This window comes from Shewanella sp. ULN5 (genome assembly GCF_030731885.1).
GTDB lineage: Bacteria > Pseudomonadota > Gammaproteobacteria > Enterobacterales > Shewanellaceae > Shewanella > Shewanella holmiensis.
The window spans coordinates 57672-115342 of sequence record NZ_JAPJEE010000003.1; the positions used below are offsets into that span (position 1 = coordinate 57672).

Annotated in this window: 50 protein-coding genes (2 of these 50 cut by a window edge); 27 read left to right on the forward strand and 23 right to left on the reverse strand. The window is 41.9% G+C overall.

Annotated elements, in window-relative coordinates; all coding sequences use genetic code 11:
* The 3 genes in view from ORI98_RS04280 to ORI98_RS04290 are tightly spaced (at most 12 nt apart) and all read right to left on the reverse strand, a layout consistent with a single transcriptional unit that may run on beyond the window.
* Positions 1-160 carry the 5' end (the start) of a polyamine aminopropyltransferase gene (locus ORI98_RS04280; protein ID WP_306134378.1) on the reverse strand. The gene continues 1619 nt to the left of window position 1, outside the view, so the window shows 160 of its 1779 coding nt (coding positions 1-160); the start codon lies at positions 158-160; its stop codon lies beyond the left edge, outside the window.
* A 5-nt stretch (positions 161-165) separates the two neighbouring features.
* Entirely contained in the window at positions 166-1065 is a 900-nt protein-coding gene (locus ORI98_RS04285) for a DUF350 domain-containing protein (RefSeq protein WP_261297119.1), read from the reverse strand.
* A 12-nt stretch (positions 1066-1077) separates the two neighbouring features.
* Positions 1078-2043 (reverse strand): hypothetical protein, encoded by a 966-nt coding sequence (locus ORI98_RS04290; RefSeq protein WP_261297118.1) that lies wholly within the window; start codon positions 2041-2043, stop codon positions 1078-1080.
* A 167-nt stretch (positions 2044-2210) separates the two neighbouring features.
* Here ORI98_RS04290 and glnE point away from each other — a divergent pair, with 167 nt between their 5' ends.
* Together glnE and ORI98_RS04300 are read left to right on the forward strand one after the other, a co-directional pair.
* Positions 2211-5063, forward strand: a complete 2853-nt coding sequence (gene glnE, locus ORI98_RS04295; protein ID WP_306134379.1) for a bifunctional [glutamate--ammonia ligase]-adenylyl-L-tyrosine phosphorylase/[glutamate--ammonia-ligase] adenylyltransferase — start codon at positions 2211-2213, stop codon at positions 5061-5063.
* A gap of 74 nt (positions 5064-5137) precedes the next feature.
* Positions 5138-6100 (forward strand): sensor domain-containing diguanylate cyclase, encoded by a 963-nt coding sequence (locus tag ORI98_RS04300; protein ID WP_306134380.1) that lies wholly within the window; start codon positions 5138-5140, stop codon positions 6098-6100.
* A gap of 107 nt (positions 6101-6207) precedes the next feature.
* Here the strand turns inward: ORI98_RS04300 and ORI98_RS04305 are convergent, their stop codons facing one another.
* Positions 6208-7164 (reverse strand): sodium-dependent bicarbonate transport family permease, encoded by a 957-nt coding sequence (locus ORI98_RS04305; RefSeq protein WP_261297115.1) that lies wholly within the window; start codon positions 7162-7164, stop codon positions 6208-6210.
* Between the two features lie 212 nt (positions 7165-7376).
* On the opposite strand from ORI98_RS04305, the gene ORI98_RS04310 reads away from it, so the two are divergent.
* A complete protein-coding gene (locus tag ORI98_RS04310) occupies positions 7377-7652 on the forward strand; it encodes a DUF3081 family protein (RefSeq protein WP_306134381.1) in 276 nt (91 codons plus the stop codon).
* On the opposite strand, the gene zapE is transcribed toward ORI98_RS04310, so the two are convergent.
* A complete protein-coding gene (gene zapE / locus ORI98_RS04315; protein WP_261297113.1) occupies positions 7649-8809 on the reverse strand; it encodes a cell division protein ZapE in 1161 nt (386 codons plus the stop codon). The genes ORI98_RS04310 and zapE overlap by 4 nt on opposite strands.
* Before the next feature lie 123 nt (positions 8810-8932).
* Between zapE and ORI98_RS04320 the strand changes: the two genes are divergently transcribed.
* Entirely contained in the window at positions 8933-9844 is a 912-nt protein-coding gene (locus ORI98_RS04320; RefSeq protein WP_306134382.1) for a polymer-forming cytoskeletal protein, read from the forward strand.
* Between the two features lie 155 nt (positions 9845-9999).
* The gene (locus ORI98_RS04325; RefSeq protein ID WP_261297111.1) at positions 10000-10347 is read left to right on the forward strand and encodes a Fis family transcriptional regulator; all 348 of its coding nucleotides are present in this window, start codon (positions 10000-10002) and stop codon (positions 10345-10347) included.
* A gap of 139 nt (positions 10348-10486) precedes the next feature.
* Here ORI98_RS04325 and ORI98_RS04330 read toward each other — a convergent pair whose 3' ends face one another.
* Together ORI98_RS04330 and lpxL are read right to left on the reverse strand one after the other, a co-directional pair.
* Complete coding sequence (locus ORI98_RS04330) at positions 10487-11404, reverse strand: L,D-transpeptidase family protein (RefSeq protein WP_261297110.1); 918 nt, start codon at positions 11402-11404, stop codon at positions 10487-10489.
* A 180-nt stretch (positions 11405-11584) separates the two neighbouring features.
* Positions 11585-12511 carry an LpxL/LpxP family Kdo(2)-lipid IV(A) lauroyl/palmitoleoyl acyltransferase gene (gene lpxL, locus ORI98_RS04335; protein ID WP_261297109.1) on the reverse strand — a complete coding sequence of 309 codons (927 nt, stop codon included), beginning with the start codon at positions 12509-12511 and terminating at the stop codon, positions 11585-11587.
* Between the two features lie 103 nt (positions 12512-12614).
* Here lpxL and hldE point away from each other — a divergent pair, with 103 nt between their 5' ends.
* The 3 genes from hldE (at position 12615) to ORI98_RS04350 (ending at position 15771) form a co-directional block, all read left to right on the forward strand.
* Positions 12615-14045, forward strand: coding sequence for a bifunctional D-glycero-beta-D-manno-heptose-7-phosphate kinase/D-glycero-beta-D-manno-heptose 1-phosphate adenylyltransferase HldE (gene hldE, locus ORI98_RS04340; RefSeq protein ID WP_306134383.1), 1431 nt, complete (start codon positions 12615-12617; stop codon positions 14043-14045).
* Positions 14046-14106: 61 nt separating this feature from the next.
* Positions 14107-15024, forward strand: a complete 918-nt coding sequence (locus ORI98_RS04345) for a hypothetical protein (protein WP_306134384.1) — start codon at positions 14107-14109, stop codon at positions 15022-15024.
* A 267-nt stretch (positions 15025-15291) separates the two neighbouring features.
* Positions 15292-15771: a TetR family transcriptional regulator gene (locus ORI98_RS04350; RefSeq protein ID WP_306134385.1), complete on the forward strand. Its 480-nt coding sequence runs from the start codon at positions 15292-15294 to the stop codon at positions 15769-15771.
* 152 nt (positions 15772-15923) lie between these two features.
* Here the strand turns inward: ORI98_RS04350 and ORI98_RS04355 are convergent, their stop codons facing one another.
* Positions 15924-16310 (reverse strand): glycine zipper family protein, encoded by a 387-nt coding sequence (locus tag ORI98_RS04355; RefSeq protein ID WP_306134386.1) that lies wholly within the window; start codon positions 16308-16310, stop codon positions 15924-15926.
* Positions 16311-16437: 127 nt separating this feature from the next.
* The gene (locus tag ORI98_RS04360; RefSeq protein ID WP_306134387.1) at positions 16438-17139 is read right to left on the reverse strand and encodes a DUF3581 domain-containing protein; all 702 of its coding nucleotides are present in this window, start codon (positions 17137-17139) and stop codon (positions 16438-16440) included.
* A 305-nt stretch (positions 17140-17444) separates the two neighbouring features.
* Between ORI98_RS04360 and ORI98_RS04365 the strand changes: the two genes are divergently transcribed.
* Positions 17445-19646 carry a TonB-dependent receptor domain-containing protein gene (locus ORI98_RS04365; RefSeq protein WP_306134388.1) on the forward strand — a complete coding sequence of 734 codons (2202 nt, stop codon included), beginning with the start codon at positions 17445-17447 and terminating at the stop codon, positions 19644-19646.
* A 352-nt stretch (positions 19647-19998) separates the two neighbouring features.
* Here ORI98_RS04365 and ORI98_RS04370 read toward each other — a convergent pair whose 3' ends face one another.
* The 3 genes from ORI98_RS04370 to ORI98_RS04380 all read right to left on the reverse strand — a co-directional run bounded on the left by ORI98_RS04370 (position 19999) and on the right by ORI98_RS04380 (position 24452).
* Positions 19999-21027: a diguanylate cyclase domain-containing protein gene (locus ORI98_RS04370; RefSeq protein WP_306134392.1), complete on the reverse strand. Its 1029-nt coding sequence runs from the start codon at positions 21025-21027 to the stop codon at positions 19999-20001.
* Between the two features lie 399 nt (positions 21028-21426).
* On the reverse strand, positions 21427-22914 hold the full coding sequence (gene pntB / locus ORI98_RS04375; RefSeq protein ID WP_261297101.1) for a Re/Si-specific NAD(P)(+) transhydrogenase subunit beta: 1488 nt from the start codon (positions 22912-22914) through the stop codon (positions 21427-21429).
* Positions 22915-22925: 11 nt separating this feature from the next.
* Complete coding sequence (locus ORI98_RS04380) at positions 22926-24452, reverse strand: Re/Si-specific NAD(P)(+) transhydrogenase subunit alpha (protein ID WP_261297100.1); 1527 nt, start codon at positions 24450-24452, stop codon at positions 22926-22928.
* A 459-nt stretch (positions 24453-24911) separates the two neighbouring features.
* Between ORI98_RS04380 and ORI98_RS04385 the strand changes: the two genes are divergently transcribed.
* The 8 genes from ORI98_RS04385 (at position 24912) to ORI98_RS04420 (ending at position 37214) form a co-directional block, all read left to right on the forward strand.
* Positions 24912-26702, forward strand: coding sequence for an assimilatory sulfite reductase (NADPH) flavoprotein subunit (locus tag ORI98_RS04385; RefSeq protein WP_306134393.1), 1791 nt, complete (start codon positions 24912-24914; stop codon positions 26700-26702).
* 120 nt (positions 26703-26822) lie between these two features.
* Complete coding sequence (cysI, locus tag ORI98_RS04390; protein WP_306134395.1) at positions 26823-28514, forward strand: assimilatory sulfite reductase (NADPH) hemoprotein subunit; 1692 nt, start codon at positions 26823-26825, stop codon at positions 28512-28514.
* Positions 28515-28517: 3 nt separating this feature from the next.
* Entirely contained in the window at positions 28518-29294 is a 777-nt protein-coding gene (locus ORI98_RS04395) for a phosphoadenylyl-sulfate reductase (RefSeq protein ID WP_306134396.1), read from the forward strand.
* A gap of 1100 nt (positions 29295-30394) precedes the next feature.
* The gene (locus ORI98_RS04400) at positions 30395-31540 is read left to right on the forward strand and encodes an outer membrane protein assembly factor (RefSeq protein WP_261297096.1); all 1146 of its coding nucleotides are present in this window, start codon (positions 30395-30397) and stop codon (positions 31538-31540) included.
* Between the two features lie 124 nt (positions 31541-31664).
* Positions 31665-32366, forward strand: coding sequence for a hypothetical protein (locus ORI98_RS04405; RefSeq protein ID WP_306134512.1), 702 nt, complete (start codon positions 31665-31667; stop codon positions 32364-32366).
* A gap of 1270 nt (positions 32367-33636) precedes the next feature.
* A complete protein-coding gene (locus ORI98_RS04410) occupies positions 33637-33981 on the forward strand; it encodes a hypothetical protein (protein ID WP_306134397.1) in 345 nt (114 codons plus the stop codon).
* Positions 33982-34063: 82 nt separating this feature from the next.
* A complete protein-coding gene (locus ORI98_RS04415; protein ID WP_306134398.1) occupies positions 34064-34774 on the forward strand; it encodes a hypothetical protein in 711 nt (236 codons plus the stop codon).
* Positions 34775-35495: 721 nt separating this feature from the next.
* On the forward strand, positions 35496-37214 hold the full coding sequence (locus tag ORI98_RS04420; protein WP_306134399.1) for a hypothetical protein: 1719 nt from the start codon (positions 35496-35498) through the stop codon (positions 37212-37214).
* A 280-nt stretch (positions 37215-37494) separates the two neighbouring features.
* Here ORI98_RS04420 and ORI98_RS04425 read toward each other — a convergent pair whose 3' ends face one another.
* Positions 37495-38385 carry a phospholipase A gene (locus ORI98_RS04425; RefSeq protein ID WP_261297092.1) on the reverse strand — a complete coding sequence of 297 codons (891 nt, stop codon included), beginning with the start codon at positions 38383-38385 and terminating at the stop codon, positions 37495-37497.
* A gap of 213 nt (positions 38386-38598) precedes the next feature.
* Between ORI98_RS04425 and cobA the strand changes: the two genes are divergently transcribed.
* The 5 genes from cobA to cysC all read left to right on the forward strand — a co-directional run bounded on the left by cobA (position 38599) and on the right by cysC (position 44370).
* Positions 38599-39426 carry a uroporphyrinogen-III C-methyltransferase gene (gene cobA, locus ORI98_RS04430; protein WP_261297091.1) on the forward strand — a complete coding sequence of 276 codons (828 nt, stop codon included), beginning with the start codon at positions 38599-38601 and terminating at the stop codon, positions 39424-39426.
* A 62-nt stretch (positions 39427-39488) separates the two neighbouring features.
* A complete protein-coding gene (cysD, locus tag ORI98_RS04435; protein WP_261297090.1) occupies positions 39489-40397 on the forward strand; it encodes a sulfate adenylyltransferase subunit CysD in 909 nt (302 codons plus the stop codon).
* Positions 40398-40458: 61 nt separating this feature from the next.
* The gene (gene cysN, locus ORI98_RS04440; protein ID WP_261297089.1) at positions 40459-41901 is read left to right on the forward strand and encodes a sulfate adenylyltransferase subunit CysN; all 1443 of its coding nucleotides are present in this window, start codon (positions 40459-40461) and stop codon (positions 41899-41901) included.
* A 3-nt stretch (positions 41902-41904) separates the two neighbouring features.
* A complete protein-coding gene (locus ORI98_RS04445; protein ID WP_261297088.1) occupies positions 41905-43629 on the forward strand; it encodes an SLC13 family permease in 1725 nt (574 codons plus the stop codon).
* A 117-nt stretch (positions 43630-43746) separates the two neighbouring features.
* A complete protein-coding gene (cysC, locus tag ORI98_RS04450; RefSeq protein ID WP_261297087.1) occupies positions 43747-44370 on the forward strand; it encodes an adenylyl-sulfate kinase in 624 nt (207 codons plus the stop codon).
* Positions 44371-44411: 41 nt separating this feature from the next.
* On the opposite strand, the gene fliB is transcribed toward cysC, so the two are convergent.
* The 7 genes from fliB to yjjX form a co-directional block, all read right to left on the reverse strand.
* The gene (fliB, locus tag ORI98_RS04455; protein ID WP_306134400.1) at positions 44412-45590 is read right to left on the reverse strand and encodes a flagellin lysine-N-methylase; all 1179 of its coding nucleotides are present in this window, start codon (positions 45588-45590) and stop codon (positions 44412-44414) included.
* Between the two features lie 60 nt (positions 45591-45650).
* Positions 45651-46811 (reverse strand): membrane dipeptidase, encoded by a 1161-nt coding sequence (locus tag ORI98_RS04460; protein ID WP_306134401.1) that lies wholly within the window; start codon positions 46809-46811, stop codon positions 45651-45653.
* A gap of 15 nt (positions 46812-46826) precedes the next feature.
* The gene (locus ORI98_RS04465) at positions 46827-47282 is read right to left on the reverse strand and encodes a SufE family protein (RefSeq protein WP_306134402.1); all 456 of its coding nucleotides are present in this window, start codon (positions 47280-47282) and stop codon (positions 46827-46829) included.
* A gap of 8 nt (positions 47283-47290) precedes the next feature.
* The gene (locus ORI98_RS04470) at positions 47291-48523 is read right to left on the reverse strand and encodes an aminotransferase class V-fold PLP-dependent enzyme (RefSeq protein ID WP_306134403.1); all 1233 of its coding nucleotides are present in this window, start codon (positions 48521-48523) and stop codon (positions 47291-47293) included.
* Positions 48524-48605: 82 nt separating this feature from the next.
* Positions 48606-49646: an NADP(H)-dependent aldo-keto reductase gene (locus ORI98_RS04475; protein WP_306134404.1), complete on the reverse strand. Its 1041-nt coding sequence runs from the start codon at positions 49644-49646 to the stop codon at positions 48606-48608.
* Between the two features lie 154 nt (positions 49647-49800).
* Complete coding sequence (locus ORI98_RS04480) at positions 49801-50289, reverse strand: GNAT family N-acetyltransferase (protein WP_371931114.1); 489 nt, start codon at positions 50287-50289, stop codon at positions 49801-49803.
* A gap of 30 nt (positions 50290-50319) precedes the next feature.
* On the reverse strand, positions 50320-50877 hold the full coding sequence (gene yjjX / locus ORI98_RS04485; protein ID WP_306134405.1) for an inosine/xanthosine triphosphatase: 558 nt from the start codon (positions 50875-50877) through the stop codon (positions 50320-50322).
* Positions 50878-51157: 280 nt separating this feature from the next.
* On the opposite strand from yjjX, the gene ORI98_RS04490 reads away from it, so the two are divergent.
* Entirely contained in the window at positions 51158-51928 is a 771-nt protein-coding gene (locus ORI98_RS04490; protein ID WP_306134407.1) for a hypothetical protein, read from the forward strand.
* A gap of 130 nt (positions 51929-52058) precedes the next feature.
* Positions 52059-52853, forward strand: coding sequence for a ribonuclease H family protein (locus tag ORI98_RS04495; RefSeq protein WP_261297079.1), 795 nt, complete (start codon positions 52059-52061; stop codon positions 52851-52853).
* Between the two features lie 120 nt (positions 52854-52973).
* Here ORI98_RS04495 and ORI98_RS04500 read toward each other — a convergent pair whose 3' ends face one another.
* Complete coding sequence (locus ORI98_RS04500) at positions 52974-53423, reverse strand: GNAT family N-acetyltransferase (RefSeq protein WP_261297078.1); 450 nt, start codon at positions 53421-53423, stop codon at positions 52974-52976.
* 234 nt (positions 53424-53657) lie between these two features.
* Here ORI98_RS04500 and ORI98_RS04505 point away from each other — a divergent pair, with 234 nt between their 5' ends.
* Both ORI98_RS04505 and mdh read left to right on the forward strand, forming a co-directional pair.
* Positions 53658-54002, forward strand: coding sequence for a hypothetical protein (locus ORI98_RS04505; protein ID WP_306134409.1), 345 nt, complete (start codon positions 53658-53660; stop codon positions 54000-54002).
* Between the two features lie 270 nt (positions 54003-54272).
* On the forward strand, positions 54273-55208 hold the full coding sequence (gene mdh, locus ORI98_RS04510; protein ID WP_306134410.1) for a malate dehydrogenase: 936 nt from the start codon (positions 54273-54275) through the stop codon (positions 55206-55208).
* Between the two features lie 128 nt (positions 55209-55336).
* Here mdh and ORI98_RS04515 read toward each other — a convergent pair whose 3' ends face one another.
* Complete coding sequence (locus ORI98_RS04515; protein WP_306134411.1) at positions 55337-56140, reverse strand: SDR family NAD(P)-dependent oxidoreductase; 804 nt, start codon at positions 56138-56140, stop codon at positions 55337-55339.
* A complete protein-coding gene (locus tag ORI98_RS04520) occupies positions 56137-56535 on the reverse strand; it encodes a thiol-disulfide oxidoreductase DCC family protein (RefSeq protein WP_261297074.1) in 399 nt (132 codons plus the stop codon). The genes ORI98_RS04515 and ORI98_RS04520 overlap by 4 nt, the downstream gene beginning before the upstream one ends.
* A gap of 212 nt (positions 56536-56747) precedes the next feature.
* Between ORI98_RS04520 and ORI98_RS04525 the strand changes: the two genes are divergently transcribed.
* Positions 56748-57671, forward strand: the 5' portion of a protein-coding gene (locus tag ORI98_RS04525; RefSeq protein WP_306134412.1) for an efflux RND transporter periplasmic adaptor subunit. 117 nt of this gene lie beyond the right edge of the window; the window shows 924 of its 1041 coding nt (coding positions 1-924); the start codon lies at positions 56748-56750; its stop codon lies off the right edge, out of view.

Below are 57671 nucleotides of genomic sequence, written 5' to 3' on the forward strand. Positions count from 1 at the left end.
ACCCACAGCCGGCAAGCAGCGCCATAATCCCCAGCAGTAAGGCATCATCAAACCAGGTAATTCGTTTAGTAAGCTGTACAGAAGAGGCCGCAGCAGCACTTTGCTTGAGCGCCTCCTGTGCCGATTGAGGTTGTTGTGCTTCAAGCAAAGTGTCAGACATCGTTATTATGCCATTAACGCCGTTAAGATTAAGGCTACAGCAATGCTGATCGCCATCTCAACTGCGGCGATACCTATGTTGTGTTGTTTTTCGACTTCTTCGGCTAAATTGATCCCCGCCAAGACTAACTTTTTAACTAAGGCGATAACTAGGCTCATTAGCACTAGCATGACAAATGAGAAGACTAACCAGCCAAAAATATTGTTTAAATATGCTGTAGGGATATACAAAATAAAGTGGCTTGCTGCATTAAAACTTAACGCCATGGCAATCATATAACCACTGTGACGGATAGCTAAGGCGGTTTGTCCTTGCTTTAAGGCTTGTTGCATTGAGGCATCTTGGTTACGTTTGGCATAGCGGCTTTCACGTAAGCGGGTTAGCAACACCAATATTAATTGTGATACTAAGAATGCGCTGAAAATGGCAATAAAAGTATCTATAGTAATATCTTCTGCCCACATTAATACTGCGCGAATGATAATTGCTGTAGCGATGGCTGCAGCTGCATCGACAACGGCAACGGATACATTTCCTTTGAGAATTTCTTCATTTTTAGGAAATTCATTTAACGCAATTTTATCATGTAGATAACGACCTAATTTAATCAGTACTAATCCGAATAAACCGTATGCAGTCATGCCGATTGCTTCGGTGGTGTACGATAATGCCGCCTCTCCAGTAATTGCGCCGGTAAGGACAATACCAAGTGCAGCCACGGCACCAGCCGTGCTGATACCAAACGCAAAATTATCGCGCTCAGCAAGCTCTTTAGTACTGTTGACCTTGATTGACCAACCTTGAAGGTATCGCATCAAGGCTAATAGAACGATTGCAATGGCTAAGTCAATTGCAAGAATAATTAATAGTGGCTCTGTGATGCCATAATGTTGAAGAAATGTCATTGTCAGTCCTACCTATTTACCACGGCTAATGCCGCGAGTGGTGCGGCTACTTGAATTACGGAAACTACTAGTTTTTGAATAGCTTGAGCGAAACTTACTCGTTGATGTGCGAGTGGTTGTACTTGCTTTTGGCGCACTGGCACTTTGACGAGACAAGCTAGTTGAGCCAGTTTTGGGTTTGGCATAGGGGCTGTCAAAGCGTTTGCCTTGGCGCTCAAAAGTCTTTTTTGTTTGTTGATAAGTATTATTTTGTGCCGTGGCTTGTTTTGGTGAAGTGTAACGATATCTACCTACATCATTGTAGTAACTGTAGTTACGGCGGCTTGACCAGTTGTCATAACGTATCGGGCGTTGAAATACATTAGAAAACATAGCATACATGCCATACCAAGCCCAAAAGGAGGTACCGCTTGAGTCTGACTGCCAACTGCCATAAGACGGATTACCGACCAACTGGCTACCAGGGCCAAAATCTTCACTGCCATTTGCCAATGCGGCCGCTTCACGGCTGATTGAATTCACCCTTGCCAATTTACCGTTAGATAAGTCTGCAACCACGTTAACGGGATCAGATAACATGTCGTTATATAAACTTGGATCCGTGGCTTGGTAGACATTTTCCGCTTCTGCGAGTTGCTGGTCTAAATCGATAAAATTAGCCGCATTACTCAAGTCATTATTTCTACGCAGTAAAGATTGATACATAGGACCTTGCGTCGTGCCATCTAGCGCTAGTTCGCGCAAAAGCGGTGCTAGGTCAGGGCTTTGTTTAGCAAGTAAATCACTATATTGCTGCAATAACGTGGCATTGCGTAGCTGATTGCCCTCCAGACCACTTTTCAGTTGCGCTAAACGTTGCGTGGTTAGCTGTTGATATTTTGCGATTTGCTCAGGTCGATCATCACCGCAGCCTGTTAAATTTAGGCCAAGAAAAAGGATGATGAAAAACGTGAATACACGGGGGAGGTTACCAGCCATGTTTTCTCCAAGTGTTATAAAATTCATGCGCATAGAGTGCAATTTTTAATGTGCGTTTGCGACAGGGTATAGTATCTTGAGACTATAAATATTATCTCTGCATCAAGATATAACATTCTTGACATAATATGTCCAACCTTGAATCTAATCAAAGGACCATTATCGCCATGCCATTACAAAGTAACAAGGTATTATCTGCACAAATGCAACAAGCAGCAGAAAGTTACTGGTTAAGATTAATCGACCTCTGGCCTGAGGCTTTATCACTTACCGATAGTCAGCAATCTGAAATCAAAACTATTTTCAGTTTAAGTGATTATATTGCTGAGCAACTTAATCGTCATCCTGAATGGATCCCAGAGCTTTTTAATGGTTTGCTTGACGAAGTTGTTCGAGCTGACTTCGATAAAGAACTGCATCAAATATTGACCGATTTAACAACCGAAGACCAAGTGAAGTCGGCATTGCGGCAATATCGTAATAAACAAATGGTGCGTTTGGCTTGGCGAGACTTTGCTAATTATTCAAAACTAGAAGACTCGTTAGTTGATTTATCTTCACTGGCAGAAGCGCTGGTGATTGCGGCGCGAGATTGGCTTTACCTGGATTTATGTAAGCAATTGGGAACACCTTCAGATGCAGAAGGTAAACCACAGCCTTTATTAATTTTAGGTATGGGTAAGTTAGGTGGCCGAGAGCTGAATTTTTCTTCTGATATTGATTTGATTTTTACCTTTCCCGAACATGGTGAAACCATCGGTGGGCGTCGTGCTATTGCCAACCAACAGTTTTTTATTCGCATGGGGCAAAAGCTCGTTAATTTGTTAGATCAAGTCACCGTCGATGGATTTGTGTTTCGTGTCGATATGCGTTTACGTCCTTATGGTGAAAGTGGGCCTTTAGTGGTGAGCTTTGCAGGCCTTGAAGATTATTACCAAGAACAAGGCCGGGATTGGGAACGTTATGCTATGGTTAAAGCGCGTGTTTTAGGACCATGGACTGGCTATTGTGATGAATTACACGATTTATTACGCCCATTTGTTTATCGTCGTTACATCGATTTTTCTGCTATTGAATCCCTTCGAAAAATGAAACAGATGATTGCCCAAGAAGTGCGACGTCGTCAGTTAACCGACAACATTAAGCTAGGGGCGGGAGGGATCCGTGAAGTGGAATTCGTGGTGCAAAGCTTCCAGTTAATTCGTGGTGGACGGGAACCAGCATTGCGTCAGCAAAGTTTATTCGGGGCGATTGATATTTTATATAGCTTGGGGCAACTAGAGTATTTGGCGGTTGATGAGCTGAAGCATTCTTATATTTTGTTACGCCGTGTGGAAAACCTACTGCAGGCCATTGATGATAAGCAAACCCAAACCTTACCGAACAATCCATTAGATTGGCAACGTTTGTGTTACAGCATGAATTTAACCAACGAAACCGATTTACGGACACACATCGAAGCGGCAATGGCCAAAATTCATCGTCATTTTAATGCGACAGTCGGTGGCAGTGATTCACACGAACACAACGACCATTGGACAAGCTTGTTTTGGAATATCCAACAAGATGACCATGCCGACTCCTTATTACAGGAACAACAAATTGAAGATCCTGAGTTATGGCCGCTGCTCAGCGATTGGCGTAATACGGTTTCTAAACGCTCAATTGGGCCAAGAGGCCGAGAAACGCTAGACCGTTTAATGCCAAAGTTGCTTGAAGAATTGATGGCGCAAACCAAACCGAGCGCGGCATTTAAACCAGTTTCTAATGTGTTAGATAAAATTTTAACCCGCACCACGTATTTAGAGTTACTGTGTGAAAATCCAGGTGCGCGTCAACAATTAGTTAGTTTATGTTGTGCAAGTCCTTGGATTGCAAAAGAGCTTGCTAACTTCCCAATGCTATTAGATGAGCTGATTGACCCAGCGCAGTTATACGATATTACCTCGATTGATGATTATCCCAGCGAGCTTCGCCAGTATCTGTTACGTGTACCGGAAGATGACATGGAACAGCAAATGGAAGCCTTACGTCAATTTAAACTATCGCAGCAATTAAAAATTGCCGCAGCTGACGTCACTGGGGTGTTACCTGTCATGCAGGTGAGTGATCACTTAACCTTTTTAGCAGAGGCCATTATTGAACAGGTTGTGCTGCATGCTTGGCATCAAGTTGCAGCACGGCACGGAGTACCGCCTGGCACTAACCAGAATGAAATGGGTTTTGCGGTAATTGGTTATGGTAAGTTAGGCGGTATTGAGCTGGGTTATGGCTCTGATTTAGACCTGGTTTTCTTACATAGTAATAACAGTGTAGGTAGTACAGATGGCGACCGTCCGATCGACAGCAGCCATTTTTACTTAAAACTGGCTCAACGAATAGTGCACTTATTTGCCACTCGAACAACCTCGGGTGAATTATATGAAGTCGATATGCGTTTACGTCCTTCTGGTGCCTCGGGGTTATTAGTCAGTGAAATTGAGCGTTTTGGTGAATATCAAAATCAAGAGGCATGGACATGGGAGCATCAAGCCTTAGTTCGATCTCGTTTTGTGTTTGGCGATAATGACTTAGCCCATCGCTTTAGCCTGTTACGTGCTCAAGTGTTGCAAAATTCACGTGATAAAAATGAACTGGCGACCGCTGTGCGTGAGATGCGTATTAAAATGCGCGATCATTTACTACAATCAAGTGAAGGTATGTTCAATCTAAAGCAAAGTCCAGGTGGCATTGCCGATATTGAGTTTATTGCCCAGTTTATGGTGTTAGCATATTCCCATGAATATCAAGAACTCACGGTATGGTCTGACAATGTGCGTATTTTTGAGGTGTTAGCTGATTTAGAGTTGATGCCTGTTATGCAAGCGCAACATTTAACTCAAACCTATTGTTGGCTTCGCGATAAAAATCATGAGCTAACGCTACAACAAATGAGTGGTCAGCTTGAAAATGCAATCGTGGCAGAAAAAACCGATACTGTGATTGAAATTTATCGTCAAATACTTGAAATGCAATATTAATTTTTAAATCGATTTGATTAAACTGTTCAATACTGCTTAAGTTTATAGTGTATTTTTATAAGGTGAATGATTGAATGTTATGTGCACCAATACCAGAAAATGAGCATACTCGGCTAGAAACATTACGTGGGTTAAATGTGCTTGATACGGTTGCAGAAGAACGCTTTGATCGCATTACCCGTCTTGCGAAGCGTTTGTTTGGTGTGTCGATATGCTTAGTTAGTTTGGTAGATGAAGATCGACAATGGTTTAAATCAGTGCAGGGCATTGAAGCTGAACAAACGGGTCGAGATATTTCGTTTTGTGGTCATGCGATTATGCATCATGACGTTTTTGTTGTGGAAGATACCTTTAAAGACGAGCGTTTTGTTGACAATCCATTAGTGACCGAGTCGCCTCATATTCGTTTTTATGCGGGGTATCCACTGACAATGCCAAACAAAGTGTGTATTGGTACCTTGTGTTTAATTGATGATAAACCGCGTGAGTTTTCACAAGATGATTGTCATGCTTTAGAAGATTTAGGTCATTTAGTTGAAGATGAAATTGTGGCGATTCAACAAATGACATTAGATGCCTTGACGGCGATTTCAAACCGTAGAGGTTTTGAAATGTTAGCCAGTCAGGTTCTTGCCAATGGTGATCGACAAGGCATTAACACCAGCTTGTTGTTTTTCGATTTAGATCATTTTAAACAAATTAACGATGAATTTGGCCATGCTGAAGGCGATAAAGCGCTGCAGCAATTTGCAGGGCTATTGTTAGACGGTTTTAGAGAGTCAGATGTTATTGCTCGCTTTGCTGGAGATGAGTTTATCGTATTGTTAAGTCATGAAGCTGAGCTTAATTTGGATGCGGTATTGAAGCGGTTTGACGCCTTGGTTAATTCCCATAATCAACAAAGTGATTCGCCCTATAACCTGGTTTACAGCACAGGTGTTGCTCATCGAGTTTATAATAGTTCAGTGTCTTTAAATGAATATCTGGCTCAAGCAGATAAAGCGATGTTTGCGATTAAAGCGTTGCATCATAAGTAAACTTATCTAAGGTATTTGATTGGTTATTTTTGCTGTAATGGCTCATTAAGATAAAAAACAGATTAACCAAACGTTAATCTGTTTTTTATGGACGATAATGAAAGGGATTAATTTAGTGCCAGTTTTTCAATCCAAATTTGGTATAGAGGTAAGCCGATAAGCACGTTAACCGGAAAGGTTATCCCTAATGATGCCAGCATTGCCAAACCAATATTAGCATCAGGAATTGCTGCTTTAATCGCTGCTGGCGCGGCAATATACGAAGCACTGGCGCTTAATCCTGCTAAGACTAAAATACTGCCAGAAGGCAAATCAAGCATAAAGCCTAATCCTATACCTACCCAGGCTAATACAAAGGGAGCAACAGCAGCAAATGCTAACAAACGCCATTGCTTATAAGGTAATGGGAAGCATACTTTTGCCGTGCTAATGCCCATTTCTAACAGGAATAGTGCTAACAGTGTTTTAAATCCCCCCATTAGGATTGGGGTTAATGGCGCCATGCCTTCGGTGCCATACAACCAACCGATAACCACACCACCACACAGTAATACCACTCCGCGACTGGTGAGCGCTTCATGCAACACACTGCCATGGGAAGCGGTCGCTAATTGAGGATTGTTTTTCGCTTCTAAGTGACGATGTAGCCATAACATAATAATAATGGCGGGTAATTCTAATAACACTAAGTAAAGTGTGGTTTCTGGACGTAAGGGTAAACCGGAATAATCGACCATAGCGAGCACAACGGCGAACGTCCCCGCACTTACTGAACCATAGTGAGCTGCAATACTGATGGCTTCTTTTTGCTCTAGTCGAATCACTTTACGTAAAATGGGATATAAGGTGAGTGGAATAATAAAACCCAATGCAATAATTGCGATTAACTCACTGATTTGTAATGTATGTGTTTCACCGTGTAATGCCATGCCGCCCTTTAAGCCTAAGGTTAACATTAACAAAATGGTGAGGGTTTCATAGGTAGCTTTAGGGACTTTTAGATCTGATTTGATCAATCCGGCAAGCAAGCCTAAGGCAAAGAAAGCAATAACAATATCAGGCATAGTGATTTAAGCTCTCGTAATGAAAAACGTGTAATTGCATAATTTTGTGGGCTGATTGTGCCTTGTTATCGTATTCGATAGCAATGCTTTTAATGGGGTTACATCCTAAAATTTCTGTAACAATTTTCATCTAAAAACCTTATGTTATAAGGGGATTTCAATCCCAGCTAAATTTAGACGTGTGATAAACACATTGGATTAAAGAGACTGCAATGAAAAATGAAATCGATATTCACAGAGCATTACGTGTATTTAATAAAGTGGCCACTTTAGGCGAAAAACAGTCCGATAATATCCAATCGGTTTATCGTTTATGTGGTCTAAATGCGTTAACTGATTTTGATGGTTATACCATTAGCTTGAGTGATGCTCAGGTGAGGTTAGATATTTTCTTTCATAATAAATATAAGTTTGATTACCCAAATAATGAGGCGCTAGAAAATTTTTTGGCCCGTTTTACTGATGTTGAAAAATACAGTCAAAATTAGTTGGCTAGCCAACGTTTCATTTCAATTAAACGGCTGTAGGTTCTTTTAAACTCAAAGGATAATGCCCCATTTTGATAGAGGCTTTCTAGCGGGTGGGCTGAGTGAATGATAAGACAGACTTTTTGATCGTATAACTCATCGACTAAACTAATAAAACGTCGGGTAGGATCATCCTGAATCGAATATGCCAATTGCCTTTCTCCTGTAACGGTGGCTATTGCACCATCTTCGGTGCCCCTTGCTTTAATCCAGGAACGAATTTCCCCTCCTAAGGTTGGCACATGGCTGAGTAAAATAGCCTTAAATTTTCCCGCAAGTTCAATATAGTCTAAAGCACTTCTCGGCCCATCGCACAGAGCGTTAAATTCAAACCAGGCTAATTTGCCCATTGCTGCCCTAATAGGAATTAACCGCTGACAAATTGAAATATGGTCTGATTGCAAAGCATTGCAACTGGCTGAGATAAATCGGCACTCATGTTGAAGCAAGGCGTAAATTTCTTCTGGTGTTTGAATCGAGGGCAAAGTAAACAACATTGAAGGAGCTGTTAAGCTAGCAGGGCGATTTAATGATTTATTAGGTGCTGTTAATCTATGATCAATGCGGCCATTAAGATGAATTTCTTGCGTGTATTGTTTTAATAGCCCAATAGTGGGCATAAAGCGGTCTCGTTGCAGTCCTCCTTTATATAAATTATTAATCGGAATATTTGATGTAGCAACTAACACTACCCCTTCTGCAAATAAGGTGTCGAAGAGTCGGGCTAGCAAAATAGCATCGCCAATGTCGGTAACAAAAAACTCATCGAAGCAAATCAGCCGATATTGTTTGGCAATATCTTTAGCAATATAGGTAAGTGGTTCTCTTATGCCATATGTTTGATTAAGGCGTTGATGCACCATAGCCATAAATCGGTGAAAGTGCAGTCTCAGTTTTGGGGTATTTACCATGCTGTGATAAAACAAATCCATCAGAAACGTTTTTCCTCTGCCGACATCTCCCCAAAGATAAAGCCCCTTAATATGAGTCGCAATCTCGGCTGAATGTAATTGTTGAAAAAGCGCATCAAGTGCTTGTAGCGCTTCTGTTTGCGCTTCATCAGGCGACACGTTTATCTGGGTTAATGCTTGGTATTGAGCAAGAGGGGAAAGTGTCATAAGGTTATTTTAAAGGACTATTACAGCCAGTATACCTGATCAGTGTCATATCATCATGGGTCGCGTTTATGATGGGATTGATGTAAATTTGCAACATAGTGATAACCCGCAAAGGATAGATTAATGAATAATAAGGGTAAGGGGATAACCTACATTGGCGCTGAAATGACACTTAATGGTGAAATAGATATTAAGGGCCCCGCGTTAATTGCTGGTAACATCACAGGTACAGTGCGCTCAAGCGATCAAATTAAAATTGAGCTTGGTGGCGAGATTGATGGCGAAGTTTTTTGCCAAGAGCTTCGTGTTAGCGGCACACTAAAAGGCAAACTATTTTGCAATAAGTTGATTATTGTGAGCACTGGCGTAGTAGAGGCGGATGTGTCAAGTCATGATATGGAAATTTATGATGGTGGCCAGTTTATTGGTATGCGTACCACAGGCCCCGAAGCCAGTATATTACCTTTACCTACCCACGCTGTAGCGAGTGATGAAGTTGAGCAATCTTTCAGTCTCTCATCCCCAAGTGATGAAGTGACTGATACTCCAAAAAGTGTGTTACCTCAGCCTGCAAAAAATATTGCAACTGCTGACGATACAATCCAGCCGAATAACAAACCACATAAAGCATTATTGAGTGTCTGCGCCCTTATCTTGATGACTGTTGGACTATGGCAGGTGGGAGGATTGGATTTCTTGACCTCACCCAAAACTGTGAGTAACGAGCCCGCTTTGTTTACCCAACCTTCACCACCCGTTGCAAGTGTGACGGAGCGAAATGCCGCCAAGTTGTTAAAGGATGTGCAAGATGAGCACTCTTTTATAGAACAACGTGAAGAGCTGGTTAATGCTGGTTTAGCTGATCCTGATGTAGCGATGGAAGATTTAGATGCAATGGCGGCATCCAATGCATTAATGGCCGACGATAATGAGGCAGCTAAAGATGCGATAGACACTCAGCCAGCAAATAAAAGACTTGATAAAGAGATTGTTAAAACTCAACAAGTGGCAACTAAACCTAATATCAAGCAGTAGCTTTTAGGTTAAGCTTTTTACTGTGATGTTTAGGTTAATGCATAGGGTGGTTGGGAAAATTTTAGCCATTATGATTGTTAAACTCTGCATCATTGTGTTGTCTTTATTGCTCTGAATCGTTTGAAAGTTGTCTGAGGTTAGAACCAAGAGAGTTTATGCGTAAAACAGATAAAAAAATTGATAACCAGCTAATAAACCAATTAAACGAGGTTTGTCAGTTTGCATTAGATGAGTTTAATGGCTTTGTATGGCTCACTCACCAGGTTAACTTTGCACAGTTTCCTAAAAGTTTACGCATAATCTGTGTGTTTGAGACTCGTGATAACCTTAAGCAATTTATCATGGCACAAAGCCAGCAAGTGCTTGGTCAGTTAATTGTAAAAAAGTTACTCGACATCAATGTCGTAATTAAAGAACAGCAGATTGTGTACGACAGTGAGCAAAGTTGTCAGCAAGATCATAATGGCAACTGGGCGCAAAGATTGGCTAGTCGGGTGATATAAATCAATAAGAGCGCGACATTACTGCCGATAACTCCTCAGTATTTCTCTGTTATCACTATCCGTTCAATTTTGTGCTGTTCATACAAACTAAAACGGCTTACATAGTAATGTAAGCCGTTTTTATGTTGAGTCATTAAGCTTATGGATTGATACGTGTTGGGATACCCGTACGTTGCTCAAGTAGGCGCTTTAATACAAACGAATCTGTTTCTGGATGTGCAATAAAGCGTGTGGTTTCTTTATTGAACGTTAAGGCCACTGGCTCTTTCGATTCGAACTCATTTTGTGTTTTAGATAGTGGTTGGTGAACTTCTAAATAACGATTCCCATCAGGCTCTTCAGTAAATTTAACCGGTTGATTAATAAATTCAACACGAGTGCCAATTGGCACCGTGTTAAACAAATGCTCAATATCTTCATGGCGCAAACGTACGCATCCCTGGCTGACACGAAGACCAATACCAAAGGTGGCGTTAGTGCCGTGGATTGCAAATAAGTTGCCAATATAAAGAGCATGTAAACCCATTGGGTTATCAGGTCCTGCTGGCCATACTGCGGGTAGCGTTATACCTTGCGCTTCATAAATCTTTCGGGTTGTTGCTGTGGGGGTCCAAGTAGGATTGGCGCGTTTACGTTGTACGCTTGTCACCCAGTTTTCTGGCGTGTCTCTACCAATTTGGCCAATACCAATAGGTAATACTTCAACAGTATTCGTGCCTTTAGGAAAGTAATACAGACGCATTTCAGCAACGTTAATGATAATACCTTCATGTTTTGTATTAGGTAAAATTAACTGATGCGGTATCACCAAGGTGCTGCCTGGGGTGGGTAAAAATGGATCCACACCAGGGTTTGCTTCTAATACATTGGTTAACCCTAATTGAAATTCAGCGGCAATTTCTTCCAGTGTCAATTTACCTTCAGGCACAACGTAGTATTGGTTTTCGCCTACGAGCAAACTACCTTTAGCGGGTAAGCGATATTCCAAAGCAAAGCTGTTAAAGCTTAAAAGCGTTGCTGTTGTGGCCAAAATAACAGATTTTAAAAGGGTTAACATAGTGCTTTGGTGTTCCTATTTTATAGGGGGAAATTAGTGATAAGCGAATGCTTTTTAATTGGGCGCATCGTCACTTATTCAGGTCAAAATATCAACCCATTTTTGTTTTCCTTGCTGACTATTTAATGAATAGTCGATGCAATTGAATTTTATGATAACGATATCCCTGACCCAGCGATACTAATCGTATAGCGAAGGGCCATTTTCTTCTGGACGGGTTTTAAAGCGTCTATGAAGCCACATATATTGAGGACGATTTTTGTTAATAATTTGTTCAATAATTTGATTGCCGCGAAGGGCATCTTCAAGCTCGTTTTCGCCAGGGAAATTATCCAATGGCGGCATAATTTCAATATTATAGCCTTTGTCACCTGCGCTTCTTTCAACGACAAAAGGCAGTACATTGGCTTTGCCCAGTTTGGCTAACGAAGTTGCGCCAGTAATGGTTGCGGCATCAGGGACGGCAAAAAAGGGAATAAATACCGCACTGGAGCGGCCAAAATCTTGATCTGCCGTGTACCAAACTACATCAGGTGTTCGCAGGCTACGGATCATTTGTCGCACATCACGTTTCGGCACAAGTCCTTTGTTTGAGCGTAAACGCCCTTTAACCTGTAAGTATTCCATAACGGGATTATTGTGTGGACGATAAACCCCAATAGCTGGTCGGTATTGGCCAAGAATACGCGCTCCCATTTCTAATGGTAAACAATGTACGGCAAATAAAATCACGCCTTTACCCGCAAGCAAACTGTTTTCAATATGTTGCTCGCCTTTCATGGTCATGTGAGCCTGAACTTTTTTGTCTGACCACCACCAAGCATTCGCGGAATCAAATATGGCTTTACCCGTTTCTTCAAAATTACGTTTTAATAATGCTTGTTGTTGATCTTCAGGCATATCAGGAAAGCATAAGCTGATATTACGTTTGGCTGTATGGGTGCGACTGCCCGCAAGCACCATCGCAAACCGTCCAATCCCAGCACCGAGTTTCATTTGGACTGATAAAGGCAGCACTTGAGTGATTCGCATCATTAAGACGCCGAACCAAAGTAACCAATACTTAGGGTGATACAGATTAGAGGTGAATTCGGCTTTTTCGACCACAAAGGACTCGTTTATTGATTAAAATTTTTCATATTCTAACTCATTTTTATCGAAAAATTAGGTACAATCGGGGTAATTTTTTACAACAAACAGTGATTACGCTATGAAGGTTTCTCTTCCTGCTTTTGAAAACGCCCGTGTTTTAGTGCTCGGTGATGTGATGCTAGACCGTTATTGGGTTGGCCCAACGGGGCGTATTTCGCCCGAAGCACCGGTTCCTGTTGTAAAAATTAACCAAATTGAAGACCGCCCAGGTGGTGCTGCTAACGTGGCATTAAACGTTGCCACACTTGGGGGCCAAGTAAAATTAGCTGGCTTAGTGGGTAAAGATGAAACCGCAGATGCGCTAACCTTAGGCGTTAGAACCTTAGGGGTTGAGCCTCAATGGTTGGCGGTTGAAGGTAAGCCGACTATCACTAAACTAAGAGTATTATCACGCAATCAACAATTAATCAGGCTCGACTTTGAAGAGCCTTTTGAAGCGTGTTATAGCCAAAGCTTATTCGACCAAACCGAAGCTTTATTAGATGACGTAGATGTTCTAGTGTTATCGGATTATGCCAAAGGGGCAATTTCACAACCTCAAGCGTTTATTGCTAAAGCCCGAGCAAAAGGCGTAAGTGTTTTAGTTGATCCTAAAGGCAGTGATTTTGAACGTTATCGTGGTGCTTCATTGATCACCCCTAACATGAGTGAGTTTGAAGCTGTCGTGGGTACCGTCACCTGCGAAGACGATTTAATCGCTAAAGCTAAAGGCTTGTTAACCGCCCATGATTTTGATGCCATTTTAGTGACTCGTTCAGAAAAAGGCATGACATTAATTACTTTGAATGAGCCTGAATTACACATTCCTACGGTTGCCCGTGAAGTTCACGACGTAACAGGGGCGGGTGATACGGTGATTTCTGCGTTAGCGACTTCTATTGCTGCAGGCGCAAGCTTAGCGCAAGCCTGTGCGATTGCGAATACCGCAGCGGGTATTGTTGTGGGTAAATTGGGAACCTCTACAGTAAGCCGAATTGAATTGATTAATGCGCTTAAAATTAATCAGGGCGAATCTGGTTTTGGGGTGATGAGCGAAGATCAATTAGCTTATGCAATGGATCAAGCGCGCTTACGCGGTGAGAAGATAGTCATGACCAACGGCTGCTTTGATATTTTACATGCAGGGCATGTGAGCTATTTACAGCAAGCGCGCGCGCTGGGCGATCGCTTAATTGTCGCTGTGAATGATGACGCTTCAGTGAAACGCTTAAAAGGCAATGGTCGTCCGGTTAATCCTGTTGATCGCCGCATGGCAGTATTGGCCGGGCTAGCATCTGTTGACTGGGTCGTGCCATTTAGCGAAGACACGCCACAACGCGTGATAGCACGATTACTACCAGATTCTCTTGTTAAAGGTGGTGATTACAAGGTCGAAGAGATTGCCGGAGGTGCAGAAGTGATCGCTAATGGTGGTCAAGTTGAAGTACTTGGTTTTGAAGATGGCGTGTCTACAACCGCGATTATTCAAAATATTATGGCAAATAAGTAATTTGCATCTATTGATGCGAGCAATACTTCCCTTCAATTCGCTAGTTGGATTGCAGGAAAAAGTGAGCCGAATTATTGCATTGTGCAGCGGCTCATTTTGTATTGGCTTGTTATCCTTAAATGTTTGTGCACAATCGCTTGAAGAGCCCATTAACCGTCAAGCGCCAAAGTTACTATCAGAAGCTACCGATTGGGTAGAGGTTCTCGACAAGCAAGCCTTAGTTTGTCAGCTAGTGAACCTAGAATCCTGTCTGCAAAAGCTGCCTTTATCTTTACAACATCAAGCAGCATTATCAGCGGTGAATGTCCGTCAAGCAATGGGATTAAAAAGTGCCATGGTGCTTGTAGTGGAACATGCATCAATTGCTGGGGTTATCATAGTTCAAGCTGAGCGTGAGCCTAAGTCGCAAACGGGGTCATTAGGACTCAATACCTACGGCATTGAATTAGTTAATCAAGCGCAATTGAGTCTCTGGCATGAAATTGGGCACTTACACAATGTTGGATTGCAAGGTAAGGCTTTACCGTTAATCTTGAGTGATTATCAACATGAATGGTTGGCCGATGTGTATTTGTTTTGGCGTTTAGGACAAATTAAGCAACTCAATTTGGCTTGGCAACAATTACATCGTCGCAATCTTGCTGTTATCCACGATAGTGATAATTTGTCGCATTGGAGCGCACCACAATTACAGTTTCTCTTGCAACAATATGAGTTACCAACTGCGACTCAGTATGTGGATTTTATTATCGAGGTTTATCCGCTACTCCCCAATTTCTCTGACCGAGATATGGCGGAATTTTCAAGCTTAATTCAACGAACTTTTGGTGCAGGAGTTGTTCAACCTTTACCTAACTATATGTTCTGGCGACAACCCAGTTTGGCTGCCATTTTACATCCTACCTTAAATTATTTGATGGGCGAAACCGCGGCCCAAAAATGGCTTAGTCAACATTTTATCCCCAACCATAACTTGTAAGCGCTTTCATCGTTTTTTGTCTTTTTTACTTTATTAATTATTACGTTAGCTTTTAATTTTTCTTGTAATCATTTTAAAAAGAAGTTTTCGCTAATAGTATTTGAATTATAAGGATAAAATATTGCACACGTACGTATTTTATGAGGAAAAAGCTGTTACATAGGATAATGTGCGGTTAAAAATGTTGTAAATTTTGATGTAAAATGCGGAATTTTAAGGTTTCGTCTGGTAAGATCTCGCCCCAAATTATTAGAGAGACGCAGCACTATGGCCAAACGTTCACGTGTTGAAACCGAGCAAACTGTAAACCAAATTCTAGACGAAGCGCTTAAACAGATTCTTACGATAGGTTTTGATGCTATGTCATACACGACTTTGTCTAATGCAACGGGGATCAGTCGAACGGGAATCAGTCATCATTTTCCTAAAAAGACTGAATTTCTGGTGCGTCTAGATCATCGTATTGGCCAGCTGTTTGTTGATGCGCTCAATTTTGATTCAATTATCTCATTAGAATCAAGTTGGAAAAATGCATTACAGCTGGCTGAGCATAAAGCCGTATTGAAACTGTTTTTCAGTCTTTGTGGCACCAATAGCGATAATATCACCTACTTTAAAGCCATGAGTACCGCTCAAAAGTTAGCGTTATTGCAATTAGGCGAAGCGGGCGAGAAATGTGTGGCGCAACTTATTGGTCATAGCGCAATTGCATTGCTTGAAAATATATCTGTGCCAGAAGCTGCATAAATCATCAGTATTAGCTTACTCAGTTCACTAATATTGATGAATGTTGTCACCACTACCAATATAGCTTGGATGCTATAAAGGCCACAGCAGGTCAATTGAATTGTCGTGACTTCCCCCGTTATCCTGCTAAATACCGAGTGGATAAAGAGTGGCTAATTCAAAATACTATAACCACGTTTAATCATGCAGTTGCGTACAACAAGCTCTTGTTCAGCTTCATACTTTGCTTGGCTCGCTTTACGATCTCTAGAGCCGCCTAAAATACCTGTAGCAACACCAATGCCTGCACCTGTTTTCGCACCTTGAGTTCCGCTTCCACCTGCTATCGCCACGCCTGCTGCGCCAACAGCGGCGCCTTTAGCTGCACTGCCGACAATACTTCTCGATTGAGTTTCTTTTTGAACTTGCTGGGATATTTCAATGCATTGATGTTCATCAAAGATAAAATCTTTTTCATCCACATCTGATTTGTCGTAAATAATGTTTGCATTGGCAGTAAATGCGCAGAATAAAAGGGCACTAAGTATAAAATTTTTCATCATATTTCCTGGTGATTTTAGCCATAACTAAGGGTAATTTCACTTAGGTTAACATTCGAAAAAAATCTATAGCGAATATCGCGTATTCCTTATGGAATACGCGATATTGCGGACAAAACGAGGGGAGTTATAACGTGATTTTACGTGACTCGTAAAAATGACACATTTGTTGTGCCTTATCTTCCTCATATTCTCTTAGACCACTCATAACGAGGGTTTTCTTACCGGTACCAATCAATCGTTCGTCCTGACGCAGTTCAAAAGTAAGCGTGACATCGCCACGTTTACCATTGATTAAAAATTGTTGGTCAATTAAATGAAGACTAACGTCATCAAAGTCAAAATGTGCTAAATGAAATGACATGCTTTCATAGATAACCAATGGGCGGTCAGGGTTTATCATCATCTTGTGTTGCTTCATCATAGGCACTAATACATGAATGAAGTTTAAACCTGAAAAAGCCACATAACTTTTAATAAACGCAGCGGTTTGCACATCGCATTGGCAAATATCACCTTGGCGGGCCACGTGCATATATTCTTTGTTTTTGATATCGCTGATCGTAAATTTATTTTCTACTGCATCAGGCAGTATTAACTCAATTCCATCACCTACCATACCTGCAAATTTAAAGGTCATGTTCTGGCTTAAGCCATATTCTGTTAATACCAATGCGAATAATAAGTCACCTGGTACACAAAAGCGTTTCGCGCCAACATCATGGATGGGGTTGAAATCTTCTGCAACCTGCCTGGCAAAGTCACTGGCTTGTTGGGCAGAAATAAAAACGCTTTGATCTTGTTTTGAATAATAAGGTGATAAAAACATGATGGAATGAGTCTTATATAGTAAGGAATAATTTTTAAGCGCAGTTTACTGCACATTTCACAATAAACTCACCCGATGACTGGATTCTTGTGGCTTTAATATCAAGACGAGTGTTTTTTGTACATCTCTTTGGTGATTTGTGTCACACATCTTACCCACAACATAACAATTCTGCCTTATTTGTAAATATATAGTGTCCATTTGTTGATTTTAATGTCCAGTTAAGTGAAAATGCGCACAATTAGAAACACAAATAAGAATTGTTCTTATTAGTATTAAATAAATGTTGTATTGGGAGATAAAAGATGAACCAGTCAAACACCTTACGTTTGAGTGTTTTAGCAAGTGCATTATTAATGTCTATGGGCGCAACTGCCGCTGAAAAAGTCACTCAAGATACGCAGGTGGCCACCACTAACATTGAACAAATTACTATTTTTGGTAGCCGTAATCCTGTTAATACCGTGCCAGGTAGTGCGCACGTTATTTCGGCCGCTGATATTGAGCAGTTTAAATATACCGATATCATGCGCACTCTGGCGTCTATCCCTGGCGTTTATATTCAAGAAGAAGATGGCTACGGATTACGTCCAAATTTAGGTATGCGTGGCACAGGACAAAATCGTTCTGAAAAAATCACCGTAATGGAAGATGGCGTATTAGCTGCGCCAGCGCCTTACTCATCACCTGCTGCTTATTATTTCCCTACTTCAGGGCGTATGCAAAGTGTTGAAATTCTTAAAGGTAGTTCAACGGTTAAATATGGACCTCGTACAACGGGTGGCGTAATTAACATGCTATCTCGTCAAATTCCTGAAACAGAACTAGCTGGTAAATTAGATGTTGCTGCTGGCCAAGATGGTTTTGGTAAAGTGCACGCATTTGCTGGTGGTCAAGGCGAAAGAATTGGTGCTGTGACTGAAATCTATCGCTATCAAGCCGATGGTTTCCGTGATATCAACGGTGTTGGCGGTGATACAGGTTTTGTGAAGAATGATGCGTTAGCAAAAGTGAGCGTCAAAACTGACAAAACAGCTAAATATCAACAAATTGTAGAATTAAAACTAAAATATGCTGATGAGGTTTCTAACGAAACTTACATGGGCTTAACGGATGAAGATTATGCTGCAACGCCATTTATGCGTTATTCAGCATCACAAAAAGATCAGATGACTACTGAGCATAAACAAGTTCAGTTAAATCATGTGATTGAATTTAATGATAACTTAGCTTTAAGCACGACCGCTTACTATAACGACTTTCACCGTAACTGGTATAAAGCCGATAAAGTTGATGGTAAAAGTTTAAGTAGCGGTGGTGTACAAAACGCCGCTGATTTTGACAAAGGCTCAGTGACCGCGCCTATTGATGTCAGCGTGAAAGCCAATAACCGTAGTTATTTATCACAAGGTTTACAAACTGAATTAAATTACTATGTGGGTAATCATGAGCTTGCATTCGGTGCGCGCTATCATGAAGATGAAATGGACCGTTACCAATGGGCGGACATTTATCAATTAGACACCAACCAAGTGATGAACCGCACTCAAAGTGGTATTCCTGGTACAGATTCAAACCGTATCGATAGTGCTGATGCTTGGGCGTTGTTTGTACAAGATCGCATGACCATAGGCGATTTTGCAATTACTGTGGGTATTCGTTATGAAGATGTCACTACTAATCGTTTAGATTGGGGTAAAGCAAATCCTGGTCGCGATGGTCAACCAAGCAAAGATGTTGATAACAGTTTTAGTGCAGTTATGCCTTCTTTATCTGCAACCTATCAGGTGAATGAGGCGCTTATTCTATTAGCCGGTGTTCAAAAAGGTTTCTCTCCAGCAGCACCAGGTAATGCGGACGGTCAAGAGGAAGAAAGCTGGAACTATGAAGCAGGCTTACGTTATAACCAAGGTGCATTTACTTCAGAAGCCATTGCATTCTATGGTGACTACAGCAATATGCATGGTAACTGTACAGCTGCGCAAGGTTGTGACGATAACAACATTGATAACCAATACAATGCCGGTGAAGTGGATGTTAGCGGTTTAGAATTAAGCCTAGGTTATGAGTTTAATCAAAAAGGTGAGATAACTTTCCCTGTGAAAATGGCTTATACCTTTACTAATGCTGAATTCGGCTCAGATTTCTCATCTGATTTTGAAAGCTGGGATAACGTTAAAAAAGGTGACTCGTTAACTTATTTGCCAGATAACCAATTGTATATTTCTGCTGGTGTAGCAGCAGAAAGCTGGCAAGTGACTCTAGCCGGTCGATACACTGATGACATGCGCACTAAAGCGGGACAAGGTGATATTCCTGCGGATGAGTTGATTGGTTCTAAAACAGTGTTTGATTTATCAGCACGCTACTTCATTAACGATGTGTCAGAAGTGTACTTAAATGTTGATAACTTATTTGACGAAACTTACGTGACAACCCGTGTACACGGTTCAGTATTTGCTGGTAAACCACAGTCTGCAACCTTAGGTTATAGCTATAAGTTTTAATCGTTAACTGGTGATTATTTCTAGCTGAGATGATCAAAAAAATGCCACTACAAAGGGCTGACCATGATTGATGGTTAGCCCTTTGTGTTATCTATGCTTGTTGATCTTTAGCGAAGATTTTTACGCTGATAACATCACTCTGCAAAGCTCAATTGCCCTAAGTCTTTTTAAGCTATCACGTTAACTCTTGATATTCCCCATTCACCAATTGATGTTTTTGGGCCATATTAAGAGCTTGTTGATGCTATTCAAGCGCTAATCTTGTATGGCGCCAAGCAATGAATAAGCGTTACTTATTGGGGCTACTTTCGCACTGAGCTAAATGCCAAGGCGAGTCATGTTAGGTTTAAGATTAAAGTAGTGAAACAAACACCACGTCATGCTTACCCTGTTGTTTAACCTGGTACATGGCTTTGTCTGCTTGTTCATAAGCATGGGAGAAAGTCGTCGAGGCTGAAAAAGCACACACTCCAATACTTAAACCAATTTGGGCTTTGTGCTGTTCAATGGTGGTGGGATGGTTAAATTGTTGTAATAAGGTTTGGGTAAAGGGGGTTAATATTTCTGCTTGATGAACTGTGGTTAAAATCACAAATTCATCACCGCCAATTCGAGCGATCGCATGCTGGCCTTTGTCCAACATAGTTTTAGCCGTCTGGCTAATGGTATTAGCGACATGGATTAAGAGTAAATCACCAATACGATGACCCGCTTTATCATTAATTCCCTTAAAACCATCTAAATCAATAAAAATTAACGCTCCTTTAGCTTGCGGATGTTTGAAGTTTTTTTGATAGTGATTTTTGAGGGCATTACGATTAAGTAGGTTAGTTAGGGGGTCATAATGGGCTAATCGTGCCAATTCCTGTTCGTAGCGTTTTTCTTGAGTAATATCTGTGTGGGTGCCCATAATGCGTTTAGGCTGACCGTTTTGTGTAAACTCAATAATCCGGCCGCGATCAGATACCCAACTAACACTGCCATCTTTATGAATCATTCGATGCACCGCGCGGTAGACATTCTCTTTACCTTCCACATGGTCGTAAAACGCTTTAATGACCCAATCTTTATCTTCAGGATGAAGATGCGATTTCCAGCTGTCGATATGGGCAGGTCGCTCCTCTAAGGTATAACCTAGTAGTGCCCCCCACTCCTGATTGTACATGGTCAGAATTCCGCTAGGGATATCTTGTTCCCACAGACATAAGCCCGTGCCATCTAATGTCGCATGGAGCTTTTCTTCAGTCAGTTTGAGAGTTTGCTGGAGTTGCAGTTTTGCTTTTTCTAGCTCAGATACCTGTAATTGGTAATCTGATAGCTCGCTTTGTAGCTTGGCGATTTTAGCTTGTAATTGTTGCAACTCATTTGTTGAGCCATCCATTTGTCTATAACTTTCCTTTTTACATCACGACTTGCTGGCAAATATTACCTTCAAAAATGCCTTGTGCTAATTTGTGTATAGAATCCATTATCGCTGAGACATTAGCGGCCTAATAAGTAACGTCATTAAGCTCAATAGACGATATCAAAGATACAACCACATTAAAGGGGCGCATATCTGCATATCACCTGAGTGTGTTAAAAGATCTTTAATCGCATTACTGGCGATAAATTAACTAAAACTTTAGCCATTTTACATTTTTAACCAGCGTTTATTTTACAGGTTAAGGGTAAACCTTAGATTAATTTTTAAGATAACATCTTCACCAATTTATAACACCGAAAAAAGCCAAAAAAATACCAGCCACTAGGCTGGTATTTGTGATTTACGCTAACGGTGTTACAGCGCTTTTAGAATAGCTTCTACACTATCTTTGGCATCACCAAATAACATTTGGGTATTGTCTTTAAAGAACAACGGATTTTGCACACCAGCATAGCCAGTATTCATTGAACGTTTAAAGCCAATAACGTTTTGTGCTTTCCACACTTCTAACACAGGCATACCAGCAATCGGACTGTTTGGATCTTCCATTGCCGCTGGGTTTACTGTGTCATTGGCACCAATCACTAACACGGTATCCGTGTCAGAGAAATCTTCATTGATTTCATCCATCTCTAATACGATGTCATAAGGTACTTTTGCTTCAGCCAATAATACGTTCATATGACCAGGTAAACGTCCTGCAACAGGATGAATACCAAAGCGAACTTTAATGCCTAAGTCACGTAACTTACGGGTGATTTCAGCCACAGGATATTGAGCTTGCGCCACTGCCATACCGTAGCCTGGAGTGATGATAACTGAATCAGAGTTTCTCAGCATATCTGCCACATCTTCTGCGGTGGTTTCGCGGTATTCACCCACTTCTTCCTCGCCTGTAGATGCCGCACTATCGTTACCAAATCCACCTGCGATAACAGATATAAATGAGCGGTTCATAGCTTTACACATAATGTAAGACAGAATCGCGCCTGATGAACCCACTAATGCACCAACGATGATCAACAAATCGTTTGATAGCATGAAACCAGCAGCTGCAGCAGCCCAACCTGAGTATGAGTTCAGCATTGACACCACAACTGGCATATCCGCTCCGCCAATAGAGGCAACTAAATGCCAACCAAATGCGAAGGCTATTAAAGTCATAATGAGGATAGGCGTGATTGCGCCACCGGTTTGCACAAATTGCACCATTAAAATTAACGATACAATGACTGCTACAAGATTCATCTTATGGCGATGCGGTAAGGTTAATGCTTTTGATGGAATTAATCCGCGCAATTTACCAAATGCAACGACAGAGCCTGTGAAGGTTACCGCGCCAATGAACACACCGAGGAAAACTTCTACAAGGTGAATGTTCAGCATAGCGCCAGTCAGGTGATGACTATCTTGCTGAGCCTGACTCGCCTGAGCAAATGCCGCCTCAGCGGTTGCAAGAGTAGTATCTAAATCACTACCAATGGCAACCACAATTTCATTAATGGCTTGTGGGTGTAAATCGATAAAGCTGTTGTAGCCCACTAATACTGCTGCCATACCCACAAAGCTGTGAAGAATGGCAACGAGTTCAGGCATTTCGGTCATTTCAACTTTGAGTGCTAAACGGACACCAATTGCGCCGCCAATCACCATTGCTAAAATAATCCACACTACGCCAGTGGTACTCGGGTTTAAAATGGTTGCGCCAAGCGCAATGGTCATCCCTATGATGCCAAATAAATTGCCGTTTTTAGCTGTTTCTTGTTTTGAAAGCCCCGCAAGGCTTAAAATAAAGAATACCGCCGCGACAATATACGATGCTGTTACCAGTCCTTCTGACACGATAATTCCCCTTAATCTTTACGGAACATTTTCAGCATGCGCTGAGTGACGGTAAAACCACCAAAAATGTTAATACTTGCAATTAACACAGCAACAAATGACAGCGCGGTGACTAAAGCTGATCCCTGGCCTATTTGCAGTAATGCCCCCACCACAATAATGCCTGAAATTGCATTGGTTACGGACATTAGCGGTGTGTGTAATGAGTGAGACACGTTCCAGACCACGTAGTAACCCACCACACATGACAATATAAATACCGTAAAGTGAGATAAGAACTCTGTAGGGGCAACGGATGCGATGGCTGCAAAAGCGGCAATGCCCGCAGCACCTAAAACGTACTTAAGCTTAGAAGGGGCTTTGGGTTCAGCCGCTTTGGTCACAGGCGCCGCAGCCGGTTTGGCTGGTGCAGCTGACACCGAAATGGCTGGTGGTGGGAAAGTAATTTCACCCTCGTGGGTAACCGTCATGTTACGCATAACCACATCTTCAAAGTTAAGTACGGCGTTACCGTCTTTTTCTTTGCACATTAACTTCATCAAGTTAACAAGGTTAGTGCCGTATAGTTGTGATGATTGTGCAGGAAGGCGACCTGGAAGGTCAGTGTAACCTAGTACTTTTACGCCGTTATCTGTGATAAATTTTTCACCCGTTACGGTATATTCACAGTTACCGCCAGTGGCCGCAGCCAAATCGACGATCACTGAGCCTGACTTCATACTATCAACCATGTCTTTAGTAATAAGCTTAGGCGCAGGGCGACCAGGAATAAGCGCTGTGGTAATAATGATATCCACATCTTTGGCTTGCTCGGCAAATAATGCCATTTCAGCCGCAATAAACTCTTCTGACATGACTTTTGCGTAGCCGTCAGAAGAACCGCCTTCGGTATTTTCAAACTCGAGTTTTAAAAACTCACCACCCATTGATTCGATTTGCTCAGCCACTTCAAGACGAGTATCAAATGCCCGCACGATTGCGCCTAATGAGCCTGCTGCACCAATCGCGGCAAGACCGGCAACACCAGCGCCAATTACCAGTACTTTGGCTGGCGGGACTTTACCTGCGGCGGTAATTTGGCCAGTAAAGAAGCGTCCAAATTCATGTGCGGCTTCTACGACTGCACGGTAACCACCAATATTGGCCATAGACGATAGGGCATCTAATGACTGGGCTCGTGAAATACGTGGCACCATGTCCATCGCCATCACGGTGATTTTTTTCTGAGCTAACTTCTCAACCAATTCAGGATTTTGAGCAGGCCAAATAAAGCTGACAATCGTGGTGCCAGGCTTCATTTTCTCAATTTCATCATCTGTAGGTGCGTTAACTTTAAAAATAAAGTCAGCTTGAAACGCATCTTCTACAATTTCGGCCCCAGCGTGTTCAAATGCGGCATTATCAAAACTTGATAATTTACCAACATCCGCCTCTATGGCCACACTAAAGCCGAGCTTTTTTAGTTGTACCACGGTTGCTGGCGTCGCTGCTGCGCGCGTTTCACCTGCGATACTTTCTCTCGGTATTCCAATCTGCATGACTGATCCCTGATGGTTAATGATTAAAATGCAATAAGGCTCCCCAGCCGAATTGCATCATAGTTTCACATGATGATTTGCTAACGGTCGTAATCAACAAATCATCGAATTAGGCTGGCATTGATGTGACTAGGTGAACATCAATACGTCTCTGTTAACAATTCCTTCTGGGAATGGTTTTTATTGTCTTTTTCAGAGAACAATTAACCTGATAGATAATCAATAGTTAATCCAATTGTCTAGCTTGCTGCAGACACTTCAATCGCACAAGTGCTACAAGGTTAATAAACGCTGTTTTAATTAAGGGAAATTAAAAAGTTTTAACTAACCCACACTTTTGTAGCCTAAAAAAACACCTTTGCATATTCCTAAATGGAATAAAAAATTATCTTTTATTCTTTTTTGCTTTTAGTCGACAGGAGTAAGCTTGGCTACATTACACTGTTATAAGGCCGTCTTATGTTGTTAAAAGAACTATCTGCATTAGCTTCACCATTGTCACAAGGACAAGTTGATAAGCTAAAACAACTCACTTCTGAGTTATCCGCTGTACAACTTGCTTGGGTGAGTGGCTACTTAGCTGCAAGCGCTAACCAAGGTCAGGTAGTCGCATCTGATGGCGCTGCGCAAACCAGTGCAAGCCAAACAGTTACCATTCTATATGGCAGCCAAACTGGTAACGGTCGCGGCGTTGCAACTGAATTGGCCGCTAAAGCGCAGGCACAAGGTTATACGGTGAACTTAACATCAATGGGCGAGTACAATGTGCGCCAGTTGAAGCAAGAAACCTTATTATTAGCCGTGGTCAGTACCCATGGTGAAGGTGAAGCACCTGATGACGCTATGGAATTGCATAAGTTTTTAGCATCAAAACGTGCGCCAAAATTAGATAACTTACATTATTCGGTATTAGCATTAGGTGACTCAAGTTACGAGTTTTACTGCCAAACCGGTAAAGACTTTGATGCGCGTTTTGCGGCATTAGGGGCTAAGCAATTATTACCGTTAGCTGAATGTGATGTTGATTACGAGCAAGCTGCTGCAGATTGGCAAGACAGTGTTGTTGAAGCGGTTAAACCGCATATTCAAACAGCGGATGCAAGTGTGGTGTCTTTAGCGCCAGCTCAGGCTTCAAGCAGCGAGTTTACCAAGCAAAAGCCTTACACCGCTGAAGTATTAGTTAGCCAAAAACTTACCGGTCGGGATTCTGACCGTGATGTTCGCCACGTTGAAATTGATTTAGGCGAGTCAGGCATTACTTACCAAGTTGGCGATGCATTAGGTATTTGGTTTAGTAACAACCAAAACTTAGTGAATGAAATTATTTCAGGTTTGGCTTTAAATCCAGTAACTGAAGTGACAGTTGGTAAAGAGGTGTTAAGTCTGGAAGCTGCATTAACTGACAAGAAAGAGTTGACCCAGTTATATCCAGGTCTTGTTAAAGCTTGGGCAGAGTTTAGCGCTAACGCAGATTTGTTGGCATTAAGTGAAGATAAAGAGCAAACGCGTCAGTTTATTCTTAAGCACCAACTGGCTGATTTAGTCAAAATCTATCCTGCTAAAGTGACTGCTGAACAATTAGTTGAAGTATTACGTCCGTTAACACCGCGTTTATATTCAATTGCTTCTAGCCAGGCTGAAGTCGAAACTGAAGTGCACTTAACGGTCGCCTTGGTTGAAGATGAGCGTGAAGGACAAGCAAGATTTGGCGGCGCATCACACTTCTTAGCATCCGCTGAAGAAGGTCAGGAAGTGAAGGTATATGTTGAGCCGAATAATCATTTCCGCTTACCAGAAAATCCACAAACGCCAGTGATTATGGTTGGTCCTGGTACAGGTGTCGCACCTTTTCGCGCCTTTATGCAGCAACGTGTTGCAGATGGCGTAGAGGGCAATAGCTGGTTATTCTTCGGTAACCCTCACTTTGAACAAGACTTCTTGTATCAGGTTGAATGGCAACAGTATCTGAAAAATGGTGACTTAAGCCGATTAGATGTCGCGTTTTCTCGTGACCAAGCGGAGAAAGTCTATGTGCAACATCGCATCACCCAACAAGCAAGTCTTGTGTGGCAATGGTTACAAGATGGGGCTCACGTTTATATCTGCGGTGATGCCGAACGTATGGCAAAAGATGTTCACCAGGCATTGTTGAATGTTGCCGTTACCGAGGGTGGATTAACACCTGAAGCTGCAGAGACTTATTTTGAAGAATTACGCAGCAGCAAACGTTACCAAAAAGACGTGTATTAAGCGTCAAGGTTAACCTAAACAACGTATATTAGGCTTAGCTGCCGAGTGAAAATTGCGACTTGATGAGTCATTACACAGCAATATTGCAGCTAAGTGATTATCGAATAAGAGGCGGTCACCATGAGTGAGCAAAAGTTAGCAGTAAACGAATATTTAAAAATCGACAGTGATTATCTGCGCGGTACCATTCAAGAGGGTTTAGATACTCAAGTAACGGGATCGTTTAGTGATGGCGATCAGCAGTTAATTAAATTCCACGGATTTTACCAGCAAGATGACCGTGATTTACGTAATGAACGTAAAGAGCAAAAATTAGAGCCTTTATATAGTTTTATGCTTCGAGCGCGTGTGCCAGGTGGTATTTGTTCACCAGCACAGTGGTTAGATGTGGATAAAATTTCGTCCACTTTAACCACCTCAAACAGCATTCGTTTAACTACGCGTCAAACGTTTCAGTATCACGGTATTCCAAAGCGTAATCTGAAAACGTTGATTCAAGGATTAGACAGAGCTGCGCTGGATTCTATCGCCGCCTGTGGTGACGTTAACCGTAACGTGATGTGTAACCCAAACCCTGTTGAATCTAAGTTACATCAACAAGCTTACGCAGTAGCCAAAGAGTTATCTGATCACTTGCTGCCGCACACGCGTGCTTATGCAGAAATTTGGTTAGATGAAGAAAAATTATTAGATACCGAAACCCATGAGCCTGTGTATGGCAAAACCTATTTGCCACGTAAGTTCAAAATGGCAGTATCAGTGCCACCTGATAATGATGTTGACGTTTACACTAACGATTTAGGCTTTATTGCTATTGCCGAACAAGGTGAACTAATTGGTTTTAACTTAGTTGCTGGCGGCGGCATGGGTTCTACCCATGGCGAAGTGGAAACCTTCCCACGTTTAGCCGATGACTTTGGTTTTATTAAAACGGCCGATGTGATCAAATTTGCTGAAGCTGTAATGACGGTGCAACGTGATTGGGGCAACCGAGTTAATCGTAAACGTTCACGTTTAAAATACACTATTGTTGATCATGGTTATGATGCGTTTAAGGCCGAAGTTGAAAAGCGTGCAGGGGTAAAATTTGAGACTAAGCGCGACGTTGTTATTGGTGACCGCGGCGATCGTTATGGCTGGGTTGAAGGTATCGACAACAAGTGGCACTTAACCTTGTTTATCGAAAGTGGCCGTATTAAAGATATGCCAGGTAAAACACTGCAAACGGGTTTACGTGAAATCGCTAAGATCCACAAAGGCGATTTCCGCATGACCTCTAATCAAAATATGATTATTGCAAGTGTAGCCGCTGAAGATAAAGCTGAAATTGAAGGCTTAGCCCGTAAGCATGGCTTACTTGGTGAAGTGTTATCGGCAACTCGCGGTCACTCCATTGCCTGTGTGGCATTGCCAACCTGTGCTCTGGCGATGGCTGAAGCAGAGCGTTATTTCCCAGCGTTTATTGATCATATTGATGCATTACAACAAAAACACGGAATTAGCGATCAAGCCATTGTGGTGCGTATGACGGGTTGTCCAAACGGTTGTGCGCGTCCATTTGCGGCAGAAATCGGTTTAGTGGGTAAAGCACCTGGCCGTTACAACCTGTATTTAGGCGCTAGCTTTGAAGGCACACGTTTGAACAAAATGCACAAAGAAAACATCCAAGAAGCAGAGATTCTATCTGAGTTGGATGGCTTGTTTGGTCGCTACGCTGAAGAGCGTGATGCCGGCGAGACCTTTGGTAACTTTACGGTACGTATTGGTGTTGTAAAGGCGGTATTAGATGCCGCTAAAGACTTTCATGGGTGATTTATGATGAATACTGAAGCCAATGCTACAGCCCAAGCCTTGATTAGCCCTGAGCAATTAGTTCAATTGCTCAGTCAGCCAAAAGAGGTGCAAAAGGCAGAACTGGATAATATCAACCAGTTTTTGTCTGGGCTGACAGCACAACAGCGCGTGGCGTGGGGACTGGCCTTCTTGCCCGGTGAACATGCTTTATCGTCTAGCTTTGGTATTCAAGCTGCAGTGATGCTGCATATGGTTAGCCAGGTGCAAGCCGATATCCCGGTTATCTTGACCGATACTGGCTACTTGTTTGCTGAAACCTATCAATTTATCGATGAGTTAACCGAGCGATTAAAACTGAATTTACAGGTTTATCGTGCCGCCCAAACGCCAGCATGGCAAGAGGCGCGCTTTGGTAAATTGTGGGAACAAGGTTTGGACGAGCTTGAGCAATATAACCGTCTGAATAAAGTTGAACCTATGCAGCGGGCATTAGCTGAATTGAATGTGGGCACCTGGTTTGCAGGCTTACGTCGCACTCAAGCCAGCACCCGTGAAGCCTTGCCGATATTGGCTATTCACGGTAACCGTTTTAAGTTGTTGCCGATTATTGAATGGAGCAATAAAGATGTGCATGTGTATTTAACTGAGCACAACTTGCCATATCACCCATTATGGGAGCAGGGCTATGTGTCGGTGGGCGATACTCATTCAACTAAGCCTTTAGAATTAGGTATGAGTGAAGAAGACACTCGCTTTAATGGCATGAAACGAGAATGTGGTCTTCATTACGAAATTTAATCGCCAAGTGATAAAAATTAATTCATCAGTAACTATTTGAAATTCAAATAACTCCATAAAATGGGTTAATTTTTGTTTAAAAAAAACAGGCAATACTCAGGTGAGTCGGCTACATTTAATCACTTCCGTAGATGGTTTTTGTCGACACTTTTTAGGATTGTTTTTGCAGTCCAAGTACCTTCAAAAGCTTCGCTCGCATCCTCGAGCACATTGATTGACTTGTTAGCGTATAAGCAATCAAATTTAAGCCCCAACAAGCATTGCTTGTTGGGGCTTTATATTGTTAGCCAAAGCTGTACTTTTTGTGCACCTATCACACCAAAGTGACCTTGTTTCTCGTCCCAAAGTGAGCTTGTCAGAAATACTTTTTACGGTTTTTTATGGCATTTCCTCACCGACTGCACAAGTATTTCCCTACAGCTCACCGCCCATGGGAGCAAACACCCATGGTTCATTTTTACAGTATTTGGCTCGCCAGCAGACTTCACAATTCAAACCAATATTTAGCATCCAAGACTTAATTAAGATCACCTGTCTTATATTTGGGCAAATTGGCTTAGAAGTTATCTTCTTGTAAATGTTGACGTTACCCTACTAAATTACTCAGCGGCTATGACTTTGGTTAGGGTAACTCGTTCAATATTTGATGGGAACTCATAGCCTGTCGTAGGGATGTTAAGGATCGTGATAACATAGGCAGTGATCTACCCGACATCACGTTTACATTTCCCATATTCCTATGGGCATATGTGAAACATCGCCCTGTTTTGAACAGTCTTTGGCTTATTAGTACCTTAATTTTTTGTTCATGCGCTTTCGGTTTCTTGATGACGACGGGTAAGAATTAATCAAAAAAGCTATAAGCTGAACGGTTTACTTATTTTTTATAACGTTTACCCTGACTCCACTAAATTTAGATCACACAGTATTTAAATGGTTTTTTAAGTTTTAATCTAATTTTGAGTGATATGTATTTTAATATGGTCGTACAGATATATTCAGTTAAGATGTGCTCGAAAAAACCATTATCGCTAAACCTCGTTTGGTTTTTTTGTGCTAACTAACTGCCACCTTTGGCATTCATTTTGATTAGAGTTTTTATGAAACGAATTTTATTGCTTACCTTGTTTATGTCTTATTCTGCCTGTGCTGTAGAGCCTTTATTTGAAACCCCAGAAGACATGGAGCCCACATGGATTGATAACATTTTGTCAGTTTTTGGCGCAGACGGTAAGTTTGACGACAGCAAAGCCATCGATATGAGTTATTTACCTACCGCTTATTACACCCCCGAGAAAAAGTTTGGTGTGGGCTTATTAATGGTGGGGTTATATAAAACCGACAATGCTGCAGCGGATGAGCAACCCTCATCATTGGTACTTAATTCATTTGTGTCGATGAACGGCTCATATGGTGTTGAAGTGGAAAACATGACGTTTTTCAATCAAGGCAAACAGCGTTTATTGCTTGATGTTGAGTTACATAATGAAGCGGCAGTTTATTATGGCAAAGGCATTGAACAGGGCAATATGGATGCAAACCTGCATGAGTTTGATGAGCAGCTTTATAGCTTTAAGCCTCGTTGGATGAACGAAATTGCCAGCAATTACTTTATTGGTATTGGTGCTGATTTTATCTATGCCAGTGCTAATGAGCTTGAGTACATGGCAACACCAACGCCTATTGACTCAAGTGAGCTACTGCCAAGTAACTTTAGTTCAGGGGTGGTGATCACCAGTATTTATGACTCTAGAGATTATCGCTTAAATGCGACTAAGGGCTGGTTGTTTCAGGTTGATGCAGGGCTTTATCAAAACGATCAATTTTCGTCATTTTCAACTTATAACATTGAGCTGGCAAACTATATCGATTTAAGCTCAGCCCCGGGGTTAATTGCATGGCAAGTGCAAGCTCACTTCACGGATGGCGATATGCCATGGAATTTATTGCCGACGCTTGGTGGCTCAAACGCCATGCGGGGTTATATCAAAGGCCGTTACCGTGATGAACAAATGATGATGGGGCAAGTGGAATACCGTTTACCGATATTTCATCGTTATGGCATGGTGTTTTGGGGCGCTGCGGGTAGCGTAGCACCTAAAATAAATCAGTTAACCGATGAGCTATTAACCTCTTACGGCACAGGTTTTCGCTTTAGAGTGAAAGACAATATTAATTTACGCTTTGATATCGGTGTCGGTGAAAACGAAACAAACTTCTATTTAAATGTGAATGAAGTTTTTTAACCCCAATCATGAGCCGACTATTTTGACATCGATTATTGCTGCAAGCTCTTCAACTCCAGCATCTTGGCTGTATCAAGCCTGGGTATTTCAACCTGTCTCCTTAAAGCCTGTACCAAGGCTAGTTATTGGCTTGCTGGTAGGCGTATGCAGTTGGAATGCACAAGCAAATGATGAGCAACTTCAATGTAGTCGCCATGCCAGTTACTCTATTTATCTGAGTGGCATTCATACCGGTGAAATGACCCGTACTGAACAGTGGCAAGGCAATACAGGGGTGATTAACGCCACAAGCCAAGCCAGTATTTTAGGCATTGGAACTGAATATCAGCAGCGTTCGCAGTTAGTATGGTCAGATGCGACTAATGAATGGTTAACCCAGTCTTTTCATCAGCAAGTGAGCGGCTTTCGTAGCCGTGATTTGCAGGTGACGTTTAGCCCAGATGGGCGGCAATCAGAGGTGAATCTTGATGGCAAAGTTAGCACTTACGCTTCAGAACAGATCCCCCTTAGAGATGTCGATACCTTAACGGTTCAGCTTCGAGAATCATTGCTAAAAGGCCGCAAGCAATTTGCGTTAATCAGACAAGCCTCTGATGCCATTGAACCCTATCAATACTATGTGCAAGAAGTGCAAACCCGCACCATAGCTCCGTGGGGCGAGTTGCAGCTAATTCCTATCGAACAAACTGGTGCAGAAAAGATGACTTATTACTTTGCCCCAAGTTTAGATTACCAACTTGTGCAAGCGCGTTATCACGGCATTTTGCTGCAGGGGTTGATTGAGCTGGACAGCTATTCCTCCACTTGTCCCCCAGCCCCTTATTAGCGGCGTAAGCTTTCTTCAACAAAACTACTTGATCACGTTTTATTCGGAAAGATATAAGATTTCAAGTGGTTAAATGAGTATCTAGATGTCGAGGCGGTCTTTGGCGGTTTAAGGATGAATCAGAAACGGCTTAATATTGCATTGTCTTTTTCATTCCAACATCGCAGCACTAAAAATGGCTTGTTCAGTCTGTTTTTAGCATTAATATTATCATTGCTTTGTTATTACGATGAGATGAAACTCATTTTTGACCGAAAGTTAGGTGTCCTTCAAATGAAGCTTTGGCATTTTTTATTTAGCTGAGTAGCGTTGAGCAGTATTGGTCATGTTGGGTTTAGTGTCTAGCTGCGCAGGAATGGGTTATTTCTGTTTTAACCTTTACCTTTTGGGTAATCAATTACCTGCAGCATGGATGTTCAGGATGAACGGAATGTCGTGGTCACATGGTCAGTGATGTTCCCGGCAGCCACACTGACATTTCCCATTTCCCATTTCCCATTTCCCATATCCCTATGGGTCAGATGTGAAAGAGCGACCTTATGTGCAGATACTGCTTCGGGACGCTGTAAGCCATCCATGGCCGCTTAACGAAGACGTCCTGTTTTCGATACCCTCAGGCGTATCTACACCAGGTCATTTTATCGCTTCTATTCGACCTTGTTTGGTGTGAGTTGCGAGTAAAAAGCTAACGTGCTTTTGTCCCAAAGGTTTGTTTGGAATATGGCCTACGGCCGCTATGAACATGAAACTTCGCACATAGTAAAGAATGCCTCGTGAAGTTTATCTTTATAGTTTCAGTATGGCATTTACTCACCGACACGCAGCAAGTACGTCCTTGTAGCTCAGCCGACCCATCCATGGGTCGGATGGTCGGCTCGCAAACCACCATAATGAACCTTTCGGGTATTTACTGAGTCGGCAAGTTTTAAAGAGTGAGTGACATAAGATTATTTCAAAAATGCTAACTTGTTTTTGCCCCAAAGTGAGTTATAGGCGATAAGCTGTACTGACAAGTAACTGGCCAGTTGACCTATTTTTACTAATCGATAAATTACCGTTACTGATTACTTTAGATAAGACATTAATATCAATGTTCACTTTTCAATTTTTCGTGCACGTTTATTCAGTATCACTCTAGTGGAATGCTTATAAATCAATAGCTTTATCAAGGTATAGCTTAGATAATAGGATTATTAAATGTGCATGCGCGTTTTGCCAAATATACGCGCATGCACACTATACAAATGCTATGAATAAAAAGGGTTTATGTATGGATGATTCAGCGTCAACAATGGAAAGTGTGAAAACCTGTTTGTCTCTATTTTCTGAGGCTGTGGGACTTGTTAAAAAAACTCAAGATTTATTACCTGATTCAGTTGAAAAAGAAGCCATTGAGAAAAGCCTTGCAGAAGCAGGTAAGGCTTCAAAACTTGCAGAAGCTCAAATTGCACAAGCTCTAGGGTATAGACTTTGCCAATGCACATTTCCGCCGCAGGTTATGCTTTCTGTGGGTTACAAAGAAAATATCGAAGAATTCAAGTGTACTCTCTGTAACAAAAGTTCTATTGCACCATCAATAGATGTGCATATACCCGCAACTATCAATGCATGGTAGTACAGAAATTCATAACAAAAAAAGGCATGGAAGCGATAAAACTGCGCCCATGCTTTAAGCATTAAAGCACTTAGGAAAGTTTATGCGCAATCTCATCGTAATCATTTTCATGACTCTATTAGCTGGTTGTACCTCAACAGGACAACCAACTTTCTCTGTATCCGTTGACTCTCTAGCTTCACCTGTTGCTATGACTAAAAAAACATATTTATTAATCCCTGGAAACCAAGGTATTAATAAAAACGATTTGCAGTTTCAAGAGTATGAAAACTATCTTAAACGTGTACTTAACGGCAAAGGTTATATCGCTGCCAACTCACAAGATGATGCTGATTTAGTTATAGTGTTATCTTATGGAATAGGAGACCCTCAAGCTCAACAGTATTCATACTCTATACCCACATGGGGGAAAACAGGTGTTTCTTCCGCTAATACATATGGCACAGCTACAACATATGGCAATACAACCTCAGTAAATGCAACAACAACTTATACTCCCACATACGGAGTTACAGGCTCTACGACTCTTACTGGTACTCGAACTACATTTTTTAGATATGCATTAATTACTGGCTACGATTACACAGAATTTAAAAAGTCTAATAAAGAAGTTCAAATATGGAAAACCACGATTAGTAGCACTGGTTCAAGTGGGGATCTTAGACGTGTATTCCCTATATTAATGGCAGCTTCAGAACCATACCTAGGTACAAATACGGGGCAAAAAATTCCAGTGTCACTTTATGAGTCAGATAATGCAGTTAAAGTGATTAAAGGTTTGGCAATCGAGTAATTAGTGCCTTGATCGGGTAGCCGGAGGTGTCTAGCCTCCAGCCCCACACCACTCCGCATACGGCTCTGCACAGGGCGGTTCATTTAGACTACCTAATCTAGACTTTTTGGTTAGCTTCTTATTTCGAGAGTAAGCTGCGATCCACCCATCTCTTAGTGAACAGAAACCCGCTTTCTTAAGATAGTCATTAGTAATGATAATGTGAACCGTATAGTTTAGAGCCTAAGCACTAAACGATTTCTGTCCAAAAACGATTTAGCTTTTTATTGTCCGATTGATACCCGAAAGGTTAAATCGAAGAGATCAAATAACCAAGTGTAGATGCGGCTGAGGGTATCGAAAACAGGGATGTTTTCGTTAAGCGGTCAGGGATGACGCATAGCGTCCCGAAGCAGTATCTGCACATTAGCGAGCCGCAGGCTTTTAACTACAATGAAGATTCGACTTTAAACACAAATCCCAATTCCAACTCAGCCAAATGTTATAAGCTCAAAATGCCAACGCCTTCATTCGAAGGCCTACACACTGTTGTCCAAACCCCAGTTCCCCTTTAAAGCTTCATTAATACCGACTGAAGCTAATGCGTTACTGGCTAATTAATGTTAAATTATTGAAATATTTACCTATGTATTAGAATGTTTTAGATAGGTACTTTTGAGTAGCAGAAAATCATCAAGACTCTCATGGAAGAGTTAATTAGTGAATAAATCGGAGTTTATAAATGAATAAAATGGCAGTTGCAGTGGCTGTATTAGCCGTTGGTGCAGGTGGATATTATTTTAGCCAGCAATCTAACACAGTCGCGTCGAATCCTATTTTGGATTATGTCCCTGCAGATACCTTAGCGTTTTCTGGACAGTTAAGCCCTTTTCCAATTAAAGATTATCTTTATAGCATTGCAGGTAATGCTCAGGGGTATTCGGTTGAGCAATTGAACGAGTTAAGTGATTTTACTGAGCCGCATGAGAAGTTTTTTCTTAGCCTTTATAAACAGTATTTGAGCTTAATGACTGACCCCGACACTCTTGTGGCGCATTATGGTCTGCCAGATGAAATGCAAAGTTATGCTTATACGCTTGGTGCATTACCTGTTATGAAGCTGCAACTTGCTGATGCTAACGCTTTTTGGGCTGAGTTAGACCGGGCAGAGCAAGAAAGTGGTTTAGTTCATACTACCGCGACCATAGCCGGACTCGAATACCGTGCTTATCGAGTGACTGGTGCGGACTCAGAAGAAACCGTTGATATCATTTTTGCTGAAGATAAAGGCTGGTTAACCGTGACGTTAAACACATCGCTTAACCAGGTTGAATTGCTAGAAACGGCATTAGGTGCTAAAAAAGTCGTTAACCCAATTTCTGCGACGACGATATTACAAGACATCGCTAAGCAGCATGATTTTACTCAAGACAGCATTAGCTTTGTTAACCATGTTGAGTTAATCAAAGGCATCACCACTGCCGATGGCAACATGTTGGCTAAACAAATTACCCAATTAGCCTCATTGCAAAATGATAATCCATTTGCAGAATTACAAAGTGAACAATGCAAAACTGAGTTAATGGCAATTGCCAATAACTGGCCAAGAACGGTCATGGGGTTTAATGCCTATTCCATTTCTCGCCAAGAAAGCACATTTGATGCTCGTGTGGTTATTGAGTCTAAAAACGCGGTTATTCTTGATGCTTTGACTAAAATGCGTGGTTTTATCCCTGATTTTGGTGCTGATGCTGCAAATCATATTTTATCAGTGGGGCTGGGGATGGATGTGGCGCAGTTAGCCCCTTCATTAAACGCTGTTTGGAAAGACTTAACCACGCCAACATTCCAGTGTCAGGCGTTAGCTGAAAGTCAGTATGCAATGGCTGAATTTAATCCCGCTATGATCGGCATGATGACCGGAATGGCAAATGGTGTTAAAGGGGTAAACTTCACCGTAATGGATTATCAACTAAAGGATGAAAATGGTTCGCCAGCATTTGAAAAGCTTGATGCATTAGTGAGTTTATCAGCTGAAAACCCTGCCATGCTGATAGATATGGTTAAACCTTTTTACCCACCTTTAGCACAAATTAATTTGGCGGTTGATGGTGATGCCGTTGATGTGACTTCATTATTAATGTTGCCTCCTGAGTTTGGTGTGCAAGTTAACATGGCGATTAAGGGACAGCATTTGGTACTGTATACCGGTGACAATGCGCAAGCATTAGCAGATAAAATGACTAAGCAAGCACTGGTTGCAAATGGTCTTGTTAATTTAACCGCTGATTATGAGAAAATGTTCACACCTTTAGTCACCATGATTGAGCAAAGTGGTGAGCAGGTGCCAGAAGAATTATCAATGATGAAAGACTACAACATGCGCATACAGATGACGGTTGATATTAATAGTCAAGGTATTGAAATCGGTTCTAAAATGAGCTCGAAAGCTCCTAAGTAACCTGAACTCTGGCTAAGTAACCTGAACTCTGGATAACAACTTGCTTTCTAGAGGCTATTTTTACTGATAACTGTGTTAAATTTGTTTGCAATAGGCCAGCTATTGACGCACAAATTTGCCTTGTTCTAAGAAAAAATATCCCTCTAAAATACATGGGTTAGATATATGTTATTTAATTTCATATATTTAGCTAATCTATTATCCAGAGTTCAGGTTAAGTAAACGTGTAAAAAAACCTAGAACAGTGTTCTAGGTTTTTTTGTTCGATAAGGTGGTTCGGTTAGAGTAAGTCGTTTAACGCTAATCCAATACCGATACGCTGGTTATGGTGATTGTAATCAATCAAGCTTTCACCATAGCCATTAAAGTATTGCGCATAGATGCGTAAATTGCCCACAATAGGGTAGCTATAGGTAAATTCGAATGCACCTTTATTATCAGATGATAAGTTATTACGCAGTAGCATCATAAATCTGTGGTTATCTAATCCATAAACGCCGGTTAGTTCAAAATTGCCCATATAGTCATTAATATCTGGGTTGTCATCACCGCGCGAGTCTGTCGGGAATTCTTTTTCATCTTCAGGTATACGCCACCAGGCTTTTAAGCCTAATGCGAAAGGTCCTCGGTCAAATATCATGCTGCCATAAATGCGGTTCCAGCTGCGCGATAACGGATCGGCTTGGCCATTAGATTGGTGAACGACACCGACACCCAAAAAAGAATTGGTTAACCCTGCAACTTCCCAGTCATTGTTAAATAACATGAACACTTCGGGTTCGTGGTTGGTTTCTCGAAAAGGAGATGAAACATCCTTATTATAAACTTGCCAATAGGATTGGTTGGTATACGCAAAAAACAAATGGCCATTGTCTCCAAACACATTATACCAAACAGGGAATTTAAAACTGATTTGGAATTTAGCTTCCATTTCATCAACTTCTACATCCTCATTTGGATATTTTTCTTCAAAAGGGGCATTGTTTGGGCGAGTTTGATAGGTGACCGGTAAAATGTAGTTCGCTTTATGGGGCGTAAGCACAAACGGTTGCTCAGATGTTGCTAACTCATCTTTTACCCTTTCTTTCAATAAAGAGTCTTCTGCTTGTAGTTGAAAGCTGCCACTTAGTGTAAAAAGTATGCACAAGCTTAACGATATAGCATGTTTCATGTTAGTAACCCATTAAAAAACGTTGATATTGTGTGTGCCAATTGTAGGGGCAAAGTGTTATTTAAATCATGTTGTTTTTAATATTTATTTTATATTGTTGCTATAAAATCCTTTCATATACCCAAAAGGAATAAAAACTAACTATTTACTATTATATTTGGAATAAGTAAAACGCTATATTTGATGCTAATCAAAGAATACGAGGTAAGTGTGATGGAATTAGTATCAATGCCAGGCCAACAAGCAAAGGGCAAAGTGTGGCTAGTCGGCGCCGGTCCTGGTGATGTTGAACTATTAACTGTTAAAGCTTATCGCATTCTTAAGCAAGCTGATGTTGTGCTTTATGACGCGTTAGTGAGTCAGGATATACAAGATTTGATTCCCCATGGCGCTGAAAAAATTGCCGTAGGTAAACGAGCGGGTAAACACAGTGCTAGCCAGGATGAAATTAATCAGTTACTGGTCACTAAAGCCTATACCCGTAAAAATGTTGTACGTTTAAAAGGCGGTGACCCATTTATTTTTGGCCGGGGTGGTGAAGAGTTACAAACCTTAGTTGAGGCTGGTGTGACATTTGAAGTGGTACCCGGTATCACAGCGGCAAGTGGTACGTCGGCTTATGCGGGTATTCCATTAACGCACCGTGATCATGCCCAAGGTGTGACTTTTATTACCGGCCATTGTCAGCTAGCCAGTCGTCCAATGGATTGGCAGGGGTATGCCAATCCCAACAATACATTAGTGGTTTACATGGGTATTTTAAATGCCGATGTGATCAGCAAAGGATTGATCAATGCAGGCCGTGGTGCAGACACTCCGGTAGCCATAGTGTCGAAAGCAACAACGCAAGATCAACAACGCTTTATTGGTACATTAGGTGAACTCGGGCAACTTGCTGCCGATCCAGCTTTAGAGATGCCGGCGTTAATGATTATTGGTGAAGTGGTCACGCTTGCAGATACGCTGAATTGGTTTCAGCCACAATCAACCCAAGACAACGCAAAAGTTAACCAAGGTGCTGTTTCAGTTAACGCACTGTAATATGAATTAAATTAATGGATCGCAACAGCGATTCACCCTTAATTAGCAAACGGAGATCCATCATGGCAGGTCGTTCATTAAGCCATTTACAACAACTGGAAGCGGAAAGCATTCAAATCATTCGTGAAGTTGCCGCTGAGTTTGATAACCCTGTGATGCTTTACTCAATCGGTAAAGACTCTTCGGTAATGCTACATTTAGCGCGCAAGGCTTTTTACCCAGGCAAAATTCCTTTCCCACTATTGCATGTCGATACGGGGTGGAAATTTAAAGAAATGATTACGTTTCGTGATGCACAGGCAAAAGCGTTTGGCTTTGAGCTATTAACCCATACCAACCAAGAAGGCGTAGAGCAGGGCGTGGGGCCGTTTACCCATGGTAGTGCTAAACACACTGACATCATGAAAACTCAGGCCTTGAAGCAAGCACTTAATCAATATGGTTTTGATGCCGCTTTTGGTGGCGCACGTCGTGATGAAGAAAAATCTCGTGCTAAAGAGCGTGTTTATTCATTCCGTGATAAGCACCACCGCTGGGATCCTAAGAACCAACGTCCAGAATTATGGCGTACTTATAACGGTGCGGTAAACAAAGGCGAAAGTATTCGTGTGTTTCCATTATCAAACTGGACTGAGTTAGATATTTGGCAATACATCTACCAAGAAAACATTGAAATTGTGCCATTGTATTTTGCAGCAGATCGTCCAGTAGTCAATAAAGGTGGCCAGTTAATCATGAAAGATGATGACCGTTTGCCACTAGAAGCAGGTGAAGAAATTACCACTGAGCGCGTACGTTTTAGAACCTTAGGTTGTTACCCGCTAACCGCTGCAATGCATTCAGACGCCGATAGCCTTGAAAAAATTATCGAGGAAATGCTGTTAACTCGCTCAAGCGAACGCCAAGGTCGACTCATCGACTCGGATCAAAGTGCGTCAATGGAACAGAAAAAACGTCAAGGTTACTTCTAATTTTGGTACCTAAACCACGTTAGTAACCAGATTGATAAACTCAAATTGAGTGAGAAAGAATATGAATCAAGCAGTAAATAACACTACCCGTATGGCCGCTGAAATTCTAGAGCATGGCGTAAAACAGTATTTAGCCCTTCAACAAAATAAAGGCCTATTACGCTTTTTAACTTGTGGCAGTGTCGATGACGGTAAAAGTACTTTAATTGGTCGCTTACTCCATGACAGCGCACAAATTTATGAAGATCAATTAGCGAGCCTAAAAAGCGACAGTGCCAAAATGGGCACAACAGGCGAAGCCATTGATTTAGCGCTTTTAGTTGATGGTTTACAGGCTGAACGCGAACAAGGTATCACCATTGATGTGGCTTACCGTTATTTCTCAAGTGAAAAGCGTAAGTTCATCATTGCCGACACCCCGGGTCATGAGCAATATACTCGCAACATGGCAACAGGAGCATCTACTTGTGATTTAGCGGTTATTTTGGTTGATGCTCGTTATGGCGTGCAAACTCAAACTAAGCGCCATGCCTTTATCGCATCTTTGTTGGGTTTACGTCACTTTGTGGTCGCCGTGAACAAGATGGACTTAGTGGGTTTTGATGAAAAGATATTTAATCAAATTCAAGCTGACTTTGCTGATTTCGTAAAAGATTTTGGTGATCTAGATATTCATTACGTACCGTTATCAGCTTTAAATGGCGATAACGTGGTTAACCGCAGCACTCAAAGTGATTGGTACACAGGTGGTACCTTACTTGAATTGCTTGAAACGATTGATACGCAACGTGAGTTAAGCGAATTGCCAGTACGCTTCCCTGTACAATATGTGTTGCGTCCAAATCTCGATTTTCGCGGATTTTCAGGCACATTATCTTCAGGCGTACTAAAAGTGGGCGATGAAGTAGTGGCACTGCCATCGAACAAGCGCAGTAAAGTTGAGCGTATTGTAACCTTTGATGGCGATTTAACTGAAGCGGTAGCAGGTCAAGCTGTGACTATCACTTTAGAAGATGAAATTGATATTTCTCGCGGTGATTTACTTGCTAAACCTGATAGCGCCCCAAGCCTTGCGAATCATATTGTGGCTGATTTAGTGTGGATGGATGAAAAACCATTACAAATTGGTCAGCTTTATGATGTCAAAGTGGCCGGTAAGAAAACCCAAGCCGTTGTTAGTGAAATTGAATATATCACTGATGTGAATACGCTTGAGCGCAGTGCCGCAACCTCACTGAGTTTAAACACTATTGCCCGCGTGAAGTTAGATTTAACCGAAACCGTAGTATTAGATGCTTATAGCTTAGTGCGTGATACTGGCGGCATGATCTTAATTGATCGCCTATCTAATGCCACAGTAGCGGCAGTGATGGTGGTTGATGGCTATCAAGGTCAAAAGCAAGTAAGTAGTGAGTTTAGCCCATTTGAACTTGAGTTTAATGCACTAGTACGCAAGCATTATCCGCACTGGAATGCCCGCGACATTAGTTTGCTTGGAAAATAATCTATGAGCGAAATGTGGCTGTTAGCGATCATATTGTTAGCAATGGTAGGCGGTCTGATAGCGGGAGCCGCCAAACCTGCCACAATGTTTTCTATGGCACTATTGAGTGCCTACTTATTAGGGTTAGTAGAACTTAATCAGGCATTAATGAGTTTTACTAACAATGGGTTAATTGTTTTAGTCTTGTTGGTGCTTGCCGCCACAGCACTAGAAAAAACCTGGCTTATCGGTAAATTAAGTCAAGTGATTGGTAAAGGTAGCTTATTTAGTACTCTGGCAAAAATGGGGGTATCAACGGCAATATTATCCTCGTTTACCAATAACACTGCCGTAGTGGCATCGTTAATTGGAGTGGTAAGACGTAACCAGGCTCACGCACCGTCAAAACTATTACTGCCATTAAACTATGCTGCCATTTTAGGCGGAACATTAACCTTAATTGGCACCTCAACCAACTTGATCGTTAACTCATTTGTAGAAAACGCAGGTTTAAAACCCCTAGGTTTTTTTGAGTTTACTCAGGTTGGTATTTTGGTTGTCGTGACAGGGTTATTGATTTTAATGTTGCTAGCCAATACTTTGCCCGATCGCCGAGAAGATAATCAAGACGAAGCTTTACCTTATCTGCTAGAAGCCCATGTTGCTAAACACTCACAGTTGGTAGGACACAGCGTAGTTGATAACCGACTGCGTGCGCTAAAAAAATTGTACTTAGTTGAGTTAGAGCGTAGCGGTATTCGTATTTGTCCTGTACCCCCGAATATGGTGATACAAGCTGGCGATATGCTGCGATTCAGTGGTGCGGTCGAATCAGTCGAGTTATTACATCAGTTTGATGGGCTTGAATGGTTTGGTAAGCAGCACGCAAAAGGGCAAAACCTAGTTGAAGCCGTATTAGGGCCTTCGTCTAAGCTAGTTGGCACAACCCTAAAAGATGCGCGTTTTCGTGAGCTTTATGACTCGGCGGTAATGGCTATTCGTCGCGGTCATGCACCGCTGAAGGGGGGGTTAGGTGATATCGTTTTACAGCCTGGTGATGTGTTACTGATCACCCCTGGCGATCGCTTTAGCCATAGCCCTAATTTAAGTACCGATTTTGCGGCAATCAGCGGGTTAGATTTAAATGTTCGCCTTGATGATAAGCGCAGTAACTGGGTGATTTTAGGCTTTGTGCTGACCATTTTAGCCAGTGTTACCGAGTTGGTGCCTTTAGCAAAAGGACTAGTGATCTTATTGCTGAGCTACTTTGCGATTGGTGCGGTGAGTTTATCGGAATTAAAACGTCGTTTTCCGCTTGAGTTAGTGGTGATTGTTGGCAGCGCTCTGTGTTTGGCGACCTTGATGATTGACACAGGTTTAGCCAAAAATTTAGCTGATGGTGTTATCAGTGTATTTAATGGCTACGGGGTATTTGCAGCGTTTGTAGGGGTGTTTTTTATCACCCTGATAGTGACGGAGTTAATTACCAATAATGCTGCGTCTGCATTGGCATTTCCTGTCGCATATGCCGTTGCTACGAGTTATGGCGTGGATCCTCGGCCATTTATTATGGCGGTGGTATTTGGTGCCAGTGCTAGTTTTATTTCGCCCTATGGTTATCAAACTAACTTAATGGTGTACAACGCCGGCAATTATAAGTTGTCTGATTTTGTGCGAGTAGGTTTGCCGTTATCTGTAGTGTATTCACTGACTGTTATCTTTGCTGTGCCGTATTTTTTCCCGTTTTAAGCATCATATAAGGTCGGGCAAACATTAATTTACCTCATTTTTGATCCACCGTTGGGGTTAAGAATTGAATTTTAGTTGTTATATGTCGTATCGAATTACGGCATAAAAGGAGTTGTTATGACTGATATCGTTTGGCATCAGCATGAAATAGATCAAGCCGCTCGTGGGCGTCAAAAGAATCAAAATCCAGTGTTATTATGGTTTACAGGCTTATCAGGCTCAGGAAAATCAACATTAGCTGGCGCATTAGAACATGCCTTATTTGAGGCCGGCTTTCATACTTATTTACTTGATGGTGATAATGTTCGCCATGGTTTGTGTAAAGACTTAGGATTTAGCCTAGATGATCGCGATGAAAATTTACGTCGTGTTGGCGAAGTCGCTAAGTTGATGGTTGATGCTGGGCTGGTTGTGCTTTCGGCATTTATTTCACCCACCCGTGCCGAGCGTGAGCGCGTAAGAGGCTTATTTCCTGAAGGTAAGTTCATTGAAGTGCATGTTTCAACACCACTTAGCGTGTGTGAGTCTCGAGATCCTAAAGGCTTGTATGCCAAAGCGCGTAAAGGTGAAATTGCGAACTTTACAGGTATCTCATCACCCTATGAAGATCCCGACGCGGCAGAGTTAACGATAGACACTAGCAAAGGCGATCTAGCCACTCAGGTACAGGCTTTAGTGGACTATTTAAGTGCGTTACAGGTTATTGATGGCGAGAAAATGGTTGCAGGACTAGGGATTTAAAAAGCATCGGTGTGATTGATTTCACACCGATAGTTTTGAGGTTATTGCGTTTTAAGTAAGCTTATCGCTGATGGTAGTGATGTTAAGCCATACTCACTTAAAATATTTTTTATGCGTTCTATGAATTTGGGTTTATGTTGACGAACAACATGATAAACCTGAAAGCATTTGATAATGTTTTCCTCGGTTAACTGTTTTTCTGCTGCATAAGTCGCAGCGAGATAACAACGGATCATAAAGCAGTCTATGATAAGTTGTTGAAATACTTGTTCAGGATCATGTTCTGCGTGCATAGGGAAATGGTTATGGAACATTGAATAAAGAATGAATTTAGTAAATAGTTCAGAGTGATCCGTTAGTTGTGTTTCTATTTCGGTGTTCCAAATCCTATTAATCCCCTCAATTGAATAATCATTTTGTTCGTTACACAAGGCGGTAATGGCGTTGTTAATCGATTCAAATCTAGGCCGTGTACTTCTTGAGTGCATGGTACACAATGCATCATGTATGGCGACAAAGGTGTGTTGTTGAGGCAGAGATGTATACGGAATCGTGTTGAATTGTTTAGAGATCATGCCCATTTGGGACATGCTGAGCAATTGGTTATAACGCACCTCTAATTGCTGTATGTTAGCTTTATTAGTACGCACTTCGTCACTGGTTTTTACCAGTAGCCCGATAGCTAAAAACGATTCTTGCCAATTTAATCCCGAATTTAATAATAGATCTAAACTGTATTCATAGGTTTTTTCTAACCATTCAGGGCTGGGAGTGTTAACCGTTTTATTGCCACTCGCGTTAGCCGAAAACTGAAAGGCATTGTCATCAAATAACACTATACGTGCCACTTCAGGGCAAGATAAATAAAGGCTTTGATACTTATCTGGACCAATAAACTGATCCCGTTTAGGGTATGTTTTGCAGGTATGGCTTAGGGCTTTCTCGCCCGCTTTGGCATGAATGTTACACAGCTTTTGTGGTGTTAAAAAAGGGCAAGCGCCATTTTTATCTAAATTGACTATCGCCCATGAGCTTTCACTGTCTTTGGTTTCATATAAAGCAAATTTGGCAACATCAGCTAAGTATTTATTTTTCAGTGTTTTTTTATAGCTTTGTTTATCAAAAGTAATCATCCAATCATTACAGCAGCTATCTGCGCATTTAGGCCCAATACAACTGAATAAACTGACATAACTGGGCTTGATTGTAAGGTTTTCCATGCGAATCCTTTTGAGTGGTTATATCAATACTTGATTATTCATTTAGGCTTAATTTTTGTATTAAATCAATACTTGATTCAATACTCGCTGCCAATTCCCCCCCATAATGCGATCTCTATCCGATGACTTAAAGCGGGCTTTTTTTAATGCATCATCAATGCGGCTCATACGTTCAATGGTGTTTAATTCTGGGATCACCACATGCTTAGGCTCCACATCAAAACCGAGCACATTTTTAGCCCGTAAACTGTGCCACCAATCTAAGTACTCTTTCACCCCTTCGGCATTATCATTATTCAGTTTTAATAGGTTCTCTTGACCACGCAGCGGATAATCATTGGCAATGGCAACACTGTCTACGCCTGCAATTCTGACCACATGATCTATCTGTTTAATGTAATCGTTAATAGTCGGAACAGGCCGATTGGTTAACCAAAAACTCATCATAAAAATGCCAAACACGCCACCGGTATCAGCGATAGCACGGATCACTTCGTCGGGTGAGCAGCGGGCATGATTAACAATACTTCTCGCCGCGCCATGGCTTTGAACAATTGGGCTTTTGCTGGTTTTTGCTGTATCCAGCGCTGTTTTAGGACTGGAGTGGCTGACATCTATTAACATATGACGATGGTTCAGCGCTTCGATTAACTCATGTCCAGCGGGCGTTAGGGGTAAATTTAATCCGGTTTTACCATTATTATCGAGAGCCCCGCCAGCAAAACGATTGCCATAATGGTGGGTCAGTTGTAATACGCGTAAACCTTGTTGTTTGAATTCTTCTAATTGCTGCCAATTGGTTTGACTACTGTCATTTTCAACACAATCTGCACCCTGGATTTGAAAAAATACTGCGGTGCGTTTTGAGTCAAATGCTCTGCTAATATCTAAACCACTTTGTCCCTGTAGATAGACATCAGGGTTGGCATCGACGATGGCTTTTGCTGCTTTAATGCTTTTGATGCAGGCATTATAGCTGCGCTTATAATTGGTGGTGCCGTCAGCTTGTTTGATGGCTTCAATGTCTGATATGTCGGCAATAAACGCGCTTAGCTTAGAGGCTTTTACATCATTAATATCTTTGGGTAAAAAAGATAAACCGTCGATAAATAAAGGGCGGTGGTCAACAGCCCAGGCTTGCTGAGAAACAAATGGACTACATAACGCTGCTGCGCCAAGGCCTTTAAGTATTTTACGGCGGGTGAGCAAGTCATGTGACATTAACAATTTATCCTTTTAATTTGTCTCGGTTGCGTAACGGGCAATGGCCTGCGCTAACGCATGTAATCCATTGGTACGCGATGGGCTTAATTGTCCGTTTAATCCTAAGTTTTCGAAATACACTGCAATATCAAACTGGGCAATTTCGCTGCTGGTTCGTCCTTGTGTTGCCACAAGTAACAAGCCAATCAATCCTTTGACTATACGCGCATCGCTGTCGGCTAGGTAAAAATGTTGGCCATCAATTTGACAATGGTATAACCAAGCCTGGCTTTCACAGCCTTTTACCTGAGCGCATTCATGGCGCAATTCATCCGCTAAGTTTGGCAGTTTTTTGCCTAATAACATTATTTGGCGGTATTTCTCTTGCCAGTTATTGGCCTGTTCTATCAATTTAGCGCTGTTGAGCACGTCTTCTGATAAGGGGGTGAACAAGCTTGAAGCTGGTTGTGGTATGGCGTTGTTTGTCATGTTTGGCCTTACAATAGAATGGATTTTACTTCAGTCAGTGCGTGAATAAAGCGATCAACATCTTGCTGGTTGCTATATATGCCTATAGAAGCTCTACAGCAGCCTTTTATCTGCAAACTTTGCATTAAAGGCATAGCGCAATGATGGCCACCGCGAATCGCCACACCTTGCTGATCTAATAAAATACCCACATCTTGATGGTGTTCATCGGCCAGATTAAAAGCCACAGCACCAATATTGTCATTGTTTGGCGTTACTCCATATACGCTAATATGGCTTAATTGGCTTAACTGTTGCTGAAGATAGCCAATTAATTGCTGTTCATGCTGATGAATAAGCGCTTGAGGTAATTCAGATAAAAACGTAATAGCTGCACCTAACCCTATCACTGCTGAAATGGCAGGGGTGCCGGCTTCTAACCTATTAGGGAGTTCTGTGTAAGAGGTTCCCTCAAAGCTGACGGTTTTGATCATTTCTCCGCCAGTCAGCATAGGGGTTAATTTTTCTAACGCATCAAGTTTACCGTAAAGTATGCCTACTCCGGTTGGGCCATACATTTTATGGCCTGAAAAAACATAATAATCACAATCAATGGCTTGCACATCAACATTAAGATGCGCCACCGCTTGCGCGCCATCAATTAAGGTCATGGCGCCGACATTATTGGCTTTGGCAACCATGGCTTTGACAGGGTTTATTGTGCCCATGGCGTTGGTGACATGCGACAGCGCCACCAGTTTTGGAACTTGGGTTAATAACGCGTCATAAGCGCTAAGGTTAAGGCAGCCATTGGCGTCCAGCGGGATAGGAATGACTTTGGCTCCGGTACGTTGAGCAAGGGCCTGCCAGGGAACAATATTCGCATGATGGGCAGCGCTATCCACCAGAATCACATCACCGGCTTTGAATAAGTCAGTTAACCCATGCGCCACCATGTTGATTGATTCAGTCGTCCCATGGGTAAAGATAACTTGCTGAGTTGAGGCGGCATTAATAAAGCCCTGAACCTGTGCGCGAACTTGTTCATATTGCAGCGTCGCCCTTGCAGCTAATTGATGTGCGGCGCGGTGGACATTGGCATTATCAAGGCGATAATAGTGGTTCATTGCATCAATGACACACTGCGGCTTTTGGCTGGTAGCTGCGGTATCTAAGTAACACAGAGGATTATCGCCTAGCTGTTGTTGCAGCGCAGGAAATTGGCTTCGTATGGCTTGATGATCAAATTGGCTATCGGTCATTCACTTAACACTCATTAAAAAGGCATCAAGATCTTCAATGATATTGATGCCTAATGCAAGGTTAACCTAATTTAAGCCAACGTTATGGGCATGGGAACCGGTACAAATGCGCCAGTTCATCTAATCGTGCTGACATTTCGTCAGACAAGATGACGTTATGGCTGTCTATATTTTCTTTTAACTGATGTAAGTTTGTCGCGCCGATAATGTTGGATGCCACAAATTGGCGCGAATTAACAAAAGCTAATGCCATTTGGGCAGGACTTAAGCCAAATTCTCTAGCTAAATCAACGTAAGCTTGAGTCGCTTGCAGTGCCATTGGTGTGCTGTTATAGCGAGCAAAACGCTTATGAATGGTTAATCTTGCGCCTTCTGGCCATTGGTCATTTTCATATTTACCCGTTAAGGCACCAAAGGCTAATGGCGAGTAGGGTAACAAGGGCACATTTTCACGCAAGCTAATTTCAGACATGCCAATTTCAAAACTACGATTCAGTAAGTTATACGGATTTTGTATACTCACAATACGCGGTAAATCGTGTTTCTCAGCTAAACGCAGGTATTGCATAAAGCCCCAAGGCGTTTCGTTTGAAATACCGATATAGCGCACTTTTCCTTGCTTGACTACTTCAGCAAGTGCTTCAAGTGTTTCTAAAATCGGCGTGTAATGTTCTTTGTCATTATGGCTATACATCATATCGCCAAAATAATTGGTGTTTCTATCTGGCCAGTGGACTTGATACAAGTCGATAGTATCGATTTGCATGCGCGCGAGTGAGTCTTCAACTGCCTGATGGATATTACGCCAGTTCAATGCCATATTCGGGCGAATGTAGTCCCCTTTAAGGCCTGGCGCGGCCACTTTACTGGCAATAATAAGTTCGTCCCGGTTGCCTTGGGCTTTTAGGTAGCGCCCTAAAATACGCTCAGTTTCACCCTGAGTTTCTGCCGTTGGTGGCACGGGATACATTTCTGCGGTATCAATAAAGTTAATACCTTGGCCAATGGCGTAGTCTAATTGTTCGAATGCTTCTGACTCAGTATTCTGTTCACCCCAAGTCATGGTACCTAAACAGATCTTGCTTACTTCTAGGCTTGAATGCCCAAGACGTCGATATTCCATATCATCCTCCTGATGGAAACCCATGCTTTGAGGCTATCAAGCTTTGCGCAGATTGCAAAGGTTATTGATTCATCAGTAAATATGTTGCTTAAAAAACCAGCTAAACCTTTTGGTGTTCAATCGTGTATGACCAGATGTAGAGCAAGCGAGTCGATTAAAGTGTTTTTATCATCGCGATTTCACAGGCGTCATGCCCAGTTTCACCTAAGTGTTGGCAGCTATCAAATCCCAGGGTTTTATATAAGGCTAAGGCTTCAACCAATACCGCGGTGGTTTCTAAATATATTTGTGTAAAGCCCTGTGTTTTAGCAAATTCAAAGGTCAGGTTAGATAAGGTCTTAGCAAGTCCTTTACCGCGCGCTTCAGGCATAAAATACATCTTTTGAAGCTCACAAATTGCAGTGTTCCCTGCCAAAGGAGCCACACCTGCGCCACCCATAATTTTGCCATCAAGTTCGATAACCCAATAACAGGCGTTATCACGGTTATAAACCTGACTTAAGCTATCTAAGGTTTTGTCTGCAACACTAAACCCTTTATCAGGAGTGAGCCCATATTCTGCTGACACTAAGCGGATCACACTCGCAATTCCTGCATCATCATTGGCGGTTAATACTCTAATTATGGGTGAGGCTGTAGACATAATGAATTACTCAACAAGGGATATCGTTAATTATTCAGCAAAAAATGCTGGGTTGATAAAAGGCGCCATAGCTAACACTATGGCTTGAGTATAAATACTGCCACGAGTAGCTAAGCCCTGTGTAAGCAAGCCTATAGCGCCACCTTTTTGCTTAATATTTTCAGTATTAAACAATCTGTCCATGACATGGCCTAGCTCTTCCCCAGCTTCTAGTGCTTGAAAGACTTTTGGCGGCAAGGGCAACAATGCGCTGCGGCCAATGCTTAATTTATCCTGATGGATTATGGCCATATAAGCAAAAGTAGCGGCACCATGATCAAATTGGTCCACACCACCTTCCATCGCAATATAAAAATTGGCGGGCTGATGGGTCGCTATTGCATGTTGCTGACAAAACTTTGCCCGATTAATTGCGCCTAATTTAGTTTCTGCTTCGGTCATTGGTTGATCCGCAACCAAAGAGGGAGCGTGCATGCCGTGACACTCAATATGAGCATCTGGAAAATACTGACCTATGGCATCGCGCGCGGCGGCAATTTTTACAGGATTATTGGAGCCAACGAGAATGGAGATATGTTGTTGTGTCATATGATGCGTTTTACTGATTGTATTGATACAAATATAACCGTCATGATAGCAGATGTGTATAAATGAAATGAGTGAAAAGTCGTAACTGTTAGTGTTTTTGACTTATGATGTCAGATTGAAATTTGTCATATGTAATATAAAACAATAACTTAAGTTTTGGCGCGTGAATTGCTTAGTATCTGTTATTAACCTGCATCATTATGACAAGTGGCCTAAATCACCACAGGCTATTTATCGACTTGATGCCATATAAGCCAATTAAACAACAAGGATGAACAACATGGCCACCATGAAAACCAAATTCGTATTAGTGGGCGCAGCAGCTGCACTATTAGTCATGTATACCGATGTCTTTAATGTGTCGTATAGTATTGCCAGCGATCTGGAACAAAAACAACAAGTGCTGAGTCTCTCTAGCGTGGATATTGAGCAACTTGTCGCAGACACAGGTGCTGGTATGCTAATTATTAAAGGTGATGAAAATACTGACGCCATTACCTTAAGCGCTGAGATTTTTGCTGACGATGATGCAGACGTGACTTTAAGCCTAGTTAAATCAGGGACCTTGGCTAAATTAGTGGCTCAGGTAGAACAGCATTCTGATTGGACTGGGACAGAATCGCCGCGTATTGATGTGACACTGACGGTACCTAAAGACTTAAAAATGGATATCACAGATGGGTCTGGTTCTATCGATATTCAAGGCATGAATGCCGACATTATCCTTACCGATGGTTCAGGGAGCATCACCTTAGACGGTGCGAAGCAGCTGACGATTAAAGATGGTTCAGGCAGTATTCACGCGAGCAATGTATTGGATAATGTCAGCATCAAAGATGGTTCGGGTAGTATTGAAGTGACTGACGTTGATGGAAATGTCGATATTAACGATGGTTCAGGTAGCATGACAGTGCAGCGAGTGTCAGGGCTAGTGACCATATATGATGGATCAGGCAGTATCAATGTTGATTACGCGAAAGGGTTAACTATTCATAGTGCCGGCTCTGGTGCAGTGAATTATCAACATATTGATGGTGAAGTGAACCTGTAAACGGATAAGTCGCTGCGCTATTACGGTCCTTTTTAGCTGTTTGCCTATGACTCGCCTGATAAGCGATAGACTGGATCCGGTGAGCATGGCATGATCGCCCTTTGGGCATTTTTCAGGGTTAACATCACACATGGCAAAAAAGTTTTATGTTGTTTGGCAAGGACACAAACCGGGTATTTACACAACCTGGGATGAAGCTAAACGTCAGGTAGATAAGTTTCCTGGGGCAAAGTATAAATCGTTCCCAACAGAGCCAGAGGCGAAAGCGGCTTTTGCTCAATCGGCCAACAAAGCGATTTTTTCAGCGAGCAGCACCGCCAGTAAAGGTCCAGCCAATAGAGGCGCTAAATCAGTAAGCGCCTCAAATAAAACCAGTGTGGCTGAGCATCAACCTGAGGCATTAAGTGAATTTGATCTTGTGTTATATACAGATGGTGGTTGCGATCCTAACCCAGGAAAAGCGGGTTCAGGCGTAGCTGTATATCGAAGCGGAAAACTGTCGAACTTGTGGTATGGTCTGTTTAATCCCCATGGCACTAATAATACCGCTGAGCTGAACGCCTTACATGAAGCGATCAAAATGGCGGCTTCTGCACTAAATGATAATTTGACCGTGCGAATTTACAGTGACTCGCAATATTCGATTAACTGCATTAGCAATTGGGCTTACGGTTGGAAAGCCAAAGGTTGGACCCGTAAAGGGGGCGAAATTGCCAATTTAGCGCTGATTAAAGCGGCCCATGCTTTGTACGATCAATATAAAGATCGTTTAAATATCGTGCACGTTGCAGCCCACGTGGGTATTGAAGGGAATGAACTGGCCGATAGAATGTCAATTTATGCGGTGGATCAGCAACAAAGCGATTTTGTCGAATATCCACAACCGATCAATTTGGCCACCATTATGGCGATGCGCGCAGGCTAATCTGTTGAATCTCAAACAATATAAAAACGGGCCGATTGGCCCGTTGTTTATAGCGTCGATGATTGTTTTATTGAAGATAACTCATCGACATTGATTATTTTCATGAGGTTGAAAGTAAGGTTACTTTACTTTTTCTTCGTACATTAAGTAGTGGCTCTGTTCCATACCTAGGGCTTCATAAGTGCTTTGCGCGGGTTTGTTTTCATGCTCAACGTATAATCGAAAACTTGCCGCATCCCCCTTAGCGGCTGCCATATCTTTCACTGCTTGATACAGTTTGCCGTAAATGCCTTGGCGACGATTTTGCGGGCGAATATAGACACTTTGAATCCAATAATACTGGCTTGCACGCCAATCACTCCACTCAAAGGTCACCATTAATGAACCCACAATGGCCCCATCAACTTCAGCCACTAAATAAAAACCACGTTCGGGGTGACTTAATAAACCATTAACACCACGGGTGAGGGTGTCATTATCTAACTGCAGGTTTTCTGTCTCCATCGCCATCGCTTGGTTAAAGTTCACTAGAGCGGTTAAATCGGTTAATTGACCTTTTCTTATTTTCATTTTTTATCTCTTTTTAGGGTCGATATTCGACTAAAGTCTACTATGCTTAGTTTATTCTACTTAAGGTATTCGTTATTCAATCTCAATTTGGCATCAAGGTCGGTTACGATCATTTTAATGATTAAAACTCAAATGGTTATCTAGTGTAGATGTTTTTTTAATCAGCACTACATCAGCTACTTGAACACCTTTTTATCGGCACAAACTGAGATTCTGATTATTTAAAGGTGAATTATGACTAAGCAATATCAATTCAGGGTGCATCGGCATCCTACTATAAATGATGCCGCAACTCATACTACTCGTATCAATAATTCCTTAACCGATGTCGGCAGCAATAATGCCAAGACTCAGCGGGAAATTAACCATCCATTGCATTTTTGCTTAACCTTAATGACGTTTGGTTTATGGGGCGTTATATGGTGGCGACTAATATTAACCGCCCGGGGAGAAGCGGGATTTATCAGTGCATTGGATGATGATTATTGGAGTTATCTCATCGAACGAGAACAGCCTCCCGCGGCATTATATCAAGTGCATATTGGTCAAAAAAGCACAGAAACCGTGTTTGAGGCTTGATCCAAACCAGTATTGAGTTCAGGCATAGCTGTTATTAAAAGCTATGCTCAATTATCCGTATTTAAACTTGCGAATACTTGTCATATCTCATAGCACAATGATCTAACCCCTATATTTAAACACCCAGCCTTTATTGGCTGGATTTTAGTAAACACTTATTTACCACACTCCACCAATGGATAATTGAAATTACTACAGCAATCCAGTAATGTGACGCCACTATAGATAGAAGATCTATGTCACACATTGCATAAATAGATGGAGATGATTATGAAAGTTGCTGTACTTGGTGCTGCTGGTGGTATTGGCCAGGCCTTAGCTTTATTATTAAAAACTCAACTGCCTGCGGGCTCAAAGTTGTCTCTATATGACATCGCTCCTGTTACTCCTGGTGTTGCGGTTGACTTAAGTCACATCCCAACTGACGTTGAAGTAAAAGGTTTTGCTGGTGAAGATCCTACTGCTGCATTAGTTGATGCTGACGTAGTATTAATGTCTGCTGGTGTTGCACGTAAGCCAGGTATGGATCGCTCAGATCTATTCAACATCAACGCGGGTATTGTACGTAACCTAATGGAAAAAGTGGCTGTAACTTGTCCTAATGCATTAGTGGGTATCATTACTAACCCAGTTAACACCACTGTAGCAATTGCTGCTGAAGTATTAAAAAATGCCGGTGTTTATGACAAAAATCGTTTATTCGGTATCACAACGCTTGACGTTATCCGTAGCGAAACTTTTATTGCTGAACTGAAAGGTTTAAACGTTGCAGATGTTAAAGTTAACGTTATCGGCGGCCACAGCGGTGTGACTATTCTGCCATTACTTTCTCAAGTTGAAGGCGTGACTTTCACTGATGAAGAAGTTGCTGCAATGACAACTCGCATTCAAAACGCGGGTACTGAAGTTGTTGAAGCTAAAGCCGGTGGCGGTAGCGCAACATTATCAATGGGCCAAGCAGCATGTCGCTTTGGTTTATCTTTAGTACGTGGTCTTCAAGGTGAAGCGAACGTGGTTGAATGTGCATACGTAGATGGCGGCAGTGAACATGCTGAATTCTTCGCACAACCAGTATTACTGGGTAAAAACGGCGTTGAAAAAGTATTACCATACGGTGAAATCAGTGCATTTGAAGCTAACGCTCGCGATGCAATGTTAGACACTTTAAAAGGTGATATTAAATTAGGTGTTGAATTCGTTAAGTAATTCGACACACTAATAAAAACGCGAAGCAATGCTTCGCGTTTTTTTATGCCTCAAATTAACATCTTACTTTAAGTGCAGCTTAAACCTTTACCTTGGTTTTTCAATCAATGTTAGCGTTAACTTGGCAATTACCAAGTAATACTTTTACCAGCCCAATCGACAAAACTGGCGGCACCATCCACATCACTTTGATCCGCAATGGTGATTAACTGCTTAGCCACAAACTCTGGGGTAAACAATTTGCCTTTAGGCACATTTGCTTGAAAGGGTTGAGACAAAGGCGTATCGGTTGTCCCAGGGTGAAAGGCTATAAGTTTGACATGCTTTAATCTTCTTGCGTATTCAATTGCCGTGGTTTTTATAAGCATATTCAGTGCAGCTTTTGAGGCCCGATAACCATACCAGCCTCCTAATTGATTATCACTAATACTGCCGACTTTGGCACTTAATACCGACACCACGCATTTTTCGGCGTTGGCATTGGAAGATAAAAGCGGAGTAAGGTACTTAAGCCACATCATTGGCGTAATACTGTTAGCCTCAAATAACCACTTTAATGCCTCTGCATCGATATCTTCAATGCGTTTTTCTGGCGCAATATTGTGATGTTGTGGCTGATTTAAATTAGCGTCAGGTTGTTCAGCAGCATTTTTGTGCAGTACACCATTGCAAATGAATACCCTCACAATGGCACCGCGAAAATGCTGTAACTGCTGGCATACCGAATCAATTGAGGCTGGATGGTAATCACATGTTATTGATTGTAATGTGATTAACTGGTTATCAACAACGGCAATATCCAACTTACCTCGGCTAATGCAAATAATGTTCGCGGGTAGTTGTTGCGCGGTATGCTGAGCAATTAGCTCTGCAATAACGGCTTTAGCAATACCCGATGATGCGCCGATAACCAGATAGGTATTGGTGGTCATGCTTTAGGTTCAATTGAACAGGAGTCTGAAGTACAACGCTTTTTACCAGTTAACAAATACGAGATATTGTAGCGATTCTTCGCAAATGCTAAATAGGCTTTGTCGGCAACAGGTTTTATTAGCGGTAAGCGCAGCAGCTTTACCCAACAATGCTTTCCAGTTAATCCCCATGCCATCGCCGTGACATCTAAGCCGAGCAGCATTTTTCCATCAGAGGTTAATCCATGCAAAATAGTGTTGGCTTTTTCAATATCAAGATTGGGGTAGCGTGTTAATAAATCTGCTGAATTCAAATCTTCTAAATGAATTTTATGCAGCCTATCATGCTTTTTAAGCTGCGCCATTTCATTGGAACAAAGTGGACAAGCACTGTCATAAAAAATGGTTAATTCCATGCTATGAGCCTTTATTAGTGATAGGTGAACCATGCTGATTATACGCAAAGCTTGACGGCTTAGATCTTATTTTATTTTTTGGCAGCTGTTTATGTCTTGCACAGTGGTGATGATTTAACGGCTAAAGTGTTACACTTCATTAACTTTTGCTGTTGATGGATCAATTCAATATGAAACCTTGCTTGTCTTTTAATCGGTTACTGATACTTGTTATGTCTAATTTGATGCTTTTTTCCCATGCGGTGAAAGCTGAAGATGCCAACATTGCTCGCGACATTCCATCTGCTCGCCCAGTTAAAGTGATTCAATTAGATATTGGCAAAGGTAATCGAGAAAGGGTGCTACCTGCAGAGGTTAGGGCATCGGATAAAGCCGCGTTATCGTTTAGGGTAGCAGGACAAATTGCCAATATTCATGTGCGCCCTGGGGCGAATGTGAAAACTGGAGATGTGTTAGCTGAGTTAGACAGTGATTTATATCAGCAGCAATACGAGGTCGCTAAAGCTCAGTTTGAGCTTGCCAAAGTCTTATTTGAACGCAACAGTTCGTTGGTAGAACAAGGCGTGGTATCGCGTAACGATTATGACCAATCAAAAAGTGATTTTACCATCGCAACCGCAGCATTAGATAAAGCCAAAACCGATCTTACCTATACCAAACTGGTCGCACCTTATGATGGGGTGATTTCAAAGCGAGATAAACGAGCCTTTGAATTTGTTAAAGCTCAAGAATCAGTGCTTGGGATCCGAACTGAGTCGTTTATCGATGTGGGTTTTCAATTGCCTGAACAATTTATTGGTGCGATTCAACGTCAAAATCAACAAGGGTCACCAGTCAACAGTATTGAAGTTAAATTTGATAGTCGCCAGATATGGTATCCCGCAACGTTAAAAGAAATGAGCACCTTAGCCGACGCCAGCACCGGCAGCTACACGCTTATTCTAACCCTTCCTATGCCCGAAAAACTGAATGTATTACCGGGTATGGCCGCCTCGGTTAAAGTTAAATTGCCATACAGAGGTTCACAAAGTAATCCGACGATCCCAGCTGGGGCGATTGTCGAGCAGCAGGGGCAATATTTTGTATTTCGATGGCTACCTAATGAGAATAAAGTTGAAAAAGTGGCAGTAAAACTT

What these genes read in the sequence shown, in the direction of transcription:
- ORI98_RS04285 (WP_261297119.1), bottom strand. Translation starts at nt 1,065, where the DNA reads ATGACATTTCTTCAACATTATGGCATCACAGAGCCACTATTAATTATT.
- ORI98_RS04290 (WP_261297118.1), bottom strand. Translation starts at nt 2,043, where the DNA reads ATGGCTGGTAACCTCCCCCGTGTATTCACGTTTTTCATCATCCTTTTT.
- glnE (WP_306134379.1), top strand. Translation starts at nt 2,211, where the DNA reads ATGCCATTACAAAGTAACAAGGTATTATCTGCACAAATGCAACAAGCA.
- ORI98_RS04300 (WP_306134380.1), top strand. Translation starts at nt 5,138, where the DNA reads ATGTTATGTGCACCAATACCAGAAAATGAGCATACTCGGCTAGAAACA.
- ORI98_RS04305 (WP_261297115.1), bottom strand. Translation starts at nt 7,164, where the DNA reads ATGCCTGATATTGTTATTGCTTTCTTTGCCTTAGGCTTGCTTGCCGGA.
- ORI98_RS04310 (WP_306134381.1), top strand. Translation starts at nt 7,377, where the DNA reads ATGAAAAATGAAATCGATATTCACAGAGCATTACGTGTATTTAATAAA.
- zapE (WP_261297113.1), bottom strand. Translation starts at nt 8,809, where the DNA reads ATGACACTTTCCCCTCTTGCTCAATACCAAGCATTAACCCAGATAAAC.
- ORI98_RS04320 (WP_306134382.1), top strand. Translation starts at nt 8,933, where the DNA reads ATGAATAATAAGGGTAAGGGGATAACCTACATTGGCGCTGAAATGACA.
- ORI98_RS04325 (WP_261297111.1), top strand. Translation starts at nt 10,000, where the DNA reads ATGCGTAAAACAGATAAAAAAATTGATAACCAGCTAATAAACCAATTA.
- ORI98_RS04330 (WP_261297110.1), bottom strand. Translation starts at nt 11,404, where the DNA reads ATGTTAACCCTTTTAAAATCTGTTATTTTGGCCACAACAGCAACGCTT.
- hldE (WP_306134383.1), top strand. Translation starts at nt 12,615, where the DNA reads ATGAAGGTTTCTCTTCCTGCTTTTGAAAACGCCCGTGTTTTAGTGCTC.
- ORI98_RS04350 (WP_306134385.1), top strand. Translation starts at nt 15,292, where the DNA reads ATGGCCAAACGTTCACGTGTTGAAACCGAGCAAACTGTAAACCAAATT.
- ORI98_RS04355 (WP_306134386.1), bottom strand. Translation starts at nt 16,310, where the DNA reads ATGAAAAATTTTATACTTAGTGCCCTTTTATTCTGCGCATTTACTGCC.
- ORI98_RS04360 (WP_306134387.1), bottom strand. Translation starts at nt 17,139, where the DNA reads ATGTTTTTATCACCTTATTATTCAAAACAAGATCAAAGCGTTTTTATT.
- ORI98_RS04365 (WP_306134388.1), top strand. Translation starts at nt 17,445, where the DNA reads ATGAACCAGTCAAACACCTTACGTTTGAGTGTTTTAGCAAGTGCATTA.
- ORI98_RS04370 (WP_306134392.1), bottom strand. Translation starts at nt 21,027, where the DNA reads ATGGATGGCTCAACAAATGAGTTGCAACAATTACAAGCTAAAATCGCC.
- ORI98_RS04380 (WP_261297100.1), bottom strand. Translation starts at nt 24,452, where the DNA reads ATGCAGATTGGAATACCGAGAGAAAGTATCGCAGGTGAAACGCGCGCA.
- ORI98_RS04385 (WP_306134393.1), top strand. Translation starts at nt 24,912, where the DNA reads ATGTTGTTAAAAGAACTATCTGCATTAGCTTCACCATTGTCACAAGGA.
- cysI (WP_306134395.1), top strand. Translation starts at nt 26,823, where the DNA reads ATGAGTGAGCAAAAGTTAGCAGTAAACGAATATTTAAAAATCGACAGT.
- ORI98_RS04395 (WP_306134396.1), top strand. Translation starts at nt 28,518, where the DNA reads ATGATGAATACTGAAGCCAATGCTACAGCCCAAGCCTTGATTAGCCCT.
- ORI98_RS04400 (WP_261297096.1), top strand. Translation starts at nt 30,395, where the DNA reads ATGAAACGAATTTTATTGCTTACCTTGTTTATGTCTTATTCTGCCTGT.
- ORI98_RS04410 (WP_306134397.1), top strand. Translation starts at nt 33,637, where the DNA reads ATGGATGATTCAGCGTCAACAATGGAAAGTGTGAAAACCTGTTTGTCT.
- ORI98_RS04415 (WP_306134398.1), top strand. Translation starts at nt 34,064, where the DNA reads ATGCGCAATCTCATCGTAATCATTTTCATGACTCTATTAGCTGGTTGT.
- ORI98_RS04420 (WP_306134399.1), top strand. Translation starts at nt 35,496, where the DNA reads ATGAATAAAATGGCAGTTGCAGTGGCTGTATTAGCCGTTGGTGCAGGT.
- ORI98_RS04425 (WP_261297092.1), bottom strand. Translation starts at nt 38,385, where the DNA reads ATGAAACATGCTATATCGTTAAGCTTGTGCATACTTTTTACACTAAGT.
- cobA (WP_261297091.1), top strand. Translation starts at nt 38,599, where the DNA reads ATGGAATTAGTATCAATGCCAGGCCAACAAGCAAAGGGCAAAGTGTGG.
- cysD (WP_261297090.1), top strand. Translation starts at nt 39,489, where the DNA reads ATGGCAGGTCGTTCATTAAGCCATTTACAACAACTGGAAGCGGAAAGC.
- cysN (WP_261297089.1), top strand. Translation starts at nt 40,459, where the DNA reads ATGAATCAAGCAGTAAATAACACTACCCGTATGGCCGCTGAAATTCTA.
- ORI98_RS04445 (WP_261297088.1), top strand. Translation starts at nt 41,905, where the DNA reads ATGAGCGAAATGTGGCTGTTAGCGATCATATTGTTAGCAATGGTAGGC.
- cysC (WP_261297087.1), top strand. Translation starts at nt 43,747, where the DNA reads ATGACTGATATCGTTTGGCATCAGCATGAAATAGATCAAGCCGCTCGT.
- fliB (WP_306134400.1), bottom strand. Translation starts at nt 45,590, where the DNA reads ATGGAAAACCTTACAATCAAGCCCAGTTATGTCAGTTTATTCAGTTGT.
- ORI98_RS04460 (WP_306134401.1), bottom strand. Translation starts at nt 46,811, where the DNA reads ATGTCACATGACTTGCTCACCCGCCGTAAAATACTTAAAGGCCTTGGC.
- ORI98_RS04465 (WP_306134402.1), bottom strand. Translation starts at nt 47,282, where the DNA reads ATGACAAACAACGCCATACCACAACCAGCTTCAAGCTTGTTCACCCCC.
- ORI98_RS04470 (WP_306134403.1), bottom strand. Translation starts at nt 48,523, where the DNA reads ATGACCGATAGCCAATTTGATCATCAAGCCATACGAAGCCAATTTCCT.
- ORI98_RS04475 (WP_306134404.1), bottom strand. Translation starts at nt 49,646, where the DNA reads ATGGAATATCGACGTCTTGGGCATTCAAGCCTAGAAGTAAGCAAGATC.
- ORI98_RS04480 (WP_371931114.1), bottom strand. Translation starts at nt 50,289, where the DNA reads ATGTCTACAGCCTCACCCATAATTAGAGTATTAACCGCCAATGATGAT.
- yjjX (WP_306134405.1), bottom strand. Translation starts at nt 50,877, where the DNA reads ATGACACAACAACATATCTCCATTCTCGTTGGCTCCAATAATCCTGTA.
- ORI98_RS04490 (WP_306134407.1), top strand. Translation starts at nt 51,158, where the DNA reads ATGGCCACCATGAAAACCAAATTCGTATTAGTGGGCGCAGCAGCTGCA.
- ORI98_RS04495 (WP_261297079.1), top strand. Translation starts at nt 52,059, where the DNA reads ATGGCAAAAAAGTTTTATGTTGTTTGGCAAGGACACAAACCGGGTATT.
- ORI98_RS04500 (WP_261297078.1), bottom strand. Translation starts at nt 53,423, where the DNA reads ATGAAAATAAGAAAAGGTCAATTAACCGATTTAACCGCTCTAGTGAAC.
- ORI98_RS04505 (WP_306134409.1), top strand. Translation starts at nt 53,658, where the DNA reads ATGACTAAGCAATATCAATTCAGGGTGCATCGGCATCCTACTATAAAT.
- mdh (WP_306134410.1), top strand. Translation starts at nt 54,273, where the DNA reads ATGAAAGTTGCTGTACTTGGTGCTGCTGGTGGTATTGGCCAGGCCTTA.
- ORI98_RS04515 (WP_306134411.1), bottom strand. Translation starts at nt 56,140, where the DNA reads ATGACCACCAATACCTATCTGGTTATCGGCGCATCATCGGGTATTGCT.
- ORI98_RS04520 (WP_261297074.1), bottom strand. Translation starts at nt 56,535, where the DNA reads ATGGAATTAACCATTTTTTATGACAGTGCTTGTCCACTTTGTTCCAAT.